At 63.8% G+C, this 55,919-nt stretch carries 54 protein-coding genes and 3 pseudogenes (2 of these 57 running past the window's edge); 39 read left to right on the plus strand and 18 right to left on the minus strand.

The window, feature by feature from the left end; all coding sequences use genetic code 11:
- The 9 genes and pseudogenes from ribBA to DYST_RS20535 form a co-directional block, all read left to right on the plus strand.
- Positions 1-218, plus strand: the final stretch of a protein-coding gene (gene ribBA / locus DYST_RS20495) for a bifunctional 3,4-dihydroxy-2-butanone-4-phosphate synthase/GTP cyclohydrolase II (RefSeq protein WP_239947985.1). Its footprint begins 874 nt before the window's first position; 218 of the gene's 1,092 nt are visible here — the last part of the coding sequence; the start codon falls outside the window, past its left edge; it ends in the stop codon at positions 216-218.
- Between the two features lie 120 nt (positions 219-338).
- On the plus strand, positions 339-1,307 hold the full coding sequence (ldcA, locus tag DYST_RS20500) for a muramoyltetrapeptide carboxypeptidase (protein WP_239947987.1): 969 nt from the start codon (positions 339-341) through the stop codon (positions 1,305-1,307).
- Positions 1,308-1,349: 42 nt separating this feature from the next.
- The gene (gene ribH / locus DYST_RS20505) at positions 1,350-1,811 is read left to right on the plus strand and encodes a 6,7-dimethyl-8-ribityllumazine synthase (RefSeq protein ID WP_102301186.1); all 462 of its coding nucleotides are present in this window, start codon (positions 1,350-1,352) and stop codon (positions 1,809-1,811) included.
- On the plus strand, positions 1,811-2,254 hold the full coding sequence (nusB, locus tag DYST_RS20510) for a transcription antitermination factor NusB (RefSeq protein ID WP_199043799.1): 444 nt from the start codon (positions 1,811-1,813) through the stop codon (positions 2,252-2,254). Before ribH ends, nusB begins: the two co-directional genes overlap by 1 nt.
- Positions 2,254-2,793, plus strand: coding sequence for a GNAT family N-acetyltransferase (locus tag DYST_RS20515; protein WP_239947989.1), 540 nt, complete (start codon positions 2,254-2,256; stop codon positions 2,791-2,793). Before nusB ends, DYST_RS20515 begins: the two co-directional genes overlap by 1 nt.
- Positions 2,794-2,822: 29 nt before the next feature.
- The gene (thiL, locus tag DYST_RS20520) at positions 2,823-3,800 is read left to right on the plus strand and encodes a thiamine-phosphate kinase (protein ID WP_239947990.1); all 978 of its coding nucleotides are present in this window, start codon (positions 2,823-2,825) and stop codon (positions 3,798-3,800) included.
- Positions 3,797-4,298 (plus strand): annotated as a pseudogene (locus tag DYST_RS20525) (phosphatidylglycerophosphatase A family protein). The gene thiL and the pseudogene DYST_RS20525 overlap by 4 nt, the downstream one beginning before the upstream one ends.
- Positions 4,299-5,657: 1,359 nt before the next feature.
- Positions 5,658-6,812: an acyltransferase family protein gene (locus DYST_RS20530; protein ID WP_275666880.1), complete on the plus strand. Its 1,155-nt coding sequence runs from the start codon at positions 5,658-5,660 to the stop codon at positions 6,810-6,812.
- A 40-nt stretch (positions 6,813-6,852) separates the two neighbouring features.
- Positions 6,853-7,428 (plus strand): hypothetical protein, encoded by a 576-nt coding sequence (locus DYST_RS20535; RefSeq protein WP_239947992.1) that lies wholly within the window; start codon positions 6,853-6,855, stop codon positions 7,426-7,428.
- 51 nt (positions 7,429-7,479) lie between these two features.
- Here the strand turns inward: DYST_RS20535 and DYST_RS20540 are convergent, their stop codons facing one another.
- Positions 7,480-7,722, minus strand: coding sequence for a DUF6868 family protein (locus tag DYST_RS20540; RefSeq protein ID WP_239947994.1), 243 nt, complete (start codon positions 7,720-7,722; stop codon positions 7,480-7,482).
- A 14-nt stretch (positions 7,723-7,736) separates the two neighbouring features.
- On the minus strand, positions 7,737-8,750 hold the full coding sequence (gene ahr, locus DYST_RS20545) for an NADPH-dependent aldehyde reductase Ahr (protein WP_239947996.1): 1,014 nt from the start codon (positions 8,748-8,750) through the stop codon (positions 7,737-7,739).
- 149 nt (positions 8,751-8,899) lie between these two features.
- Here ahr and DYST_RS20550 point away from each other — a divergent pair, with 149 nt between their 5' ends.
- The 22 genes from DYST_RS20550 to DYST_RS20655 all read left to right on the plus strand — a co-directional run bounded on the left by DYST_RS20550 (position 8,900) and on the right by DYST_RS20655 (position 34,898).
- The gene (locus DYST_RS20550) at positions 8,900-9,868 is read left to right on the plus strand and encodes a potassium channel beta subunit family protein (protein ID WP_239947998.1); all 969 of its coding nucleotides are present in this window, start codon (positions 8,900-8,902) and stop codon (positions 9,866-9,868) included.
- Positions 9,869-10,020: 152 nt separating this feature from the next.
- Complete coding sequence (bla, locus tag DYST_RS20555; protein ID WP_239948000.1) at positions 10,021-10,893, plus strand: subclass B3 metallo-beta-lactamase; 873 nt, start codon at positions 10,021-10,023, stop codon at positions 10,891-10,893.
- A 73-nt stretch (positions 10,894-10,966) separates the two neighbouring features.
- Complete coding sequence (hemP, locus tag DYST_RS20560) at positions 10,967-11,191, plus strand: hemin uptake protein HemP (RefSeq protein WP_239948001.1); 225 nt, start codon at positions 10,967-10,969, stop codon at positions 11,189-11,191.
- A gap of 279 nt (positions 11,192-11,470) precedes the next feature.
- A complete protein-coding gene (locus DYST_RS20565) occupies positions 11,471-11,971 on the plus strand; it encodes a hypothetical protein (RefSeq protein WP_239948003.1) in 501 nt (166 codons plus the stop codon).
- 736 nt (positions 11,972-12,707) lie between these two features.
- Positions 12,708-13,979: an efflux RND transporter periplasmic adaptor subunit gene (locus tag DYST_RS20570; protein ID WP_239948005.1), complete on the plus strand. Its 1,272-nt coding sequence runs from the start codon at positions 12,708-12,710 to the stop codon at positions 13,977-13,979.
- 22 nt (positions 13,980-14,001) lie between these two features.
- Complete coding sequence (locus DYST_RS20575; protein WP_102301173.1) at positions 14,002-14,724, plus strand: ABC transporter ATP-binding protein; 723 nt, start codon at positions 14,002-14,004, stop codon at positions 14,722-14,724.
- 60 nt (positions 14,725-14,784) lie between these two features.
- Positions 14,785-16,098, plus strand: a complete 1,314-nt coding sequence (locus DYST_RS20580) for an ABC transporter permease (protein WP_239948007.1) — start codon at positions 14,785-14,787, stop codon at positions 16,096-16,098.
- A gap of 10 nt (positions 16,099-16,108) precedes the next feature.
- Positions 16,109-17,341 (plus strand): ABC transporter permease, encoded by a 1,233-nt coding sequence (locus DYST_RS20585; RefSeq protein ID WP_428993932.1) that lies wholly within the window; start codon positions 16,109-16,111, stop codon positions 17,339-17,341.
- 72 nt (positions 17,342-17,413) lie between these two features.
- The gene (locus DYST_RS20590; protein WP_239952168.1) at positions 17,414-18,727 is read left to right on the plus strand and encodes an ABC transporter permease; all 1,314 of its coding nucleotides are present in this window, start codon (positions 17,414-17,416) and stop codon (positions 18,725-18,727) included.
- 13 nt (positions 18,728-18,740) lie between these two features.
- Entirely contained in the window at positions 18,741-19,970 is a 1,230-nt protein-coding gene (locus DYST_RS20595; protein ID WP_239948009.1) for an ABC transporter permease, read from the plus strand.
- A gap of 31 nt (positions 19,971-20,001) precedes the next feature.
- A complete protein-coding gene (locus DYST_RS20600) occupies positions 20,002-21,309 on the plus strand; it encodes an ABC transporter permease (RefSeq protein WP_239948018.1) in 1,308 nt (435 codons plus the stop codon).
- Between the two features lie 10 nt (positions 21,310-21,319).
- Positions 21,320-22,543, plus strand: coding sequence for an ABC transporter permease (locus DYST_RS20605; protein WP_239948020.1), 1,224 nt, complete (start codon positions 21,320-21,322; stop codon positions 22,541-22,543).
- Between the two features lie 111 nt (positions 22,544-22,654).
- Positions 22,655-23,986 (plus strand): ABC transporter permease, encoded by a 1,332-nt coding sequence (locus DYST_RS20610; protein ID WP_239948022.1) that lies wholly within the window; start codon positions 22,655-22,657, stop codon positions 23,984-23,986.
- 10 nt (positions 23,987-23,996) lie between these two features.
- Positions 23,997-25,247 carry an ABC transporter permease gene (locus DYST_RS20615; RefSeq protein WP_239948024.1) on the plus strand — a complete coding sequence of 417 codons (1,251 nt, stop codon included), beginning with the start codon at positions 23,997-23,999 and terminating at the stop codon, positions 25,245-25,247.
- Between the two features lie 93 nt (positions 25,248-25,340).
- Complete coding sequence (locus DYST_RS20620; protein WP_239948025.1) at positions 25,341-27,146, plus strand: DUF885 domain-containing protein; 1,806 nt, start codon at positions 25,341-25,343, stop codon at positions 27,144-27,146.
- Between the two features lie 52 nt (positions 27,147-27,198).
- Positions 27,199-27,636, plus strand: coding sequence for a PDZ domain-containing protein (locus DYST_RS20625; protein WP_239948027.1), 438 nt, complete (start codon positions 27,199-27,201; stop codon positions 27,634-27,636).
- Between the two features lie 82 nt (positions 27,637-27,718).
- Positions 27,719-29,056 carry a sigma-54-dependent transcriptional regulator gene (locus tag DYST_RS20630; protein ID WP_239948029.1) on the plus strand — a complete coding sequence of 446 codons (1,338 nt, stop codon included), beginning with the start codon at positions 27,719-27,721 and terminating at the stop codon, positions 29,054-29,056.
- A 68-nt stretch (positions 29,057-29,124) separates the two neighbouring features.
- A complete protein-coding gene (locus DYST_RS20635; RefSeq protein ID WP_239948031.1) occupies positions 29,125-29,433 on the plus strand; it encodes a hypothetical protein in 309 nt (102 codons plus the stop codon).
- Positions 29,434-29,461: 28 nt separating this feature from the next.
- A complete protein-coding gene (locus tag DYST_RS20640; RefSeq protein ID WP_239948033.1) occupies positions 29,462-30,841 on the plus strand; it encodes a sensor histidine kinase in 1,380 nt (459 codons plus the stop codon).
- An 84-nt stretch (positions 30,842-30,925) separates the two neighbouring features.
- Entirely contained in the window at positions 30,926-31,879 is a 954-nt protein-coding gene (locus tag DYST_RS20645) for an SPFH domain-containing protein (RefSeq protein WP_239948035.1), read from the plus strand.
- Between the two features lie 9 nt (positions 31,880-31,888).
- Positions 31,889-32,335: an NfeD family protein gene (locus tag DYST_RS20650; protein WP_239948037.1), complete on the plus strand. Its 447-nt coding sequence runs from the start codon at positions 31,889-31,891 to the stop codon at positions 32,333-32,335.
- Positions 32,336-33,623: 1,288 nt separating this feature from the next.
- Entirely contained in the window at positions 33,624-34,898 is a 1,275-nt protein-coding gene (locus DYST_RS20655; protein ID WP_102301161.1) for a threonine/serine ThrE exporter family protein, read from the plus strand.
- Positions 34,899-34,965: 67 nt separating this feature from the next.
- Here the strand turns inward: DYST_RS20655 and DYST_RS20660 are convergent, their stop codons facing one another.
- From DYST_RS20660 to DYST_RS20670, 3 genes are all read right to left on the minus strand, one after another.
- The gene (locus tag DYST_RS20660) at positions 34,966-35,292 is read right to left on the minus strand and encodes an H-NS family nucleoid-associated regulatory protein (RefSeq protein WP_239948038.1); all 327 of its coding nucleotides are present in this window, start codon (positions 35,290-35,292) and stop codon (positions 34,966-34,968) included.
- Positions 35,293-35,669: 377 nt separating this feature from the next.
- Positions 35,670-37,367: a proline--tRNA ligase gene (locus DYST_RS20665; protein WP_239948040.1), complete on the minus strand. Its 1,698-nt coding sequence runs from the start codon at positions 37,365-37,367 to the stop codon at positions 35,670-35,672.
- Positions 37,368-37,468: 101 nt separating this feature from the next.
- Entirely contained in the window at positions 37,469-37,900 is a 432-nt protein-coding gene (locus DYST_RS20670; protein WP_102301158.1) for a DUF4124 domain-containing protein, read from the minus strand.
- A gap of 267 nt (positions 37,901-38,167) precedes the next feature.
- On the opposite strand from DYST_RS20670, the gene pssA reads away from it, so the two are divergent.
- The 3 genes from pssA to rimI are packed head-to-tail and all read left to right on the plus strand — an operon-like array spanning position 38,168 to position 39,825.
- Positions 38,168-38,860, plus strand: a complete 693-nt coding sequence (pssA, locus tag DYST_RS20675) for a CDP-diacylglycerol--serine O-phosphatidyltransferase (RefSeq protein WP_239948042.1) — start codon at positions 38,168-38,170, stop codon at positions 38,858-38,860.
- Positions 38,860-39,345, plus strand: a complete 486-nt coding sequence (locus DYST_RS20680; protein ID WP_239948044.1) for a hypothetical protein — start codon at positions 38,860-38,862, stop codon at positions 39,343-39,345. The genes pssA and DYST_RS20680 overlap by 1 nt, the downstream gene beginning before the upstream one ends.
- Before the next feature lie 6 nt (positions 39,346-39,351).
- Positions 39,352-39,825, plus strand: coding sequence for a ribosomal protein S18-alanine N-acetyltransferase (rimI, locus tag DYST_RS20685; protein WP_102301155.1), 474 nt, complete (start codon positions 39,352-39,354; stop codon positions 39,823-39,825).
- A 204-nt stretch (positions 39,826-40,029) separates the two neighbouring features.
- Here rimI and DYST_RS20690 read toward each other — a convergent pair whose 3' ends face one another.
- The 6 genes and pseudogenes from DYST_RS20690 to DYST_RS20715 all read right to left on the minus strand — a co-directional run bounded on the left by DYST_RS20690 (position 40,030) and on the right by DYST_RS20715 (position 47,037).
- Positions 40,030-42,837: a valine--tRNA ligase gene (locus DYST_RS20690; RefSeq protein ID WP_239948052.1), complete on the minus strand. Its 2,808-nt coding sequence runs from the start codon at positions 42,835-42,837 to the stop codon at positions 40,030-40,032.
- 591 nt (positions 42,838-43,428) lie between these two features.
- On the minus strand, positions 43,429-44,496 hold the full coding sequence (hemE, locus tag DYST_RS20695; protein WP_239948054.1) for a uroporphyrinogen decarboxylase: 1,068 nt from the start codon (positions 44,494-44,496) through the stop codon (positions 43,429-43,431).
- Position 44,497: 1 nt separating this feature from the next.
- Positions 44,498-44,758, minus strand: coding sequence for a WGR domain-containing protein (locus tag DYST_RS20700; protein WP_102301152.1), 261 nt, complete (start codon positions 44,756-44,758; stop codon positions 44,498-44,500).
- Positions 44,759-44,876: 118 nt separating this feature from the next.
- Complete coding sequence (locus tag DYST_RS20705) at positions 44,877-45,383, minus strand: hypothetical protein (protein ID WP_239948056.1); 507 nt, start codon at positions 45,381-45,383, stop codon at positions 44,877-44,879.
- 19 nt (positions 45,384-45,402) lie between these two features.
- Positions 45,403-46,501: pseudogene (gene aroB / locus DYST_RS20710) on the minus strand (3-dehydroquinate synthase).
- Positions 46,498-47,037 carry a shikimate kinase gene (locus tag DYST_RS20715; protein WP_239948058.1) on the minus strand — a complete coding sequence of 180 codons (540 nt, stop codon included), beginning with the start codon at positions 47,035-47,037 and terminating at the stop codon, positions 46,498-46,500. Before DYST_RS20715 ends, aroB begins: the two are co-directional and overlap by 4 nt.
- A 58-nt stretch (positions 47,038-47,095) precedes the next feature.
- Here DYST_RS20715 and DYST_RS20720 point away from each other — a divergent pair, with 58 nt between their 5' ends.
- Positions 47,096-47,932, plus strand: a complete 837-nt coding sequence (locus tag DYST_RS20720; RefSeq protein ID WP_239948060.1) for an NAD-dependent epimerase/dehydratase family protein — start codon at positions 47,096-47,098, stop codon at positions 47,930-47,932.
- Between the two features lie 56 nt (positions 47,933-47,988).
- The gene (locus tag DYST_RS20725; RefSeq protein WP_239948062.1) at positions 47,989-48,333 is read left to right on the plus strand and encodes a YbjQ family protein; all 345 of its coding nucleotides are present in this window, start codon (positions 47,989-47,991) and stop codon (positions 48,331-48,333) included.
- Positions 48,334-48,336: 3 nt separating this feature from the next.
- On the opposite strand, the gene DYST_RS20730 is transcribed toward DYST_RS20725, so the two are convergent.
- The gene (locus tag DYST_RS20730) at positions 48,337-49,167 is read right to left on the minus strand and encodes a kinase (RefSeq protein WP_239948064.1); all 831 of its coding nucleotides are present in this window, start codon (positions 49,165-49,167) and stop codon (positions 48,337-48,339) included.
- Positions 49,168-49,209: 42 nt separating this feature from the next.
- Here DYST_RS20730 and pdxH point away from each other — a divergent pair, with 42 nt between their 5' ends.
- The 3 genes from pdxH to DYST_RS20745 are packed head-to-tail and all read left to right on the plus strand — an operon-like array spanning position 49,210 to position 51,093.
- Positions 49,210-49,797, plus strand: a complete 588-nt coding sequence (pdxH, locus tag DYST_RS20735; RefSeq protein WP_239948066.1) for a pyridoxamine 5'-phosphate oxidase — start codon at positions 49,210-49,212, stop codon at positions 49,795-49,797.
- A 32-nt stretch (positions 49,798-49,829) separates the two neighbouring features.
- Positions 49,830-50,267: a secondary thiamine-phosphate synthase enzyme YjbQ gene (locus DYST_RS20740; protein WP_239948068.1), complete on the plus strand. Its 438-nt coding sequence runs from the start codon at positions 49,830-49,832 to the stop codon at positions 50,265-50,267.
- Positions 50,268-50,271: 4 nt separating this feature from the next.
- Entirely contained in the window at positions 50,272-51,093 is an 822-nt protein-coding gene (locus tag DYST_RS20745; RefSeq protein WP_239948069.1) for a cobalamin-binding protein, read from the plus strand.
- Between the two features lie 764 nt (positions 51,094-51,857).
- Here DYST_RS20745 and DYST_RS20750 read toward each other — a convergent pair.
- The 6 genes and pseudogenes from DYST_RS20750 to DYST_RS20770 form a co-directional block, all read right to left on the minus strand.
- Positions 51,858-53,114: an EAL and HDOD domain-containing protein gene (locus DYST_RS20750; RefSeq protein ID WP_239948071.1), complete on the minus strand. Its 1,257-nt coding sequence runs from the start codon at positions 53,112-53,114 to the stop codon at positions 51,858-51,860.
- A gap of 95 nt (positions 53,115-53,209) precedes the next feature.
- Positions 53,210-53,599 carry a flagella synthesis protein FlgN gene (locus tag DYST_RS20755; protein ID WP_239948073.1) on the minus strand — a complete coding sequence of 130 codons (390 nt, stop codon included), beginning with the start codon at positions 53,597-53,599 and terminating at the stop codon, positions 53,210-53,212.
- A gap of 54 nt (positions 53,600-53,653) precedes the next feature.
- Positions 53,654-53,881: pseudogene (gene flgM / locus DYST_RS20760) on the minus strand (flagellar biosynthesis anti-sigma factor FlgM); the annotation flags it as partial.
- A gap of 182 nt (positions 53,882-54,063) precedes the next feature.
- The gene (locus DYST_RS24100) at positions 54,064-54,243 is read right to left on the minus strand and encodes a flagella basal body P-ring formation protein FlgA (protein WP_275666881.1); all 180 of its coding nucleotides are present in this window, start codon (positions 54,241-54,243) and stop codon (positions 54,064-54,066) included.
- The gene (locus tag DYST_RS24105) at positions 54,230-54,757 is read right to left on the minus strand and encodes an SAF domain-containing protein (protein ID WP_275666882.1); all 528 of its coding nucleotides are present in this window, start codon (positions 54,755-54,757) and stop codon (positions 54,230-54,232) included. The genes DYST_RS24100 and DYST_RS24105 overlap by 14 nt, the downstream gene beginning before the upstream one ends.
- Positions 54,754-55,919 carry the 3' portion of a methyl-accepting chemotaxis protein gene (locus DYST_RS20770; protein ID WP_275666883.1) on the minus strand. Its footprint extends 142 nt past the window's final position, so 1,166 of the gene's 1,308 nt are visible here — the last part of the coding sequence; the start codon falls outside the window, past its right edge; its stop codon occupies positions 54,754-54,756. Before DYST_RS20770 ends, DYST_RS24105 begins: the two co-directional genes overlap by 4 nt.

Raw genomic sequence — 55,919 nt, forward strand, 5'->3', positions numbered from 1 at the left:
TGTCGGGCGAAGATACGGCCGACGCACTGCTGCGCCGACTCAATCGCGAGCCGGCGGTGCAGGCGCCGGAAGAGGCGCAGCAGCAGGAGTGGCGTCAGTTGGGTTTGGGTGCACAGATCCTCGCGGACCTCGGCATTCGCCAACTGAGCGTGCTGGGCACGCCGCGCAAGATGGTGGGCCTGGGCGGCTTCGGCCTGGAAGTGACCGGGTACGTGTAAACGTCGTGAGTCCTGCAGGAGCGCAGGTTCCGCGCTCCTGCAGAAGCTTTGCCGCGGCACGCCACTTCCGCGCCATGTCCCGGTCGGCATACTCCGGACTTTGAGCCAAGAGCCCCCACCATGACCTCACCGACCCTCCGCCTCATCGCTCCGTCGGGCTACCCGCATGACCGGGAAGCCATGACACGCGGCATCGCGCGCCTGCGTTCGGCCGGTTGCGTCGTGGAGGGTGTGGACGTGCTGGATCGCGTGGAGCATCGCTTCGCGGGCAACGATGACGCGCGCGTGGCAGACATCAATGCGCTAGCCACGGCGCACACGCTGCCGGATATCGCGCTGTCGGTGCGGGGCGGTTATGGCGCCACGCGCCTGCTGGAGCACATTCACTACGACGCCATGCGCGAGCGCCTTGCGGGCACGAACACGCTGCTGGTCGGCCACAGCGATTTCACGGCCATCCAGATGGCCCTCTACGTGAAGTGCGGACTCATCACCTTCGGTGGCCCGATGCTGGGGCCCGATTTCGGCGCGCCCGAACTCAACGGGCTCATGTGGGAACACTTCTGGCGCGCCGTGGGCGAGCCAGAGTCCGCAGCGAGTTGGAACACGCCGACTCAGGAGGAGCTGGACGTCGAAGGCCCGCTGTGGGGCGGCAACCTCGCCATGCTGTGCAGCCTGCTGGGTACCCCGTACTTCCCGGCCATCGACGACGGCATTCTGTTCGTGGAGGACGTGGGCGAACCCCCCCCCTTCCGTATCGAACGCCTGCTGTACCAGTTGCACCTGTCGGGCGTGCTGGATCGCCAGAAGGCGCTGGTGTTGGGCCATTTCACCCACTGCCGCCCGCATACCTATGACAACGGCTACGACACCGGGGCCGCCTTCGAGCAGATCGCCCGGGTGGCCCGTATCCCGATTATCCATGGCCTGCCGTTCGGCCATGAGGTGGACAAATTCACCCTTCCGTTTGGTGCGCCGGCCCGCCTAGAGGTGTCGGCAGGGCGCGCCAGCCTGACATTCCGGGGGCATCCGGTGCTTGCCGGGGCGATCTCCCGGCCCGATCCGGGCACGTTGCCCCAAATCCCGTAAAATAGACGGCCCCGCCGGGCCATACCCCAGGAAACACGTTCAATGAAGATCATCGAAGGCGATTTCGCCACGCCCAAGGGCCGTTTTGCCATTGTCGCCGGCCGTTTCAACGGCTTCGTCGTCGAGCCTCTGGTGGCTGGCGCGCGTGACACGCTGGTGCGCCATGGCGTGAAGGACGACTCGATCGAACTAATCCGCGTGCCCGGCGCGTGGGAAATCGCGCTGGCCGCCCATAAAGTGGCCAACTCCGGCAAGTACGCTGCGGTGATCGCGCTGGGCGCCGTCATCCGTGGTTCCACTCCGCATTTCGACTACGTGGCCGGCGAGTGCGCCAAGGGCCTGGCCCAGGCGGCTTATGCCTCCGGCGTGCCGGTGGCGTTTGGTGTGCTCACCACCGACAACATCGAACAGGCCATCGAGCGCTCCGGCACCAAGGCCGGCAACAAGGGCGCGGATGCTGCACTGGCCGCGCTCGAGATGGTCAACCTTTACGGAAAGCTGTGATGACGCGTCCCGAAGGCATCGACCTGGCCGCACGCTCGCGTGCGCGTCGCCGCGCGCTGCAGGCCATCTATGCATGGCAGATCGGCGGTAGCCGCATGGCTGCCGTGATCGAGCAGTTCCGCCACGAGCAGGATATGGAAGTGGCTGACCTCGAGTACTTCGAGGATCTGCTGCGCGGCGTAGAGCAGCATGTCGAGGCCATCGACGACGCCTTGAAGCCCTACGTGGATCGCGAAGTCGGCCAGATCGACCCGATCGAGCGCGCGGCCCTGCGCCTGGCTACGTACGAGCTGAAGTATCGCCCGGACGTGCCGTACCGCGTGATCATCAACGAAGCCATCGAAGTGACCAAGCGCTTCGGCGCTGATCATGGCCACAGCTATGTCAACGGCGTGCTGGACAAGCTGGCCACCGCACTCCGTTCCACCGAGAAGCGCGGTTGATGAACGGCGCCACGGAGGTTACGTCCGTGGTTCCGGTGCTCGATACCGGACGTTTGCGCCTGCGTGCGCACCGTGCTGAAGACCATGCCGAACGCGTCGCCATCTGGTCCGATCCCGAGGTGACGCGTTTCATCGGCGGCCGTCCATTGACCGCCGAAGAAGTGTGGCGGCGCTTCCTGCAGTACATGGGCTTGTGGAGCGTGCTCGGCTACGGCTATTGGGCTGTGGAAGAGAAAGCCACCGGCCGCTACATCGGCGACATCGGCTTTGCCGACTTCAGGCGCGAGATGGAGCCGTCGCTGCACGGCATGCTGGAGTTCGGCTGGGTGCTGGCGCCGCATGTTCACGGTAAAGGCTACGCGAGCGAAGCGGTAGCCGCCGCCGTGGCCTGGGGCGAGCAGCACTTTGGCGGCCGACGTGCCGTGTGCATCATTTCTCCCGAGAATCTGCCTTCCATCCGCGTGGCCGAGAAAGCCGGCTTCACGCACTGGCAGGACACCCTCTATCACGGCAGCCCGACCATCGTCTTCAGTCGATAAGTCCTGCCATTCCGACGAGGAAGCTCGCCATGGAATTTCGACTGATCGACCGCATCCGCGAACGCACCGCACAGGGGCGCGAGGACGTAAAGCTGGGCATTGGCGATGACGCCGCCATGGTCGCTCCGCCCGTTGGGCAGGAAGTCGCGATCGCCATCGACACGATGGTGGAAGGCGTGCATTTCCCCGTGGGCACGGCGGCTGCCGACATTGGCTGGAAATCCCTGGCGGTGAATCTCTCCGACCTCGCGGCCATGGGCGCGAGCCCTGCATGGGCGCTGCTGGCGTTGACCTTGCCGTCGCAACCGGCGGAACAGCTCCGCCAGTTCATCGACGACTACGCGGAAGGTTTTGCGCAACTGGCGCAACCGCATCGCCTTGCACTGATCGGCGGAGACACGACGCGTGGTGCGTTAACCATCAGCGTGGCCGTGCATGGCTTCGTGCCGCCGGGCAAGGCGCTGACGCGCGCGGGCGCACGTGCTGGCGACGTGGTGCTGGTCACCGGCACGCTGGGCGATGCCGCCGCAGGGCTCAAGCTATGGCAACGTGGTGCGCGCGTGGACGAAGGCGACGGTCGCGCTGCGTACCTGATCGAACGTCTTCACCGACCCACGCCACGCCTCGCCGCTGGGCTTACGCTGCGTGGCCGCGCCAGCGCGTGCATTGATGTCTCCGATGGCTTGCTAGCCGATCTCGGCCATATCTGCGAAGAGAGCGGGCTGGGCGCGGAGATCGACGCGGAACTGCTGCCGCGTTCGCCCATGCTGATGGCCAGCTTCGACGAGCTGACCGTGCGGGACTTTGCGTTGGCCGGCGGCGATGATTACGAATTGTGTTTCACCGTGCCGGCCGCGTTGGTCGCCGACGTGCAGAGCGACCTTGCACGCTTGGGTTGCGGCGCCACGCGCATAGGACGCATGGTGGAAGGCGAGGGCGTACGCGTGCGCGACGCCCAGGGACAATGGCTGGAAGCCGCGCACCGCGGCTGGGACCACTTCGCATGAGCGACAAAAAGATCCTCACCCCTGAACAACGCCGTCAGTTGCTCGCCACGCCGGCAGGCTGGTTGGCCTGCGGTTTCGGTTCGGGCCTCGCGCCGGTAGCGCAGGGCACGTTCGGTTCGCTGGCGGCGGTGCTGCCATGGTTATTTTTACGCACGTTGCCGCTGCAGCTGTACGTCTTCGCCATCGCGGTGGCGTTCTCGATAGGCGTATGGGCTTGCGGCGTGGCGGGGCGCGCGGTGGGCGTGGATGATCACCGCAGCATCGTGTGGGATGAGTTCGTGGGCTTGTGGATCGCCTTGATCCCGGCGCTGGTAGCGCCGTGGTGGAGCGTGGTTGTGGGCTTCGCGTTGTTCCGTTTGTTTGATGTGTGGAAGCCGTGGCCGATTGGGTGGCTGGATCGGCGCCTCAAGGGGGGGCTTGGGGGTGATGGTGGATGATGTGGTGGCGGGGGTGTTTGCGGGGGTGGTGCTTGGGGTGGTGTTGGTGGCGTTGCGTTGAGTGGGCTGGCGCCTTGGCTCTACTCCCTCTCCCCTTTTGGGGAGAGGGTTGGGGTGAGGGGCGGGTGCTCGCCTTACCGTTTGTTTCGTCACCCCGGCGCAGGCCGGGGTCCAGAGCCTCGGTGTTTGGTTGTCGCGTGGCGTTGCCTGGCCGCCTACGCGGCGGGCGTTTCGCCCTCCTGCCGGAGGCCGGGTCACTTTTCTTTGCTTGCCCAAAGAAAAGTAACCCGAAGAAAGGGCCTCCCGGATGAGGCGCCTATCGGGCAGAAGCCCGATAGGTACGCGGTCGGGTTCCGGGCTTTTCGACGGGGCTCCTGCCCCGGCGAAAAGTGGCTGGCATCCTTGCCAGCCACACCTGCGGGGCCTTCTCTCCACCCGCCCGCCGCCTCATACGGGGACCTGGTAGCTCAAGAGCTAGAGCCGACGGCTCGTGCCGCTGCGCTGCACATCGCGTCGCGGAGCGTGGCGATGCGACCCAACGTGTTGTTGACGACGTCGCATGTTGGTGTCGGTTAGAAGTAGGGTTCCGTAAGTCTTCCCGGATTCTCGCTGCGCTTCATCCGGGCTACGTTGCTAGCCTCTGCGATCGGGAAGCGTAGCGAAGACCGCTTTAAGTCCTCTTCGCATCGGCGCGTTGCGAAACGCTTCGGAGTACCCGCTGTGTAGCGGCGAAGGTTGCCAAACCCCGCGATTCCTCAGCCGTTCGGGCTTATCCCCACGCCATGCAGAGCTCCTCAGTGTATCGGTGCGTTGCGGTGTAGCCATATCGTCCAATAAGGAGATCGCGCGGTACCGATTACCTCGGGGGCCAAGGCTTGTATTCAACACGACGCTACCGGAGCTTTGGAGGCCATTTTCTTTGGGTTACTTTTCTTTTGGGCCAGCAAAAGAAAAGTGACTCGGCCTTCGGCAGAAGGTCGAAACGCCCGCTGCGTAAGCGGCCAGGTCGCGGGAGCGCACGAGGCGATAGCCGACCACTGGTGCAACTGGATGACCAGCCCTTCGGCTGTTGAAAAGCGCCTCCTGCCTTCGCAGGAATGACGGCTAAAGAATGAAGCGGCGAGGCGAGCACCCACCCCTCACCCCAACCCTCTCGCCGTAGGGGAGAGTGAGTAAGGCTGATGCGCCCCAAGCGCTTCACGCAAATACAGGCCTCGCCGGCTCCACAGCGAAAACAAACCATTGAAGCGCCCACCTCGCGATAGCGCCACAAACAAACCAGCCATCCAAACAACTGCCCCATCCTCGCCATAAATCCGCCACGCCCCACCTAAGCCACCGCGTTATATTTCGATGTTGCGGTTTCCATTCGATGCCAGCGCGTCGAAGCCGCGGGGAAAACCAGGGATAGGGGAAAGGCGTGAACCGATTGCCGGGGCTGGATGTGCTGCGCGCGACTGCGATCGTGTGGGTGATGATTTTCCACTCGTTTGTCGTCGATGGCTGGGGCCATTTCGGTGGCATCGAGAGGAACGGTTGGATGGGTGTGGACCTGTTCTTCGTACTGAGTGGCTTCCTGATCGGTTCGCAGGTGCTCCGGCCATTGGCGGAGGGCGGGGTGTTCCGCTTCGGGGATTTCTACCTGCGCCGTGCGTTTCGCATCCTTCCTGCCTACCTGGTGGTAGTGGCCGCCTATTTCATCTGGCCTTCCATTCGCGAGGTGGATCAGATCCAGCCGCTGTGGCAGTTCCTTACGTTCACGGTGAACCTGCTGATCGAAGCGCGGTATCACCTTGCGTTCTCCCACGTATGGTCGCTGTGCGTGGAGGAGCATTTTTACCTGCTGTTTCCGCTACTGGCATGGTGGCTGGTGCGGCGCCCGTCGGTGCGTCGGTTCGCGGTGGTCTGCTCGGTCGTGGTGCTCGGCGGCATGCTGGTGCGTGGTGGCATTTGGGTGTGGGGGATGGAGCCGATCGAGAGCGTTGACCAAAATTCCTATAACAAAATGTTCCTCGAGGGCGTTTACTACCCAACGTGGTCCCGTCTGGACGGCCTTTTGATGGGTGTGATGCTGGCTACGGCCAGGATCTACCGGCCCGTCCTCTGGTCCCGATGGGGGCGCCACGCCAACGGCTTTCTGCTCGCAGGGGTAGCGGTAGTCGGCGGTTCGATCTGGCTGTTCCGTGATCGGACCGGCTTCATTCCCACGGTGCTGGGATATCCGTTGCTTTCCTTCGGCATGGGCTTGCTGGTGTTTGCCGGTGCCCAGGCATCTGGCGTGCTCGCGCGGTTGCGGGTGCCGGGGGCGGGGTGGCTGGCGGCGGTCTCGTACAGCATGTACCTGTCACACAAAGCGGTGTTCCATATGACGGAATCCGTGACGGGGGCATGGCTGGACGGCCACGGCGTACTGACCTTCGCGGGGTATGCGTTGGCGGTACTGGTAGTGGGGGCGGTGCTTTACTACGGGGTGGAGCGTCCGTTCCTTGCTTTGCGTGAACGTGTTTTGCGTCAGGCGCCGGCAAAGGCGCAAGCCACCGGCGTGATTGCCGGAGCCGGCACGGAGGCGGCCTGACGCGGATCCAGAAGGAAGGTCGCTCCTAGGGGAGGGTGTCATGTACAAACTCGCACGCATTGTGTGTTTCATGCTGTTGTTGTTGCTCGTACCCAGTACCGTGTTGGCCGCTACGGCGGCGCCGGTAGGTCCGTGTCGCATGATCGATCCGTCGACCTGCGCGAACGCCAACCAGTTGGCGCATGCCAATGGTTTCGCGACGGCACTGGGGCATTTCGCGGGAGATAACAAGGTCAGCTATTTCCGCGGCAGCCGTTCGATCAGTGAAGAGGCGCTGGCGGCGTTGGGGGGCTCGTCGCCGTCGGTGCAGACGTTGGCAGGCAACCGCTATCTGTTCACGGCCTGTCCGACGCGCGAATGTGGCGGCAGCGCGGCAGCGGTGATCGTCAACGAGTACGGCCAGATCGAGGCGCTGGGTTTTTCCAGCTACCACTGCGAAACGGCTTGCGATGATTTCCGTCACCTGGACTTCTACGTTCGCAAGGACGGCGACAATGGAACGCTGCTTGCCGCATTGAAAGCCTGGGCGACGGGTGACGCACTGAAGAGCACCATATGGCGTCCCGATGGCGACCAAGGGCTCGACGGGCGATCAAGCGTCCATACATTGCCCTGATCTGCGGTTCGCGGGGAACGGTCGCCATCGCGGCGACCGTTCGCGCTTGCATCATGTGCAGATGCGCAACGCGATGTAGGGAAAGATGAAAAGCAACCAGATGGCGACCTTGTAGCCGGCCATGCCGGCGTAGTGGATTGCATCGAAGGTTTCCACGCTGAAACGGAACCAGCGTCTGTGCCACGAATACATGCGGTCGTGCAGGGTCAGAAACAGCGTGAACCACACCGTCACCAGCAACAGGTTGAGGATGGCGGACCATCCCAGCACGCTGCGCCATAGTTCGACGGTCATGCCCGCGTCACCGCTTAAGCCTTCGCATCGAGCACGATGCGGTAGCGCGCCTTACCCTCTTCCAGGTGCTTGAGCGCGGCATTGATGTCCGACATCGGGAACATCTCTACCTGAGGCCGGACATCATGGCGTGTGGCGAAGTCGAGCAGGGTGGCGATGTCTTCGGGGGCGCCCGTGGGTGAGCTGGAGATCTCACGCTCCGCACCCATCAGTTGAAAGATGGATACCGGAATCGGCTCGACCACTGCGCCGACCACATGCATGCGTCCGCGCGGCGCCAGTGTGTTGATCAGTGCGCCCCAGTCCAGCGATACGTTCACCGTGACCAGCAGCAGGTCCAGTGATCGCGCGAGGGCCTTGATGGCCGAAGTGTCGCGGCTGGACACCACGTTATGCGCACCGAAGGCGCGGGCTTCGTCGGCTTTGGCCGCGGTGGAGGTGAACGCCGTCACCTCGCAGCCCCAGGCCCTGGCGAGCTTTACCGCCATGTGGCCCAGCCCGCCGATACCGACCACCCCGACGCGTGCGGTCGGACTCACCTCGTAGGCGAGAAACGGCTTGAGCACGGTGATGCCGCCGCAGAGCAGCGGACCGGCGCTGGGCAGGTCGATGCCTTCGGGCAGCGGGATGGCCCATGCCCAGTGGGCGCGCACTTTGTCAGCGAAGCCGCCGTGGCGGCCGCCGATGGTCGCTTCCAGTTCGGCGCACAGGTTCTGGTGCCCGGACAGGCATTGCTTGCAGTGCATGCAGCTGTTGGAACTCCAGCCGATGCCCACGCGCTGGCCGATCGTCAGCCCTTTGGCCTGGGGGCCGAGCGCGGTGACGCGACCGATCACTTCGTGGCCGGGGACAAAGGGAAAACGCGCCATGCCCCATTCGTTGTTGATCATCGAGAGATCGGAATGGCAGATGCCGCAGTAGTCCACGGCTACTTCCACCTGCTCGGCGCCCAGCGGGCCGAGATCGAACTCCGAAAGCACGAGCGGCTTGCCAGCCTGCTCGGCGGCCCAACCCTTCATCGTTGACATGCGGTCTCGCTCCGGTGGGAAAGCGTGATGGGTGCCAAATCCGAGGAGTTTAGGGCGGCGCTCGTTGGTGTCGCGTGTAAACCGCGATGATGGACGAACGACATGCGCTCTTGGCATGCTGATGAGTCACCACTGATCGGAGCGCCCCCATGCAATATCGACGTCTTGGCAAATCCGGCCTGCAACTGTCCGCGCTATCGTTTGGCGCGTGGGTCACGTTCGGCAAGCAGGTGGGGCGTTCGCTGGCGCGCAATCTGTTGGCGACGGCACACGACAACGGCATCAACTTCTTCGACAACGCAGAGACCTATAACGACGGCGTGGCCGAGACCCTGATGGGCGACGTGCTGGCCGACCTGCGTTTTCCGCGCGACAGCTATTGCGTGTCCAGCAAGGTGTATTTCGGCGCAGTGGACAACCCGCTGCCCACGCAGCGCGGCCTGTCGCGCAAGCATGTCATCGAAGCCTGCAATCAGGCACTGCAGCGGCTGCGCGTGGGGCACCTGGATCTCTACTTCTGCCATCGCCCCGATCCGGATACGCCGATCGCCGAGACGGTGGCGGCGATGGACACGCTGGTACGGCAGGGCAAGGTGCTTTACTGGGGCACCAGCGAATGGCCGGCGGAGGCCATCGTGGAAGCGCATCGCGTGGCGAAAGAAAACCATATGTATGCGCCGGTGATGGAGCAACCGCAGTACAACCTGCTGCACCGGGAGCGCGTAGAGCAGGAGTACGCGCCGCTGTACGACGCCTACGGCATGGGCACCACCATCTGGTCGCCGCTGGCCTCCGGCTTGTTGAGCGGCAAGTACAACCAGGGCGTGCCGGCAGAGTCGCGGCTGGCGCAGCCAGGCTACGAGTGGTTGAAGGAGGCGGTGCTGGAGCACGATGCCTCGCGACTGGACAAGGTGAAACGCCTGGCACCGATCGCGGCCGAGCTTGGTGTGTCGATGGCGCAGCTCTCCATTGCGTGGTGCCTGGTCAATCCGCACGTGTCCACGGTGATGCTTGGGGCAAGCAAGGTGGAGCAGTTGGAGCAGAACCTGGGGGCGCTAGCCTTGTTGCCGAAGTTGGACGCAGAGGTGCTCAGGCATATCGAGCAAGCGGTGGCCTGAAGCAAGGTCCTCAACGGAAGGCGAAGCCGGTGTCGGGTCACCGGTTTTGCCCGCGGCTTGCCAGACTTTGCCCGTGCCTCGCCTGATGACGGTCCCCGCCGTTCGCATGCGCTGGTCATCATGCGTGAACACTCCACAAGGAATGCCACCGCATGAAGCTCCTTCGCCACGCGTTATTCGGCTGCCTCGCCTTAACCGCCGCTTCGGCTCACGCCGATCACCCGGAATGGACGCAGCCGCAAAAGCCGTTTCGCGTCTACGGCAACACCTATTACGTTGGCACCCACGGACTCTCTTCCATTCTGATCCGCTCGGCGGATGGCCTGATCTTGATCGACGGCACGCTGCCGGAGAATGCGCCGCAGGTGGAGGCCAACATCAAGGCGCTGGGCTTCCGCTTGAAGGACGTGAAGCTGATCCTCAACTCGCACGCGCATTCCGATCACGCAGGCGCTATTGCCGCCATTGCGCGCGACAGCGGCGCGCGCGTGGTGGCCAGCGAGGTCGGTGCGAAGGAGTTGATGGTGGGCGGCCACTTTCCCGACGATCCGCAGTTTGGCGAGGCGCCGGAGTATCCGCCGGTTTCGCATGTCGATGTCGTTCCGGATAACGGCGTCGTGCGCGTTGGCGACGTAACCGTGACCGCGCATTACACGCCAGGCCATACACCGGGCAGTACGAGTTGGACGTGGGAGTCGTGCGAAAGCGGTCGCTGCTTGCACATGGTCTATGCCGACAGCCTTGGCGCTTTCACCGCCGATGGTTCCGATTATCGCTACAGCGACCCGGCGCATCTGGAGCGCGTGACCAACTATCGGCATGGCATTGCCGTGATCGCCGCGTTGCCCTGCGACATCCTGATGTCGCCGCACCCCGACCAGAGCGATTTCCTTGAGCGCGTGGCTCGCCGCGATGCAGGGGTGAAGCCCAATCCGCTGATCGACACAGGCGCCTGCCGCGCCTATGCGGAGGAAGGGACCCGGAAGCTCGACGCCAAGTTGGCGAAGGAGCGGGCGGGGCCGTAAATCAGGTGGTTGACACTTAAATGAGAATCATTATCATCAAAAGCGTCACCACACTCTCCTGCGGAGCTTCATCATGACCACGACGGTTTTGTCCCTGCCCCAGGGGGCCGAAGTACTGGCCCGCCCGTTTCGCCTGCTCAGCCTGAAGCCTTCGTCTCCTGTCACGCCGGACGCATCGACGCGCCGCGTGTCCAGTCAGGTGCTGCTCAAAGGCGGCCGGGAGCTGGTCATCCAGCATCAGGGCAGCGAGTACCACCTGCGTCTGACGCGAAACGACAAGTTGATCCTCACCAAGTAAGTGAGGGCGTGGCTCGCGCTACGGCGCGACCACTCACGGTTGCACCGTCCCCCCCGAGGGAAGCTTCATGGGCAGGGATGCCTCCATCTTTACCGGCCTCGCGCCGGGCACATTCACCGGGCCTATCGCCACGCGCTTCTTGCCGAACGCCAGCCGGGTCGTCTCCAGGGCTTTTCTCCAAGGAGCAAGATGATGTTTGGCTGGCTTGCGCACGCTTTCACCACGGTCCGGTCCTCTGCCGATACCGGGGCCTGGACCATCAGCCGGACCTCGGTCCCGATGTCCGGCACGGAGCTCGCCGCGCACCTTCCGCTGCTGGGCGGTGTGCTCTATCTGCCAGCCTGTCAGTCGTCGCGATCCAATCGCGAGCTCGCACCGGGCTGGCTGGTGGCGCGTGCGGATCTGGCGCCGTTGCTGCAGACGGAGGAGTTGCGAGCGTCGAGCATGATCGGCGCGGACGGTCCGCGTGAATGGATCGATTGCCTCGATGCGGGCGGTGCGTTTTGCGCACGTCTGCATCTGTTGCCCGACACGGACTATTTGGCATGGGATGCGTTGCTCGCGTGCGGTACGCCGCTGCCGGCGGCGCCGGTGTGTCCGGGGGAGGTGGCGTGCAAGGCGGCGATTGCTGAGTTGCTGTGTTTCCGGACGACGCGGTTGGCGTCGTTGAAGGTGTTGGATACGTTGCCGTTGGGTCGGCTCTCGTCGCTTGGGCGGGGTATTGCGCGGGATGTGGCGCGGGCTGCGGCGGTTGATTTGGCGCCTGGGTCGGGTGCCTGAGAGTTTGCTCCGCCTATCGTTTTTCGCGGCTCGTTGTTCCAGCGCGTAACCCCAGCTCTTCTCCCTCTCCCCTTCGGGGAGAGGGTTGGGGTGAGGGGCGGGTGCTCGCCTTATCGTTTCATTTTTAGCTGTCACCCCGGCGCAGGCTGGGTGCAGAGTTTCGGTGTTTGATTGTCGCGCGGCGGCGATCTGGCCGCTTACGCAGCGGGCGTTTCGACCTTCTGCCGAAGGCCGAGTCACTTTTCTTTGCTTGCCCACGCACGCGCAGGAGCGCGTGCGAACGGCGAAGCCGGCCCGAAGGGCGAAGGGCAGGATGCCCGGAGTAAAGAAAGTAACCCGAAGAAAGGGCACCCCGGATGAGGCGCCTTCCGGGCTACGCCCTCCAGGTACGCGTGCGGGTTCCGGGCTTTTCGATGGGGCTCCTGCCCCGGCGAAAAGGAATCGGCATCCTTGCCGATTCCCCTGCGGGCCTTTTCTCCACCCGCACGCCGCCTCATACGGGGACCCGGTAGGTCAAAGGCGGGAGCCAAGAGCGAGAGCCGCAGCCGAACAGGCCTTGAGGAGTGTCCACGGACGCTTGTCCGTCTGTCCGTGGCGGTGTCCGCGGACAATTGTCCGACCCGGCGGGGTGTTCTCAAGTGGCTGAAAAATAGCGAATAAATCGGGAGTTTTGGCTTGGCACGCAGATTGCTTATGTAGGTCAGGGGCCGCATTGTCCGCGGCCAGGGACCCATCCATGATTCGTGATACCTCCGCACAAGACCGCCTGGTCAAGGTCAAATCCAATCCCAAGCGCCGGTTCATGTTGATCGGCATCAGCGTGGCTGTGTTGGCGCTGCTGGCGCTATTCGGTCCGCGCATTGGGCGTCTGTTCTCGGCCGATGCATCGGTCAGCAGCACACGTCTTGCCTTTGCCACCGTCGGGCGAGGCCCCTTCGTGAGAGACATCGCTGCCGAAGGCAAGGTGGTGGCGGCTGTCAGCCCCACGCTTTATGCCGTCTACGGTGGCGCCGTGACGCTGAAAGTGCACGCGGGCGACGCGGTGAAGAAGGGCCTGGTACTCGCCGTCATCGAGAGCCCCGAGCTCACTAACAAGCTCGCTCAGGAGCAGAGCGCGGCCGACGCCATGCAGGTGGATTACCTGCGCGCGCAGATCGATGCGCGCAAGACGCGCGGCGAGCTGCAGAAGGCCTACGACAACGCCAACATCGACGAGCAGGGCGCCCAGCGCGACCTCGCGCGTTATCAGAAGGCGTTCGCTCAGGGGGCCGTGCCCAGCATGGACGTGGACAAGGCCAAGGACACGCTGGAGAAGATGCGCATCACGCTCGAGCATGCCAAGGCCGATCTGGCGACCAACACAGATAGCCTCAACTTCGACATCCAGTCGAAGAAGCTCGCGCACGAACGCCAACTGCTCTTGGTGAAAGACCTGCAGCGTCAGGTCGAAGACCTCAACGTGAAGTCGCCGGTCGACGGTCAGGTGGGTCAGCTGTTTATCGCCGAACGCGCCACCGTCGCCAAGGACGCGCAGTTGCTCAGCGTGATCGACCTCAGCGCGCTCGAAGTGGAAATGAAGGTGCCGGAAAGCTTCGCGCGTGATCTCGGCATTGGCATGACCGGCGAGATCAGCGGCAACGGCAGCACCTGGAAGGGTCTGGTCAGCGCCATTTCGCCCGAAGTGGTGAATGGTGAAGTCGCCGCCCGCCTGCGCTTCGACGGCGCCACGCCCAAGCAACTGCGTCAGAACCAGCGTCTGTCCGTGCGCATCCTGCTCGACAAGCGCGACAACGTGCTCACCGTGCAGCGCGGCTCCTTCGTCGACGAATCCGGCGGTAGCTACGCCTACATCGTGCGCGACGGCGTGGCGGAGAAACACACCATCCGCGTCGGCGCCAGCAGCATCGATAAGGTGGAGATCCTCGATGGCCTGAAGGAAGGCGACAACATCGTGATCTCCGGTACCGACAGCTTCAAGGGCGCCCAGCGCGTCGCCATCAGCAACTAACCACCACTCAAGGGACAACACCATGCTCAAGATGACTCATCTGTCCAAGGTCTACCGCACCGAAGTGGTGGAGACCTATGCGCTGCGCGACTTCAACATCAACGTCAACGAAGGCGAGTTCGTGGCGGTCACCGGCCCCTCCGGCTCGGGCAAGACCACCTTTCTCACCATCGCTGGCCTGCTCGAAACCTTCACGGGTGGCCAGTACCACCTCGACGGCGTGGAGGTGAGCAACCTCAACGACAACGAGCGCTCGCGCATCCGCAACGAGAAGATCGGCTTCATCTTCCAGGCGTTCAATCTGATTCCCGACCTCAACGTGTTCGATAACGTGGAAGTGCCGTTGCGCTATCGCGGCATGAAGGCGGCCGAGCGCAAGGAACGCATCATGAACGCGCTGGAACGCGTAGGCCTGGCCTCGCGCGCCAAGCACTATCCGGCCGAGCTCTCCGGCGGCCAGCAGCAGCGCGTCGCCATCGCTCGTGCACTGGCCGGCTCGCCGCGCCTGCTGCTGGCGGACGAACCGACCGGCAACCTGGACACGCAGATGGCCCGCGGCGTGATGGAGCTGCTGGAAGAGATCCACCGCGAAGGCGCAACCATCGTCATGGTGACGCACGATCCGGAACTGGCCGCTCGCGCCCAGCGCAACGTGCACATCATCGATGGTCAGGTGGTGGATCTGGCGGAAGACCCGCGCTTCCACCACGCCGTGACCTCGGCTCGCGCCGGCACCCCGGCCTGAGTATTGCCACCGTACCTCCCGCGTATGCGGGAGGTGGTTTCCGATGAGTGAAGGACGACCATGTTCGCCTACTACCTACAGCTTGGTTTGCGCAGTCTCAGGAAAAACCCGCTGTTGACCCTGCTGATGGTGTTGGCGATCGGCTGTGGTGTGGCCGCGTCGATGACCACCTACTCGGTGTTCCGCGCGACCTCCAACAACCCCATCCCTGAGAAGTCCTCGCAGCTCTACGTGCCGCAAATCGACAACTGGGGACCGGACGCTACCAACCGCAACAAGGGCGAGCCGCCCAACGCGATGACCTACACCGACGCCATCAATCTGATGCGCGACAAGCGTGCGAAGCGACAGACGGCGTTGTATCCCGCGGCGACGTCCATCGTGCCGACTGATCCGTCGATGCTGCCGTTTCGTGAAACTAGCTACGCGTGGTATGCGGACGCGTTCAGCATGTTCGACATTCCCTTCATCTACGGCCACTCCTGGACGGCGAACGAAGACGAGTCGCACGCAGCCGTGGCGGTCATCGGCAAGGAGCTCAACGACAAGCTGTTCAACGGCGCCAACAGCGTTGGCAAGAACGTTAACCTCAACGGGCGCGACTATCGCATCGTGGGTGTGGCCGACAAGTGGAATCCGGAGCCGGTGTTCTACGACGTGATCAACACGAACGGCTTTGACGATCCCATTGAAGTGTTCATCCCGTTCACGCGCGCCGTGGAATTGCAGACCACGACCAATGGCAACAACAACTGCAGCCACGACCCAGGCCAGGGTTGGGATTCGTGGATCCGCTCGGAGTGTGTGTGGCTTGGCTTCTGGGCCGAGCTACCGACGAAGTCCGAAGCCGACGCCTATCGCGCTTATCTCAATGGCTACGCCGCCGAACAGCAGCGCTCCGGCCGCTTCCAATGGGCGCCGAACACCCGTCTGCGCAACGTCACCGAATGGTTGGAGTACCAGAAAGTCGTGCCGCAGGAGGCCAAGGTCTCGCTGATGGTGTCGCTGGGCTTCCTGCTGATCTGTCTGGTGAATACGGTGGGGTTGCTGCTGGCGAAGTTCATGCGCCGCTCTTCGGAGATCGGCGTGCGCCGCGCCCTAGGTGCGCCGCGCAAGGAGATCTACCTGCAATTTCTGATCGAAGCGGCTGCCGTTGGTCTGGCGGGTGGCGTGGTCGGGCTGTTGCTCACGGGGCTGGGTGTGATGGGCGTGTCGCTGGTGTTCGAGCCGGATGTCGCCAAGCTGGCCAAGCTCGACCTGTCCCTGGTGCTGTTGACCATGCTTGTGGCCGTGCTGACGACAGTGCTGGCCGCCTTCTATCCCACGTGGCGTGCTGCGCAGGTGCAGCCGGCATGGCAGCTGAAATCCAATTGAGGCGATGATCATGATGCATATCAAGCCTATCCTCGCCGCGCTCAAGCGACACAAGGCCGGCACCATCCTCATCGCCATGCAGATCGCGTTGACGCTGGCGATCGTGTGCAACGCGGTCTTCATCATTCACCAGCGCCTGGATCGCGTGAATCGACCCACCGGCATGGTGGAAACCGACCTGATGGCCATCCAAAGCAGTTTTGTAGGCAAAGGCGATAACGAGGGTGGGCCGCAGATCAAGGCGGATCTACAGGCCCTGCGCCAAATGCCGGGTGTGCAGGATGCCGTCTCGCTCAATTCCTATCCGTTGCGTGGCGGTGGCTGGTCCACGGGTGTGCGCACCGATGTGGACGCCAAGGACTCCAAAGCACACACCACGCAGTACTTCGGCGACGAACACGTGCTGTCGACGATGGGGCTTCGGTTGGTCGCGGGGCGCAACTTCCGCTCCGACGAGATCGTGGTGGCCGATCCCAGGGCGATACCGGATGCCTCCATGGTGATCGTGAGCAAGCAATTGGCCGACAACATGTACCCGGACGGCTCTGCCCTCGGCAAACCCATCTATATCGGCGACACCAAGAAGCCGACCACCATCATCGGGATCGTGGAGCGTCTGGGGGTGCCGTGGAACGCCGTTTGGTCGGATGACTTCTACGAATACTCGTTGATTCAGCCGGTACAGCTGACCAGCCCTTTCACCAGCTATCTGATCCGCACCAAGCCAGGCCAGCTGGCGAGCGTAATGAAGGCGGCGCCGGCGTTGCTGGTGAAGGTGGAGCGCATGCGCGTGATTCCCAGCGAGCGTGGCGTGCGGAGTTTTGAGCAGGTACGTGAGAACGCCTACAAGGGCGACCGCGGTATGGCGATCCTGATGGGTGTGGTGTGCCTGGTGCTGTTGGGCGTCACTGCAGCGGGCATCGTGGGTCTCACCAGCTTCTGGGTGGGCCAGCGCCGCAAACAGATCGGCGTGCGGCGCGCACTGGGTGCGACCAAGCGCGACATCCTTAGCTACTTCCTTACCGAAAACCTGTTGATTGGCATGGTGGGTGTCGTGATCGGTGCATTGCTCGCCGTCGGCATGAACCTATGGCTGGTCACACAGTTCGAGATGGCACGCCTGTCGCTGGTCTACGTGTTGGTCGGCGTGGTTGCCCTGCTGCTGCTGGGGCAGGGCGCGGTGCTGGCGCCGGCGCTGCGGGCCTCGCGGGTATCTCCGGTGGAAGCGACGCGTTCGGTGTGATCCGGCACGGCACGCTAGGAAGCGTGCCAGTGGCATGAAGTGTTTGGACGAAATGAGGTGTTCATGAGCGGCATGTTTGCCCACAACCTGCGACTGGGCGCGGCGAGTCTTCGGCGCAACGTCCTGCTGACGGCATTGATGATCATGTCGATCGGTTTTGGTGTCGCGGCGTCGATGGTGACGTTCGCCGTATTCCGCGCGGTGTCGGGCGATCCGATACCGCAGAAGTCGTCCAAGCTCTTCGTGCCGCTGATCGACAACCGTGGGCCGCAGTACAACCGCCACGGCGAGCCACCGTCGGCGCTCAATTACACCGATGCCATTGCTTTGATGCGTGCACACAAGGCGGTGCGGCAAACCATGCTGTTCCCGGTCGGCCTTTCGGTGATGCCCGATGACCCGCATCGCATGCCCTTCAAGGCCGTCGGCTATGCCACCTATAGCGACTTCTTCGCCATGTTTGACGTGCCGTTTCTGTACGGCAGCGCGTGGGACAACGGCCAGGACGAATCACGCGAAGCGGTGATCGTGATCAGCCGCGCCCTCAACCAGAAGCTGTTTCGCGGCGCCAATAGTGTGGGTCGCCAGGTCACGCTGGATGATCGCGAGTTTCGCATCGTGGGCGTGACCGACACGTGGGATCCCAAGCCACGCTTCTTCGACATTTTCGACGGCAACCTCTACGCGGACCCATCGCAGATCTATATCCCCTTCACCTATGCCATCGGGCAACGCATCGACACCTACGGCAACAACAATTGCGGCAGTGACGGCAAGCGCGGAGATAGCTGGGATAGCTGGCTGAGTGGCGAATGCGTGTGGATCAGCCCGTGGGTGCAACTGGATGACGCCGCGCAGGTACAGGCCTACCGGCAGTTCCTCGACGGTTACGCGCGCGAGCAGCGTGATGCGGGACGCTTCAACTGGGCGCCGAACAATCGCCTGCGTGACGTGCGCGAGTGGCTCGACTTCCAGCACGCCGTGCCGCCGGAAAGCCGCATTTCGCTGTCGCTATCGCTGGGCTTTCTGGTGATCTGCCTGGTCAACACCATCGGCCTCCTGCTGGCCAAGTTCATGCGCCGCGCACCGGAGATCGGCGTGCGCCGGGCGCTCGGCGCCTCGCGCGCGGACATCTACCGCCAGTTTCTGGCGGAGGCGGCCATGGTTGGGCTGGCCGGCGGCGCGCTTGGGTTGGTGCTCACGGCGGTGGGTATGTTTGGGTTGGGTCTGGTGTTCGAACCGCAGATTGCACGCCTCGCCCATTTGGATGTGTCGCTGATGCTGCTGACCTTGCTGGTGGCGGTTGCCGCCACGGTGTTTGCAGCGTTCTACCCCACCTGGCGGGCCGCGCAAGTGCAGCCCGCCTGGCAACTGAAGTCCAACTAAGGGAGGAGCGGACATGCAGATCAAACCGATTCTCTCCGCACTGCGCCGCCACAAGGCGGGCACCTTTCTGATTGCCATGCAGATCGCGCTTACGTTGGCGATCGTCTGCAATGCGCTGTTCATCATTCACCAGCGCGTGGCACATCTGTCCGAGCCCACGGGCATCGATGAGCCGAATATCTTCGTCATCAAGAGCGAATGGGTGGGCGCACCGAACTCCGCGCGGCTCGATGCCATGATTCGCGAGGATCTGCAGGTGTTGCGGCAGGTGCCCGGCGTGCAGAACGTGACGCCCAGCAATTCGTATCCGTTGCGCGGTAGCGGCTGGGACGATTCGGTCAAGCTCAAGCCCGATCAATTGCAGGACAGCTCCGGGGCAACGATCTATTTCGGCGACCAGAACTTTATCGATACGCTGGGCCTGAAGCTGGTGGCCGGTCGCAATTTTCGCGCCGATGAAATCGGCCACATGGACCTGCGCTACAAGCTGGCGCCGCCGGTGGTGATCGTGACCAAGGCACTTGCTCAGAAGCTGTTCCCTGGCGAGGACGCGGTGGGCAAAACCATCTATCTGATCGGTGGTCCGGGCACCATCGTGGGCGTGGTCGATCTACTGCAGGCACAAAGTGTCGAGCGGTGGGCCTCGGACTTCGCCTACCGCTCGGTGATCATCCCCGAGCGACTGACTATTTCACTGGGTACGTTCTACATCGTACGCACGCGGCCCGGGCAATTGGACACGGCCATGCATGCGGCGGTCAAAGCGCTGTTCGCGCAAAACCCACGCCGCGTGATCAACGACGACGATGGCGTGCTCAGCTTCAGCGAAGTGCGTTCGCGGGCTTATGAAAGCGATCGCGGCATGGCCATCCTGATGGGTGTGATCAGTCTGGTGCTGCTGGCGGTCACCGCAGCGGGCATCGTGGGCCTTACCAGTTTCTGGGTGGGTCAGCGCCGCAAACAGATCGGTGTGCGGCGCGCGCTCGGGGCCACCAGGCGAGACATCCTGCGCTACTTCATGGCCGAGAACCTGCTCATCAGCTGCGCTGGTGCGCTGGTCGGCGTGCTGCTCGCCATCGCCATGAACCTGTGGATGGTGACGCGTTTTGAAATGCATCGCCTGTCGCTGACCTATCTGGTCATCGGTGCGGTGATGCTGTTGTTGCTGGGGCAGGGCGCGGTACTTGCGCCGGCGTTGCGCGCATCGCGCGTGCCACCGGTAGAGGCCACGCGGTCGGTGTAATGGCGGGAACGGACGCAATGAGGGGATAACGATGTTTAGCTACTACCTTGATCTGGCACTGCGTAGCCTGAGGCGCAACAAGATGCTCACCGCGCTGATGGTGCTGGCCATTGCGCTGGGTATCGGGGCGAGCATGACGACGCTGACGGTGCTCCATGTGCTGTCGGGCGATCCGCTGCCGGGAACCAGCACCATGCTGTTCTATCCCCAGATAGATCCACGGGACATGGACGGCTACGAAGAGGGCAAGCGGCCACCCGAGCAGGTCTCCTGGCCGGACGGCCAGAACCTGCTGCATGCCAAGCGTGCCGACCGTCAAGCGTTGATGACCGGCGGCTCCGTGGCGGTGCAGCCGGCGCAAGCCAACATGGATCCGTTCTTTAGCGATGCACGCTATACAACGAGCGATTTCTTCCCGATGTTCAAGGTGCCGTTCCTCTATGGACGCCCCTGGAGCGCGCAGGAGGATGACGCCAAGGCTCGCGTGGTGGTGATCACTCGCACGCTCAACCAGAAGCTGTTCGGTGGCAAGAACAGCGTAGGTGAGACGCTGCGCATCAAGGATGCGGCACTCCAGGTCATTGGCGTGCTCGACGATTGGCGACCCACGCCGCGCTTCTACGACCTGAACACGGGTAGCAACTACGGCACGACAGAAGATGTGTTCGTTCCGTTGAGCACCTCCCGCGATGCGCATTTCGCGCACGACGGTAGTACCGATTGCTGGGGTAGCGGCGGCGGCGACGACGATCACGCCGAAACCGCACCCTGCGTGTGGCTGCAGTATTGGGTGCAGTTGGATAGCCCGGCCAAGGTCGCTGCGTATCGTGAGTTCCTGGTGCATTACTCACAGGAGCAGAAAACCTTGGGTCGCTTCCAGCGCCCGCCCAATGTGGAACTACCCAACTTGATGGAGTGGATGGACGTCAACAAGGTGGTGCCGGGCGATGTGCGGCTGCAGACGTGGCTGGCGCTGGGCTTCCTCCTGGTGTGCCTGGTCAACACCGTGGGGCTGATGCTGGCCAAGTTTCTGCGCCGCGCCGGCGAGCTCGGCGTGCGGCGCGCGCTGGGTGCGTCCAAGCGCGAGGTATTCACGCAATTGCTGGTGGAGTCCGGTGTGATCGGTCTGGCGGGTGGCTCTTTCGGTCTGTTGCTGGCCTTTGTTGGGCTATGGCTGGTACGCAAACAGCCGTCCAGCTATGCGGCGCTCGCGCATATGAGCATGGGCATGCTGCTGTTCACCTTTCTACTGGCGGTGGGCACAACCCTGCTCGCCGGCTTGCTTCCGGCCTGGCGTGCCTGCCAGATCACCCCTGCGCTGCAACTGAAGAGCCAATAAGGATCAGGTGATGGAAATTCTTCCCATTCTGTCGACCTTGCGTCGCCACAAGACCACTGCCTTCCTGGTGATCCTGGAGATCGCGCTGACCTGCGCCATCGTGTGCAACGCCGTCTTCATCATCAACCAGCGCATCGAGCGTATCCACATGCAAAGCGGTGTGGACGAACAACGCCTGCTGCACATCGCATTGGCAAACATCGGCGCCGGCAAGGACGAGAAGGCCCGTAGCGAGGAAGATCTCGCCGCGCTACGGCAGATCCCCGGTGTCGTCTCGGTGGCATCGGTCAGCCAGGTGCCGTTCGGCAACTCCTCATCCAATGCTTCGATCAAACTTGATCCCAAGCAGCGCATTGCTACGACCAATGCCACCAACTACTTCGGTGTGAACATCACCCAGACATTGGGTACGCAGCTGATCGCCGGGCGCGAGTTGACGGCTGACGACTACATGGACATGGAAGACGTGCTCAACGCGGTGGCTCGGCACGATCCCAAGGCCATACCCAAGACCGTGGTGATCACGCAAGCGCTGGCCCAACGCATGTGGCCCGGACAATCGGCTGTCGGCAAGCAGCTCTTCATGTCTGACTACGGATTCACCGTGGTGGGTGTGGTGAAGGATCTTGTGCGGCCATCGATCTGGGATGACTCGATCGCGGGATACAGCATGGTGTTGCCTATGCGCGTGTCCAACGGTGAGTACGTTGTGCGAGTAGACGATCCGAAGAACCGCGAGCGCGTGCTGAAGACCGCCGTGGCCAAGCTCAAGGAGATCAACCCGCATCGTGTTGTGCTCAAGCAGCATCTGTTGAGCAATATGCGCGAGGATTTCTTCCAGAACGATAGGGCGATGGCTGGCCTCCTGGTGGGTGTGTGCATCGCGCTGCTCGTCGTCACTGCATTGGGCATCGTGGGCCTGGGCAGTTTCTGGGTGGCACAGCGTCGCCGGCAGATCGGCGTGCGCCGCGCGTTGGGTGCCACACGCGTGAACATCCTCAACTACTTCCAGACAGAGAATTTCCTGCTGGCCACGATTGGCATCGCCGTGGGCATGGTGCTGGCCTACGGCATCAACTTGTTGCTGATGGTGCACTACGAGTTGCCGCGTCTACCCGGTATCTACTTCCCAGTGGGTGCGTTGTCGTTGTGGATTATCGGGCAGCTGGCGGTGCTGGGCCCCGCCATGCGGGCGGCCGCGGTGCCGCCAGTGGTGGCGACCCGATCGGTCTGATCGACGAGGAAGAGAGCGGCGTGGTTCGAACGGAACCATGCCGCTTTGGAGGGGCGTCAGGTGGTGACGCCGCCGTGGATACGAGCGATACACGCAACAGGGACGAAACGCATGCGTTACAACCTGACGTTGGCCTGGGAAGGACTGAAGCGGTATCCACGAAGCACCATCCTCGCAGTGCTCACGGTCGCGATGGGGCTGGCCGCCACCATGACGACGCTGGCGCTGCTACACCAACTGACGGCCGACCCGCTGCCAGGACGCAGCGGTCACCTATACCTGGCATGGGTGGACACCGTTCGGGCCAAGCCGCAGCAGAACCAGTCGCTTAACGACATTACCGTAGAGAACTATCACCGGATCAAATGGGACGATGCACAGGTGTTGCTGCGCGATCATCGCGCAACCTGGCAGGCACCGATGGCCAGCGTTTTTACGGAAATGACGGGGGATGGGGAGCATGCGCCACACCGGCGCGACTATCTGCTGGCGACCACCAGCGAGTTTATGCCGATGCTGGGGGTGTCCTTGCGCAGCGGACGCGGCTGGTCGGCTGCGGAGGACGCTGCGCGCGCGCCAGTTGCCATCGTCGACAGCGACATGGCCGTGCGGCTGTATGGCACGGTCGACGTGCTGGGGCGTGGCCTCAAGCTTGGGCATGGTGTATTCCGTATTATCGGCGTGACGGCACCTTTCTCGCCGCAGCCTCACTTCTACGATTTGTCGGCCATCACGTTTAGCGGTAGCCAACGCGACATGGCTTTCGTCCCCCTGGGGGCTTTGCTGGATGCGGGCGTCGACCTGGCGAGCAGCGACGCCTGTGACGAAAACGGTCCCAAGAAGTCGACGCTGTTCGGTACCGATGCTGCGCACTGTTCGTCGCTGAGTTATTGGGTAGACCTGCCAGACGGCAAAGCGGTGGCCGACTTTCGCGCCTATCTCCAACACTACGCGGAGAACCAGCAATCGCTGGCTGGCTACGGCAAGTCCGCTCGTGCGGAGCTGACCGGTGTGGGAGCCTGGTTGAGCAAGCAGAACGTCGTTCCTGACAACGTGCGGCTCAACGCGTGGTTGGCCGGTTCATTCCTGCTGCTGTGCATGGCCAACGTTGCCGGGCTGCTGGCGGCGCGCTTCCTCCGGCGTGGTGCGGAGATCGGCATACGCCGAGCGCTAGGTGCGCCGCGTTCCGCGATCTTCCAGCAGCACGTGTTCGAGGCCGCCTTGATCTGCTTGGTCGGCGGTGTGCTCGCCTTGCCGCTGACGTTGTTTGGCTTATGGACGCTGCGGCTGCAGGCCAGCGGCTTTACCGATCTGGCCCGTCTCGACCCGGCGATGTTCGTGGCGTTGTTCGCCCTGGCTCTGGTGGTCGGCATCGTCACTGGCTGGTTGCCGGCGTGGCGCGCATCGCGCGTGGAGCCGGGCCTGCAGGTCAAGAGCGCATAAGGGGAATGTGATGTCACTTGCCGTCATGCTCAAGATACTGCGTCGCCATGCGTTGATGCCTGCACTGGTGCTGTTTCAGGTGGCCCTGGCATGCGCCATTCTTTGCAATGTGTTGTTTCTCGTGTGGCAGCGTGTGCAGCCGATGGTTGCGCCCAGCGGCCTGGCGGAGGACGAACTGGTGCTGGTGGACCAGGTCACTTCGCGCGTGCGTCCATGGACGGGGGCGGAGGTGCGCGCCGGCCAGTTGGCGCTGAGCCACGCGCCCGGCGTGCGCTCCGCCTCGGCTGCGTTGGGGCTACCGATGATCGGCACGATGATGATCGACTACACCCTGCAATCGCCCAGGGGCGTCAAGGTTGGCGTGAACGGTTATTTCGGCGAGGGACTGGTGAACTCGCTGGGCCTGCAACTCGTGGCGGGGCGCGATTTCCTGCCCTCGGAGTATCGCGACTTTGGCGTCAACCATTCCTCCAGCGGCATCCCCGCAACCAGCGCGGCCGAGCCCATCATCATCCCTCAATCACTGGCAACGCAGCTGTTCGGTGACCAGCCTGCGGTGGGGCAGATCCTGCAGGTTCCCGACGAGCCCGATGGGCATGGTTACCAAGTGGTGGGGGTAGTGCGCCATCTGATGCGCAACCAATTGGACATGGCGACGGATGGACGCGCCGACAACACGTTGCTGGCCGCCAAACGTGTGGGCGATACCGCCATGGTGGGTTATGCGGTGCGCATCGATCCGGCCATGCGCGAGGTTGCCCTGCATGGCATTCGCGAGGCCATCCGGCAGGCATTCGGCCCACTGTTGAGCGATGACATACCGGTGAAGATCACCACCTACGCCGAACGGCGGCACGAAGCGCTGGAAAGCGCACGCGCAGCTCTGTGGCTGTTCGCTGGCGTGACGCTGGCCGTGCTCGTGGTGACGGCCATCGGCATCATGGGTCTCACAGGGTTCTGGGTGCAGCGCCGCACGCGGCAGATCGGCATCCAGCGTGCGCTGGGGGCGCGGCGTTCGCAGGTACTGCGCTACTTCATGGTGGAGAACCTGCTCATCGCCGGCGCTGGCGTGCTCATCGGCATGGCCTTGGCCTATGTCGCCAACGCAGTGCTCATGCGGCACTACGAGTTGCCGCGGCTGCCCTGGGCCTACCTTCCCATCGGTGGGGCGGTGGTGCTGTTGCTCGGCCAGCTTGCGGTATGGTCGCCGGCCAGGCGGGCGGCCGATGCGCCCCCGGTCGTGGCCACGCGGTCGGTTTAGTTGGCTTAGCTGAACGGCCGCCCGTGCGGTTCGGCACGGGCAGGCGGCCGGTGGGTGTGCAGAATAGGCGTATCTCAACCCGAGGGTGACCCCATGAAGATCGGACCGCGTATGTTGTTGGCGGGTGTGGTGATGTCGGCGGCGTGTGCCGTCACAGTGCAAGCCGCTACGACGGACGTACCCACCCGCGTGAAGGCGCTCAACGCCCTGCTCGCCGAGCAGTGGCAGCACACGCTGGAAACGCAGCCTGAGTTCGCCACGATCCTGGGCGACCTCCGCTACAACGATCGCTGGGCGGACAACTCCCCGGCCTTTGCCGACCGTGAGTACGCGGTGGACAAGGCGTTCCTGAAGCGCTTCCAGGCCATCGATACCACCGGCTTCTCGGAGGAGGACAAGCTCAACCAGCAGCTGATGGTGCGCAGGCTCACCGACGCACTGAAGGCGCACGAGCTGAAGGTGGATGAGATGCCGCTGGAACAGATGAGCGGCGTGCATCTGCAGTTGGCCGGCTTCGTCAGCTCCATCCCATTCGACAATACCAAGGAATACGACGATTACCTCAAGCGTCTGCAGGCCGTGCCGGCGCTGTTCGACCAGGCGACCGAAACCGCGCGCCTGGGCTTGAAGAACGGCATGATGCCGCCCAAGTATCTGCTTGAAAAAGTGGTCACCCAGATCGACAGCATCGGCAAGCCCGCTGGCATGGACAGCGTGTTTGCCGAGCCGCTGAAGCACTTCCCCAAGACGGTCTCTGCCGCCGATCAGAAGCGCCTGCACGACGCCATCCTCGCCGCCATCGACCAGCAGGTTCGCCCGGCTTTCGACAAGCTCGGTACATTCGTGAAGAACGACTATGCCCCGCATGGCCGCACCGAACCGGGCGTGTGGCAGCTGCCCAACGGCAATGCGATCTATGCGTTCCAGGTGGAGCAGATGACCACCACCAAGGAAAGCCCGGAGCGCATCCACGAGATCGGCCTGTCCGAGGTGAAGCGCATCGAAGGCGAGATGACCGAGATTGCCAAGCAGCAGGGCTTCAAGGACCTGGCGAGCTTCCGCGAATCGCTCAAGACCAACCCGAAGGTGCACGCAACCTCGCGCGAGGACATCCTCAACCGCTATCGCGATTACCTCGCCGGCATGCAGCCGGAACTGCCCAAGCAGTTTGGCCTACTGCCGAAGACCAAAGTGGAAGTGGTGCCGGTGGAAGCGTTCCGCGAGAAGGAAGCGGCCGCTGCCGAATACCACCAGGGTACGCCCGACGGTTCGCGTCCGGGCCAGATCTTCGTCAATACCGGCGACTACCAGAACCGTAGCGTGCTGACGATCGAGTCGACGGCCTATCACGAAGGCATCCCGGGCCATCACATGCAGATCTCCATCGCGCAGACGCTGCAGGGTCTGCCGCCGTTCCGCCAGCAGGCTGGCTACAACGCCTACATTGAAGGCTGGGCGCTGTATGCCGAGCAGCTCGGCCATGAGCTGGGCTTCTACAAGGACCCGCTGTCGTACTACGGCCACCTCTCCGATGAACTGCTGCGCGCTGATCGCCTCGTGCTCGACACCGGCGTGCACTACAAGCATTGGACGCGCCAGCAGATGGTGGATTTCTTCCATGCACACTCCAGCGAGGACGAGCCGGACGTGCAGGCCGAGACCGACCGTTACATCACGTGGCCGGGTCAGGCCTTGGCCTACAAGACGGGTCAGCTGAAGATCCTGGAGCTGCGCGCGCGTGCCAAGAAGGAATTGGGTGACAAGTTCGACATCCGTGCCTTCCACGACGAGATCCTCAATGGTGGCGCGCTGCCGCTGGACGTGCTGGAAGCTCGCACTGACGCGTGGATCGCGGCGGTGAAGGCAGGCAAGGCGCCGGCGCACCCGGCTGCCGGTTGATGTATGGCGCGCGCCGTCGAAGGCGGCGCGCGCTTCTGCGGGGAGGGATGACATGCGACGAGCGTTGAAGCACTTACTGCTGGTCGCTGGCCTGTTGCTGCCGGCGAGCCAGGCGCTAGCCTTGGATTGGTTCGCCTGGCAGTCCACCGATACCCTGCGCTGGCGCAGCGAGGGGCAGTACATGCATCTGGCGACGGAGAAGGGCGGCGGCGTCAGGGTGGTGAAAGAAACGCCGGTGGATCTCTGGGGTCTTTCCGCGGGCGACGTGATCCTCGAGGCCGACGGCAAACCGGTGGCGCACGTCGCCGACCTGGTCGCTACGCTGCGTGCCCACGGCGCCTCGCCCATGCCTTTGAAGGTGCGTCGCAACGGCAGCGAACAACAAGTGATGCTCGCCGCTAAGGCCCGCGTCGACCTGTTGCACGAGGCTCCAGCGGCTCCACCAGCGCCTCCGGCACTCCCCGCACCACCGGCGCCGCCGGGCGGTTGAATCACCAACAGCGACGAATCGACAGAATGATGGCAACCTTTTGGCGTGGAGCTGCATCCACGTATACATGTGCAAGCGACGAATGCGAACCGTACTGATCATCGATGACAACCCGGCCGTGGGTGAGGCGCTGTCTTTGGCGCTTTCCCTGCATGAGATCCGCCCGCTCACCGCGCTCACGCCTGAACAAGGCTTGGCCATGCTCGAAACCGAGCGGGTGGACGTAGTGATCCAGGACATGAACTTCACGGCCGACACCACCTCGGGCGAGGAGGGCATCGCGCTGTTCCGCGATATCCGCCATCGCCATACCGACCTGCCGGTGATCCTGCTCACCGCTTGGACGCACCTGGAAACGGCAGTAGAACTGGTGAAGGCCGGCGCGGCGGACTATCTCGCCAAGCCCTGGGACGACGCCAAGCTGCTCACCACGGTGGAGAACCTGCTGGAGCTGTCGGAATCCACCCGCGAGGTGACGCGCACTCGCAACGAACGCCGCAAGCGCCGTGAAGACCTGCAGCGCCGCTATGACCTCAACGGCATCGTGTTCGCCTCCGAGGCGATGGCGCGCACGCTGGACCTGGCCTGCCAGGTGGCGCGCTCGGACGTGCCCGTGCTCATCACTGGCCCCAACGGCGCCGGCAAGGAGCGTATCGCCGCGATCGTGCATGCCAATTCGGGCGTGAAGCGCGGTCCCTTTGTTGCAGTGAACTGCGGCGCCTTGCCGGGTGAGCTGATCGAGGCCGAACTGTTCGGCGCCGATGCCGGCGCATATACCGGCGCCAACAAGGCGCGCGAGGGCCGTTTCGAATTGGCCGACGGCGGCACGCTGTTCCTCGATGAGATCGGCAATCTGCCACTGTCGGGGCAGGTGAAGCTGCTGCGCGTGCTGGAAACTGGCCAGTTCGAGCGACTGGGTTCCGGCCGCACGCGCCATGTGAAGGTGCGTGTGCTGAGCGCGACCAATGCGGACCTGAAGGCAATGATCCGCGCAGGTACCTTCCGCGAAGACTTGTACTATCGCCTCAACGTCATCGAGGTGAACCTGCCGTCGTTGTCCGACCGCGTGGACGACATCATGCCGTTGGCTGATTTTTTCCTCGACAGCCGCGCCGAACTGACCGATGCCGCGCGCGATGCACTGCTGGGCTATGCGTGGCCCGGCAATGTGCGCGAGTTGAAGAACGCCATCGAGCGCGCTGCGCTGCTGGCCACCGATGGTCGCATCACGTCGGAGCTGCTCAACCTGCCGCAGTTGGCCGCTGCAGGTGCGCGCAATCTGGATGAACCCAGTCGTGAATCGGTAGAGGCTGCCCTGGACAAGGCGGGCGGTGTGGTCAGTCGTGCCGCCCAGTCGTTGGGGTTGTCGCGGCAGGCGTTGTATCGCCGCATGGAGCGTTACGGGCTGGCCCAGGTGTAACGCGGCTGACGGCGTTGCCCTAGTGGTGAAGGCCGAGGATGATGTCACGAGGGTCGATGGAGTCCGTCATGCGCTATCGCTACCTGCTTCTCGTCACCGCACTGCTGTGCGCCAACGCAACAGCGCAGAGCATTGTCCCGACCTCATCCAGCGATCACTGGGGCAAGCTCTCGCCTGCGCCGGCGAGCACCGTGGCGAGTGGTTATCGCGACACACTTAGCACGGCCGCTGGCGACGCGCAGCGTTTCAATTTCAACGAAGGTCCCGCTAAGGACAAGGCGCCGCCCGACCAGACGCCGATCCGCGTGATCATCAACAACGGCCACGGGCCGAATATCAATTGCGTGCCGATGGGGCCGGGTGGCGCGTGTCACTGACGGCCGTCGTTTGCGGGGGAGAGGTTTGATGTGGCTGGGCTTGCGTTCGCTCGAGTCGCGCATGGTGATGCTGCTGGGTTTTGCCGGTATCGCGGGCGCACTTATCTACGCTGGTGTGACGCAGTGGCCGTTGCCGCAGATTCTGGTATGGCTACGCCAGCTAGGCATCAACCTCGGAACGCCGGCGCATTTCGGGTTTTACGGCGGCATCCTCGTATCGATGGCCTTTCTGCTGCCCTTGTCGCTCTGGCTGGGCCATCGCGTGATATCGCCCATCACCAAGCTGTTGCGCGCGCTCGAAGGCGCCGTGGCCAGTTACCGCGACGGTGACTTCAGCTTTTCCATCGCGGCCACGCGCCGCGACGAACTGGGCGAGCTGATCCGCATGCACAACGCGCTGGGGCAGACCTTGCGCGAGCAGCGCCAGAACCTTGCACAGCGCGAATTGCTGCTGGATACGGTGGTGCAGAACACGCCCGTCGCGCTGGTGCTCACTGATGCCAGCGGACGAGTGACCTACGCCAACATTGCTTCGCGCCATCTCTTCAACGAGGGGCGCACTTTGCACGGCCTGGATTTCGGCGAGCTGCTCAGCGACAGTCCCGAAGCACTGCGTCGCGCGGTGGAAAGCGGAGAGGATGCGCTGCTGACCGTGGAGATGGACGGCGGTGAGGAAACCTTTCACCTATCGCAACGCAGCTTCCGTTTGCAGGGGAGGCCGCATCGTTTGCAGTTGTTCCGGCGCATGACGCGCGAACTGTCGCGACAGGAAGTCGCCACGTGGAAACGCGTGATCCGCGTGATCAGCCATGAACTCAACAACTCGCTGGCGCCGATTTCCTCGCTGGCGCATTCCGGCGCGGAACTCGCGCGCCGGGGCGACACCGCGCGCCTGCCGGGCGTCTTCGCCACCATCGGTGAGCGCGCGCGGCATCTGCATGGTTTCATTGCCGGCTACGCCAGTTTCGCCAAGCTGCCCGCGCCACAACCCAAGGCGATCGAATGGAAGCCATTCCTGGACGGCTTGGCGTTGCACTGCAAATTCCGCCTGGGCAGCGCCTTGCCCGAGCAGCCCGGTTGGTTCGACACGGCGCAGATCGAGCAGGTATTGATCAACCTGGTGAAGAACGCACACGAATCGGGCAGCGCCGATGACGAAGTATCGCTGTCGGTCATGATCGTCGCCCGTGATGCGCGCATCGAGGTGGCCGACCGTGGCCCTGGCATGAGCGAGACGGTGCTGGCGCAGGCCCTGTTGCCGTTCTATTCCACCAAGCGTTCCGGCACCGGCCTGGGTCTGGCGTTGGCGCGCGAGATCGTGGAAGCCCATGGCGGCCGCATCGCGCTCAACAACCGGGAGGATGGCGGCCTGCGGGTCAGCCTGTTGCTCCCGCTAGGGTCAAGATAACGTTCAATCAAATAGCCACGACACTTTGTCGGCGCCGGGCTCGCCTATACTCGATCCCATCTTCATGGAATGGGAAGGCAGGCAATGGGCTCGATATTTGCTCTCGTATTGATCGCGGTCGCCGTGATTGTGGTCGCCAAGCTGGTGCGCATGGTGCCGCAGGGTTACGAATGGACGGTGGAGCGTTTCGGTCGCTATACGCGCACGCTCACACCGGGCCTGCATTTCCTCGTCCCCTTCATCTACAGCATCGGTCGCAAGATGAACATGATGGAGCAGGTGCTGGACGTGCCCTCGAAGGACGTCATCACCAAGGACAACGCCGTGGTGCGCGTCGATGGTGTGGTGTTCTATCAGGTGCTGGATGCAGCCAAAGCCGCCTATGAAGTGGCAAATCTCGAGCAGGCCGCGCTGGCGTTGGTGATGACCAACATCCGCACGGTGCTGGGCTCGATGGACCTGGATGAATCGCTGAGTCAGCGCGACGCCATCAACGCCAAGCTGCTTAACGTGGTGGATGAAGCCACCCATCCGTGGGGTGTCAAGGTCAATCGCATCGAGATCAAGGACATCGCGCCTCCGCGAGATCTGATTGATTCGATGGCGCGCCAGATGAAGGCCGAGCGCGAGAAGCGTGCAAACATTCTCGAAGCAGAAGGTTTTCGTCAGGCAGCCATTCTCAAGGCTGAAGGTGAAAAGCAGTCAGTGATTCTGGCGGCAGAAGGTGAGAAGGAAGCCGCTTTCCGCGCTGCTGAAGCCCGCGAGCGCTCGGCAGAAGCCGAAGCCAAGGCAACCACCATGGTGTCCGAATCGATCGCCAACGGTAACGTCAACGCGCTCAATTATTTCGTCGCCAACAAGTACGTCGAGGCGCTGAAGGAAATGGCGCACTCGCCCAACCAGAAGATGCTGCTGCTTCCGATGGAAACCACCGGCATCCTCGGTTCGCTGGCAGGCATTGCCGAGCTCGCCAAGGATTCGCTCAGCCAACAGCAGGCCAGCAATACGGGCCGCCGCACGCCACCGTCGATGAGCTGAGCGACGACCATGGAACAGATCGCCGTGCATTACCTGTGGTGGATCCTCGCGTTGGTGCTGATCGCCATCGAGGTGATCCTGCCCGGCTATTTCATGCTGTGGATCGGCATTGCCGCTGGCGTCACCGGGTTGGTGGTGCTGGTTGCGCCGGGTATGTCGTTGCTCGCGCAGGCGCTGGTGTTCGTGGTGCTCGCGTTTCTTTCCTGTGCGGCCTATTGGTACGGGCTGCGTCCGCGCCTGATGCGCAACGAGCCGGGTGACGCGCTGCTCAACCGACGTGGTGAGCAGAAGATCGGACAACGCTATGTGCTGGCTGAGCCTATCGTCCATGGGCGGGGCAAGGCGAAGGTGGGCGATAGTTTGTGGTTGGTGAGTGGGCCGGATTTGCCTGTCGGCAGTATGGTGGAGGTGGTGGGGGTCGATGGGACTACGTTGTTGGTGAGGGCGGCGGAGTAGGGGACCGTTCTTTGCTCCCTCTCCCCTTTTGGGGAGAGGGTTGGGGTGAGGGGCGGGTGCTCGCCTTACCGTTTCATCTCTAGCCGTCATCCCGGCGTAGGCCGGGATCCAGAGCCTCGGTGTTTGGTTTTAGCGCTACGGCGATCTGGCTCGCCTGCGGCGGGCTTTCGCCCTCCTACCGGAGGCCGAGTCACTTTTCTTTGCTTGCCCACGCACGCGCAGGAGCGCGTGCGAACGGCGAAGCCGGCCCGAAGGGCGGAGGGCAGGATGCCCGGAGTAAAGAAAAGTAACCCGAAGAAAGGGCACCCCCACTTGGCGCTGGCCGGCTGCGCCGGCCAGTTCGTGAGGGGCGGCCGGGCTTTTCGACGGGGCTCCTGCCCCGGCGAAAAGGGATCGGCATCCATGCCGATCCCCCTGCGGGCCTTCTCGTCCACCCCTCACCGCCGCACAGGGGGCCCGAAGGTCAATGGCGTCGAGCCGAAGGCTCGTGCAGCAGAGCTGCACATCGCACTAATGCGGAAAGGACTTAAAGCAGGCTTCGCTGCGCTTCCCGACCGGTGTGGAGGACTCGATGCGTAACGGCATCGCTTTTCTCTTCTGCTTTGAGTTTGTGTGCTTGGCAGGAGCAAAGCGACCTGTCGTGACGCGATGTGCAGCTCTGCTGCACGAGCCGTCTGCTTGCTGCTCTTGATCTATCGGGTCCCCGTATGAGGCGGCGGGCGGGTGGAGAGAAGGCCCGCAGGGGAATCGGCATGGATGCCGATTCCTTTTCGTCGGGGCAGGAGCCCCGTCGAAAAGCCCGGAACCCGACCGCGCACCTGGAGGGCGAAGCCCGGAAGGCGACTCATCCGGGGGGCCTTTTCTTTTGGTTACTTTTCTTCGGGCAAGCAAAGAAAAGTGACCCGGACTGCGGCAGCAGTTCGGAAGCCCGCCGCAGGCGAGCCAGGTCGCGATATCGCGACAACCGAGCACAAGGTCACTAGATAACCAGCCCTTCGGCTGTTGAAAAGCGCCTCCTGCTTTCGCAGGGATGACGACAAAGATGAAGCGGTACCGCGAGCACCCACCCCTCACCCCAACCCTCTCCCCGAAGGGGAGAGGGAGCAGAACGAACGCCCACGTTGAGCAAACGACACGCACACCACCAACACAACCACGATTCAGACAACGAACCCCAGACTCCTCCCCCTGACATAGCCGTCCAAATCAGTTTTACTACCGTCATGCCCCAGGCCAAGCCCACCACCACCCCATCGCCAGCGACCACCGTCGCCCGGACCACTGCGCGATGAATCCGCCCCTCATCCTCACGCCACAGGCGATGGCACCGCTCAACACCCGCATCGCGTTCCTGCTGGAGCTGGCGCGTCGCCTGCACCAGTACGGCACGGCGGCGCCGCGCCTGGAGGGGGCTATCGGCGGGGCGGCGCAACGGTTGGGGTTGGTGGCGGATGTCTGGTCCAGTCCAACGGCCATCATCATCTCGTTCACCGACCTCACGCAGGGTGAGGACGAGGTGGCTCAGGTTACCCAGGTGATGCGTCTGGCGCCGGGTGACGTGAACCTGGCGCGGTTGAGCGACGCCGATGCCATCGCCGACAAGGTGATCGCAGGCGACATCGATCTGCGCGGAGGGTTTCGCCAGTTGCGCGAGCTGGGGCGGCCGGACACACGCCGCGCGCAGGCGGGCGTGATCGCGAGTTACGGCCTGGCGGCGGCGAGTGTTGTGGCGCTGCTGTTGCACAGCTCGTGGGCGGATCTCATCGCGGCGGCGGTGATCGGCCTCATCATCGGCACGATCACTGTGCTTTCTGCCACACGGCCTCGGCTGGCCGTGGCGAGTGAGGCCATCAGCGCGCTGGTCGCTACGACCATTGCTATCGTAGTCAGCCAGTTCGTGGTGCCGTTGGCGATCAAGTCAGTGATCCTGGCGGGATTGATCGTGCTCATGCCGGGCATGGCACTCACCACGGCGGTGCGCGAGATCTCCAGCCAGCATTTGGTGGCGGGCGTGGCACGCATGGGTGGTGCGATCGCGACGCTTATCAAACTCACCTTTGGTGCGGTGGCCGCGACCACGCTGTGCACGGCATTCGGCATCGAAGGCCGCGATTACGCGTTGCCGCCTTTGCCATCGTGGACGGATTATCCGGCGTTGATCCTGGGCGCTTTCGCCTTTGCCATTTCCTTCCGCGCGGCACGGCGCGACTGGCTGGTGGTCATGGCGGCGGTGGTGATCGGATATCTGGCGACGCGCTGGGGTGGTGCGTTGGCCGCCAAACTGCCGGCGGCGCCGTTCGGTGTGTTCCTGGGCGGATTGATCCTGAGCAGCCTTGCCAATCTGTATGCGCGTTTTGTGCACCGGCCGGGCGCCATCATTCGCGAGCCCGGCATCATTCTGCTGGTGCCGGGAAGTACAGGGTTTCGCAGCGTGTCGTATTTGCTCGAGCGGGACACCACGTTGGGCATGGACACCAGTTTGCTGCTGGTAACGCTGCTCATTGCATTGGTGGCCGGATTGCTGTTCGGCGATCTGCTTATTGCGCCACGCCGTTCGTTGTAAAAATGCGAGGCCGCAAATAAAAATGCCGACCCTTGGGTCGGCATTTTTTTGTTTACAGGATGGACGATCAGATCGCCAGATCCTTTTCCTTTTTGCCGGCCTTCAGTGCGTCATTGAACCAGCGCGGACGCTTGCCGCGACCCGACCACATCTGCTCAGGATCAGCGGGATTGCGATACTTGGGAGCCACTGTGCCACCGCTGCGACGGGCCTTGCCGGCGCGTGCGCTGCCAAAAATATCTTCAACCGAAAAACCCTCGGCCTTGATCAATGCGTGGATTTTCTCGCGAAGCTTGGAAACCTTTTCCTTACGCAATTCGTGCTGGCGACTCTGCGCCTTGCTGATCAGGTCGTTGAGCTGATTATGGTTGAGGTTCTTGATATCAACTGCCATGCGTTACTCCCGGGGGTGAGTGTGGCTACTTGCACGGGCACCGCAACTTAGGGCAGTACCTCTTATGGTTTATTGATTTTTACCGATTCAACGTTTTGATGCAAAGCCGACATTGCCAGGAACGGGTAAAGCCATTTGTTTCATGTGATTCCAATAATGGGCCCTGTGGATTTATGTGGCGCCCATCCCCCTTTAGTTCGAATCATGACGCATGGCACATGACGATTAATCGATGGCCGACCGTTCAGTGGAAAATGTCTGGCGTCGGACCGTAAATGACTGCGATAGGCCAATGGAACCGGGCTGAAAATGTCAGCGCCGGACAATAAAGAAAACGGCCGCTTGCGCGGCCGTTTTTTATGACAACTGATCCTGCATTAACCGAGCAGTGCGAACAGCTCGTCTTGCGTCACGGCCCGGGCTTCGGCCTCGTTGCGGGCACGGTATTCCAGCGTACCGGCGGCGAGGCCGCGCTCGCTGACGACCACGCGATGTGGAATGCCGATTAGTTCCATGTCCGCGAACATGGCGCCGGGACGCAGGCCACGGTCGTCTAGCACCACGTCGATGCCGCGGGCCTGCAAAGCCTGGTAGAGCGATTGAGCGGCCTCGCTGATTTCCGGCGTGTTCTTGGGATTGATCACGCACACAGCCGCGCGCCAGGGGGCCATCGGCTCGGGCCAGATGATGCCGGCGTCATCGTGGCGCTGTTCGATGGCGGCCGCCACGATGCGACTGACGCCGATGCCGTAGCAGCCCATCAGCATTACCTGGGCCTTGCCGTTCTCATCCAGCACGGTGGCCTTGAGTGCCTCGGCGTACTTGCTGCCGAGCTGGAACACGTGGCCCACCTCAATGCCGCGCGCGATCTGCAGGGTGCCCTTGCCATCCGGCGAGGGGTCGCCAGCGACGACCTTGCGGATGTCTTCCACACGGGTCACGCGGGCGTCGCGATCCCAGTTGGCGCCGGTGTAGTGGGTGCCGTCCTGGTTGCCGCCGCAGACGAAATCGGCCAACACGGCCGCGCTGCGATCGACGATGACGGGGATGCTCGCCGGCAGCCCAGCCGGTCCGATGAAGCCGGGGCGGGCACCGGTAGCGGCGAGGATTTCCTCCTCGGAGGCCAGCACGGAATCACCCGGCATCTCAGCGAGCTTGCCGGCCTTCACCTCGTTGATCTCGTGGTCGCCGCGCACGCACAGCGCGACGAGGCCTTCGGTGCCGCGCACCAGGATGGTCTTCACGCACTGCTGCGGCGTGACCTTCAGGAAGGCAGCAACGTCTTCGATGGTCTTCTGCGTGGGTGTATCCACGCGCTGGAGTGCGGCGGACGCGGCGGGGCGCTCGGCGGTGGGCGCCAGCGCCTCGGCCTTCTCGATGTTGGCGGCGTAGTCGGAGCCGTCGGAGAAGATCAGTGCGTCTTCGCCCGAATCGGCCAGTACCTGGAATTCGTGGCTGGCGTTGCCGCCGATGGCGCCGGTGTCGGCCTGCACAGCGCGGAACGTCAGGCCCAGGCGGGTGAAGATGCGCGTGTACGCCTGGTACATGGCGTCATAGGTTTCAGCCAGCGATTCCTGGGAGAGATGGAAGGAGTAGGCATCCTTCATCAGGAACTCGCGCGCGCGCATCACGCCGAAGCGGGGGCGGATCTCGTCGCGGAACTTGGTCTGGATCTGATAGAAGTTGACCGGCAGTTGCTTGTAGCTCTTCAGCTCGTTGCGCGCGAAGTCGGTGATCACTTCCTCGGCCGTGGGCGCGTAGCAGAACTCCTGCTCCTTGCGGTCCTTGATCTTCAGCAGCTGCGGGCCGAATTTCGCCCAGCGACCGCTTTCCTCCCACAGCTCTTTGGGCTGGATGGTCGGCATGAGCAGTTCGACCGCGCCGGCGCGGTCCATTTCCTCACGAACGACGGCCTCCACCTTGCGTAGCACGCGCAGGCCCAGCGGCGACCAGGTGTACAGGCCGGAGGCGAGCTTGCGGATCATGCCGGTACGCAGCATCAGGCGATGGCTGGTGATTTCGGCGTCGGCAGGGACTTCCTTGACGGTGGCCAGGTGGAATTGGCTGAGGCGCATGCGAACGGATCCGGCGGAGAAAGAGGGCGATTATAGCGGCCCGCGACACGTGACTTGGCTGACCGTGCCAGTTTCCGTGCGCTTGCGCCGCCGGGATGCGCTTAGGTGCCCGAGCAATACTGCTGGTACTGCGCCTGGGAGGTGGCCTGCTGCTGTTGGCGCTGGTCGGCGTTGATGACCTTCTGCTGGCCACCTTCTTCCATGATCACGGGGCCGCTGCCCTTGAGCGTGTCCATGTTGGCTTTGAGCGTGGTGCACAGCTTTGCGCGGTTTTCCGGGGTGTCGGCCATCGGCTGCTGGGGCGTTGCCGGCTTGGCGGCATCACTGGACGGTTCCGTGCTAGCAGTCTGGGCCGGCGGTGCGGCCAGTGGTTCCACCGAGCCACTGGTGGTGACCTTGTTGTACTTGGTGCCCTGCGGCGGCGGTGCATCGGAGTAGTGCACGGTGCCGTTGGCGTCCTTCCACTTGTATGCCTGGGCGGCGACCAGGGGCGCAACGAGCAGCAGCGCAGTGGCAATCATCAGGCGACGCATGGTGGACTCCGGGGCGTAGGGCAGGTTAAGGAAAGCGGGCTCGCTCCGGCGGCGTTTCTGGGCATATCCCGGTGGACCGGCGAGGCCGGCGACGCCCTCCTGCGAGGCCGTAGCATCGTTGCACCCCCTCCAGCCGGACTCAAGCGGGGGATGGTTTACACTGCGCGTATTCCGTCACGGATTGATTCATGAGCGACAGTACGCCCGCCAGCCCCCCCACGCCATCGGGGGATTTATCTGCTGCCGAACCTGATCACGACCGGTGCGATGTTCGCCGGGTTCTACGCGATCGTGACGAGCATCGGCGGGGATTTCAGCTCGGCGGCCATCGCCGTATTCGTGGCAGCGCTGCTGGACGGTATGGACGGTCGCGTGGCTCGCCTGACCAACACCCAGAGCGAGTTCGGCGTGCAGTACGACTCGCTGTCGGACCTGATCAGCTTTGGCTTGGCGCCGTCGCTGGTGATGTACACCTGGTCGCTATCGGCACTGAAGGACTACGGCCCCACCTGGGGCAAGATAGGCTGGGCTGCCGCCTTCATCTACGCAGCCTGCGCGGCCTTGCGGCTGGCGCGCTTCAACACCCAGGTCGGCGTGATCGACAAGCGCTATTTCCAGGGGTTGGCGAGTCCGGCGGGAGCGGCCGTGTGCATGTCCTTTGTGTGGAGCATGGATAAGTTCGGCGTGATCGGTGCGGAGGTGTGCTTCGTCACCCCGGTGATCGCTGTGTTGGTGGGCCTGCTCATGGTCAGTAATTTTCGCTACTACAGCTTCAAATCGCTGCCGATGGGCGACCGTGTGCCGTTCCTGTGGGTGCTGATCGGCGTGCTGGTGCTGGTGCCGTTCTTCATTGACCCACCGCGTGTGCTGTTCGTCGTGTTCACCCTGTACTTGCTGTCTGGCCCTGCGATGACCGTGTGGGGACGCGCCACGCGTCGCCGGCGTCGGGGAGTCGTCTGATGGCCGGGTTTGCACCCACCTCCTTGCCGCATCGCGAGCGTGTGTTGCGCGCGCTGGGCGTCACGCCGTGGGTGCGTCGCGCGGCGGCCGCAGAGTCGGCGGTCGTGAGCGTCTCTGCAGTCGACGCCATGTCTGCGGTGATGACAGGTGATTGCGTGGTGGTGTTGCCCGCTGGCTGCTCGCCGCGGGAGCTCGATCTGGTGGGGCGTGCGCTGATGGCCTGCGGCGCCGCCGTGGCCAGGGCACCGCGCATCGAAGTGACTGAGGGTCAACTGGCGAATCCGCCGGAAGCTCGTGCGTATCTCGTCTTCGGTGAGGCGCAGGCGCGGGCGTTGGGTCGCGAATTGCCGGCGGCTACCGTGAGCCGCGCCCATATCGTGCTGGCCGATGAGCCCGCTGGCGTGCTGACCTCAGGCGCCGGCAAGCGTAGGCTCTGGAACGCGCTGCGCAGCCTGCGTCGCGCGCTGGCCTCGTCTGCGGAGTAGTCCTGCATGGTCGCTGTGGCCCGTCCTCACGCCGAAATCCGCGCCATGCGTCGCGACGACGTGCCGATCGTGGCGGCGATGGAGGCATCTTCGTACGATTTCCCGTGGACAGCGGGCATCTTCAATGACTGCCTGAAGGCCGGTCACCCGAGCTGGGTGATGTGGGTGGACGGTGTGATTGCCGGTTATGGCGTGCTGTCGGTGGCTGCCGATGAAGCGCACGTCCTCAACGTCTGTGTCGGTCCCGATCACCGGGGGCTCGGGCTCGGGCGATTCCTGTTCCGGCGCTTGCTGGACATCGCCCGCTGGAATGGCGCGGGCAGGGTGTTCCTTGAGGTGCGGCCGTCCAATCCAGTGGCGCAGGCCATGTATCGCTCGATCGGTTTCGAGGAGATCGGGCGCCGGCCGAAGTACTACCCGGCCAAGGAAGGACGCGAAGACGCCATCGTGATGGCACTGGATTTGTCGCCGGCGCCGTAAACCTAGCGCGCCGCCGCGGCGTGGCGCCATCGTTCGCCGGATCGCTGGTGGAAAGTATCTGCCCGAGAAGCGGCACGGGTTGTCGTAAACAGCGCGCGATATGCGAGCGCCCGGTTGCGCGATCTAAGCTGCATGCCCCTCGCCCTAATCCTGGTGGATTAGAGCGAGGAACATACATTCGCGTCGAGCGTCGCGACGTTGGTTTCAGCCCAGCTTCTGCGCCTGCTCGCGCAGCGCGTTGGCCTGCGTGGTCCAGTCGGTGATGCGCTGGCGTTCCTGCGCAACCACTTCCTCCGGTGCGTTGGCGACGAAGTTGGCGTTGCCCAGCTTGCCTTCGCACTTCTTGATCTCGCCTTCGATGCGGGCGATTTCCTTCGAGAGGCGGGCTTTTTCTGCACCAAGATCGATCAGGCCGGCGAGCGGGATCAGCACACGCATCGAACCGACCACTGCAGCGGCAGCTGCGGGTTCGTCCTTGCCCGATTCGATCCAGTGCGGTGCGTCGACACGAGCCAGGAAGCTGATGTTCGCTGTGTTTGCAGCGGCACGAGTCCGGTCTGCGCCATCGCCATCGGCGAGCAGCACCGGGAGCACTTTGCCCGGCGGGATGTTCATCTCCGCACGGATACGGCGGATGCCGCTCAGCACATTTTTGAACCATTCGATCTCGGCGGTGGCGGCTTCGTCGGCCACGATGTCACCGGCCTTCGGCCACGGGCGCTCCATCAGGAACTTGGCGTCGAGGCCGAGCTTTGGTGCCACCGAATGCCAGATCTCCTCGCTGATGAACGGCACGATGGGGTGCAGCGCGCGCAGGATGGTTTCCAGCACCACCACCAGCGTGTGGCGCGTGGAGGCCGCAGCGGCGGCATCGTCGCCGTTCAACGCGGGCTTGGACAATTCCAGGAACCAGTCGCAGAACTCGTTCCAGGTGAACTCATAGAGTTCCTGCGCCAGCAGGTCGAAGCGATAGTTGGCGAAGTGCTGTTCGACATCGGTGAGCGTCTGCTTCAGGCGCGTAAGGATCCAGCGCTCCGCCTTCGTCACCGGTCCATTCGCCGGTGCGGCGAGCTCGCCTTCCGGCAGGTTCATCAGCACGAAGCGCGCGGCGTTCCACAGCTTGTTGCAGAACGCCTTGTAGCCTTCGGCACGCTTGATGTCGAAGTTGATGGTGCGGCTGTAGCTGGCCAGCGCGGCGAAAGTGAAACGCAGCGCGTCGGTGCCGATGGACGGGATGCCGGCCGGATAGTCCTTGCGGATGCGCTTTTCCACCTTCTCGCGCACTTGCGGAATCAGCAACGACTTCGTCGACTTGGCGACCAGCGGCTCCAGCTCGATGCCGTCGATGAGATCGAGCGGATCGAGCGTATTGCCCTTGGACTTAGACATCTTCTGGCCTTCTGCATCACGCACGATGGCGTTGATGTAGACATGGCGGAACGGCACGCGACCGGTGAAGTACTTGGTCGCCATCACCATGCGCGCGACCCAGAAGAAGATGATGTCAAAACCCGTCACCAGCACGGCGCTGGGCAGGAAGACATTGTCGCTTTCCCAGTTCGCCACGACGTTGCCGTGCTCGTCCTTCACCGGGCCGTCCATCGGCCAGCCCAGGGTGGAGAACGGCCACAGCGCGGAGCTGAACCACGTATCGAGCACGTCGTCGTCCTGGCGTAGCGCGCCGACCGGCGTGGTGCTGGCATGTGCGCGTGCGTCGGCTTCGTCTTCGCCGACGAAGATGTTGCCGGCTTCGTCGTACCACGCAGGGATGCGATGGCCCCACCACAGCTGGCGGCTGATGCACCAGTCCTGGATGTTGTCCAGCCACTGCGTGTACGTGGTGCTCCAGTTTTCCGGCACGAACTTCACTTCACCCGAGCGCACGGCGTCGAGCGCCGGCTCGGTGATTTCCTTGCGGCCCTTCTCGCTTGTGAGGTCGAGGAACCACTGGTCGGTGAGCATCGGCTCGATCACGGCATCCGAGCGCTGGCTCACCGGCACCTGCAGCTTGTGCGGCTTGGTTTCCACCAACAGGCCTTCCGCTTCCAGGTCCGCGAGCACGGCTTTGCGTGCTTCGTAGCGGTCCATGCCGCGGTACTTCTCCGGCCCGTTTTCATTGACCTTCGCGTCAAGCGTGAAGATGTTGATCGGCGTCAGGTTGTGGCGCTGACCGACGGCGTAGTCGTTGAAGTCGTGCGCAGGCGTGATCTTGACGAAGCCGGTGCCGAACTCGCGATCGACGTAGTCGTCGGCGATCACCGGAATCTCGCGGCCGCTCAGCGGCAAGCGCAACGTCTTGCCGACGAGGTGCGTGTAACGCTCGTCCTCCGGATTCACTGCGACGGCGACGTCACCCAGCATGGTTTCCGGACGCGTGGTGGCGACCACAACGCTGTCCTTGCCGTCGGCTGTGTAGTAGCGGATGGACCACATATGGCCATCACGCTCGACATTGTTCACTTCGAGATCCGAGACCGCCGTGCCCAGTGCTGGATCCCAGTTCACCAAGCGGTTGCCACGGTAGATCAGGCCCGCGCGGAACCAGTCGACGAACACCTTGCGCACCGCGGCCGACAGACCCGGATCCATGGTGAAGCGCTCGCGCGACCAATCAGCAGCGACGCCAAGGCGACGCATCTGGTTGGTGATGGTCGAGCCGGACTCTTCCTTCCACTGCCACACGCGCTCGATAAAGGCTTCGCGGCCCAGGTCATGGCGCGTCTTGTTCTCTACCGCGAGCTGGTTCTCCACGATTTTCTGCGTGGCGATGCCGGCGTGGTCCGTGCCTACCTGCCACAACGTGTTCATGCCACGCATGCGCTGGTAGCGGATCAGCATGTCCATCACGGTCTGCTGGAACGCATGGCCCATGTGCAGGGTGCCAGTGACGTTCGGCGGCGGCAGCAGGATGCAGTACGGCTCGCCCTGGCCGGTCGGCTTGAAGTCGCCGCTGGCTTCCCAGGCGGCATACCACTTCGATTCGATCTGGCCGGGCTCGAAACTCTTGTCCATCAGGGGCTCGCGATTGCGCGCCGAGGCTGGCGCGTGGGGATTGACGTTAAAGGGTCGATTGTACGGGTGGGGGCGCTGGGGTGCCATTTTTGGCTGGCGGTTGAGCCTGTGCGGGGAGGTGGCCTTCTGCTCTCACGGGGTGCAGGTAGTAAGGAGCGATGTGCAGCTCCGCTGCACGAGCCGTCGGCTCGTCGCTTTTGACCGTCGGGCCCCCTGTGCGGCGGTGAGGGGTGGACGATCAGGCCCGTAGGGGGGATCGGCACGGATGCCGATCCCTTTTCGCCAGGGCAGGATGCCCTGTCGAAAAGCCCGGCCGCCCCTCACGAACTGGCCGGCATAGCCGGCCAGCGCCAAGTGGGGGTGCCCTTCTCTTTGGTTACTTTCTCTTGGGCAAGCAAGAGAAAGTGACCCGGCCTCCGGTAGGAGGACGGAAGCCCGCGGCAGGCGAGCCAGATCGCGATCACGCGACAACCGAAAGCAAAGTCACTGGATCCCTGCCTTCGCAGGGATGACGGCAAAGACGAAACGGTGGGGCTAGATTGACCCCTCACCCCAACCCTCTCCCCCAAGGGGAGAGGGAGAAGAGCGAGCTCAGCCCCGCAGCTCCCGCCCATAAGCGTGCACCTCATCCACCAACACCTTCACGTGCTCCGGATTCACTTCCGGCGTAATGCCATGCCCCAGGTTGAACACATGCCCAGGATGGTTGCCGTAGCTGTCCAGCACGCGGCGCACCTCGCGGCGGATCACTTCCGGATCGGCCAGCAAGATCGCGGGGTCCAGGTTGCCCTGCAGCGCTACGCGGCCAGCTACGGCTTGGCGGGCGTCGGCAAGGTCAATGGTCCAATCCACGCCCAGGGCGGCGCAGCCGGTGTCGGCCATGGCCGACAGGTGCCGACCGGCGCCCTTGGAGAACAGGATCACGGGCAGTTCGCGGCTGGCCGGGTGGGCCTTGAGCGCCTCGACCACCTGGGCCATGTAGCGCAGCGAAAACTCGCGGAACGGCGCGGGGCCGAGCAGGCCACCCCAGGTATCAAACACCATCAGCGCCTGCGCGCCGGCCTCGGCCTGAGCGATCAGGTATGCAGTGACGGCCTGGGCCAGCGTGTCGAGCAGGCGGTGGGCGAGGGCGGGCTCGCTCCAGCACATGGCCTTGAGACGGGCGAAATCGCGTGAGCCCTGGCCTTCCACCATGTAGCAGGCCAGCGTCCAGGGGCTGCCGGAGAAGCCGATCAGCGGCACGCGGCCGTGCAGTTCGCGGCGGATCAGGCGCACGGCGTCCATCACATAACGCAGCTCGCCTTCCATGTCCGGCACAGCGAGCTTCTCGATGTCGGCTTTCGTGCGCACCGGATGCGCGAACTGCGGGCCTTCGCCCTGGGCAAAGCTCAGCCCCAGGCCCATCGCGTCGGGAATGGTCAGGATGTCCGAGAACAGGATGGCTGCATCCAGCTCGAAGCGCTCCAGCGGCTGCAGCGTCACCTCGCAGGCCAGTTCAGGATTTTGAGCCAGCGCCATGAAGCTGCCGGCGCGAGCCCGAGTGGCGCGGTATTCCGGCAGGTAGCGGCCGGCTTGGCGCATGACCCACACGGGCGTGGTGTCGGTGGCCTCCCGGCGCAATGCGCGCAAGAAGCGGTCGTTCTTCAGGGCATCACTCATTTCAGGATCCGTAAGGGCCGTCCTGGCCCTGGCTGAACATCACGCGGAAGCCGCGCTTGAGTTGCGCGTCGCGCGCTTTTTCGAACGCGGCGAGTGCATCGTCGCGCTCCAGAAACTGCTCGCGCTTGAGCGTGGCCTTACCGCCTTGCACACCCGACTCGCGATACAGCGTCCAGCCACCCAGCAGATCCTGCTCCAGCACGATCTGGACGTAGCGCGGCGCCTCGGCGGTGGCGGACATGGCTTGCAGGTAGAGGCGCATGGAGTCGGGTTCGAGGAAAAAGGGCGGTAGGCCGCAGAGCTCGCATTCTAGAAGGCTTCGTGCCCAGTGGCGAGGCAGTGCGCCTTTTCGCGCGGGCGGCCTACGTGTTGTGTGGCTGCTAAGGCCAGAGCCCGTTCGGCGGATCTTCGCGTGCATCCAGTAGCCGGAAGTGCCCGTGTTCGAAGATGTAGTTGTACGTGCCGTGCCCGTGTTCGTTGCGGCTGCCGGCGACCACCAGCAGGTTGCTGTCGATGCGGTAATCGAGCGGCATGATCTCCGTATCGAACAGTTTGTCCTCCACGCCCCAGCTGACAGTGAACGGCAGCCAGGACACCTCGCCATTGCGGGCGTCCAGGGCAAAAATCTGCAGGCAGCCACCGCCGCAGCCGAAGGCGGAAAGCACGTAGTGGCCTGCAAAATTGACCTTCTCGCTGGTCGCGGCGTTTCGGATCATGGTGCGGTAGCGCTTGTCCTGCGCACTGCGAAGCACGGGTGGGGCGACTTGCCCTTGATAGACGTTCTGAACCCGGAAGTTGTCGAAGCGCTGGGACGTTGCGCCGTGCGCGGTGTGGACGACCCCGACAAGGAGCAGGGTGAGCAACCATGCGTTTGTTCTGCGCATCATCGGGTGTCGCTAGCGCCGGTCAGCGGCAGTTGTCGCGCAGCACGGCGAGCACGTCGGCTTCGTCAACGCCGCTGACGATGTCCGCCTGGCCGATACCACGCCACAGGATCAATCGCAGCGTGCCGGCCAGATCTCTTTTTGTCCAGTCGCATCAGGGCGAGCAGGGGCTCCGGCTCCATGCCGGGCGGAATCGTCGTCGGCAGGCCCACCGCGTCGAGCAGGCGGTGCAGGCGCGTGGTGTCGGCGGACTCGCTCATGCCCAGCCGTTCGGAGAGCTGCGCGGCGAGCAGCATGCCCACCGCCACGCCTTCGCCGTGGAGCAAAACCTTGTATTTGCCCGCGGTTTCCAGTGCATGGCCGAAGGTGTGACCCAGGTTGAGCAGGGCGCGTTCACCTTGTTCCGTTTCGTCGCGTGCAACCACGCCGGCCTTGTACTGCACCTTGCGTGCGATGGCCTCGATCAGCGGGCCCGCCTCGCGCGCATTCAGCGCGTCGGCGTTCGCTTCCAGCCACGCGAAAAAGTCAGCGTCGCCGATGGCGGCGCCCTTGATCACCTCCGCAAGCCCCGCGCGGTATTCGCGCTCGGGAAGCGTGGTGAGAGTGTCGGTATCGGCAATCACCGCGCGCGGCTGGTGGAACGCGCCTACTAGGTTCTTGCCGGCGGGCAGGTTCACGCCGGTCTTGCCGCCCACAGACGAGTCGACCATCGACAGCAGCGTCGTCGGCATCTGGATGAAATCGATGCCGCGCATCCAACAGGCCGCACTGAAGCCGGCCAGATCACCCACCACGCCACCGCCCAAGGCGATGACGCACGCATCGCGCGTGGCGCCCAGTTTCGCCAATGCGTCCAGCGCGAGGCCGACGTTGGCGAAGGTCTTGTGCGCTTCGCCGTCGTCGATGAGGAACGACGACCACGAAAGACCATCCAATCCTTCCGCTACGCGCTCCAGATACAGCGGCGCCACGGTGGTGTTGCTGATCACCAGTGCATGCCGGCCGCGCAACGCAGCGCGCCAGCGGGCGTGATCATTGAGCAAGCCGGGGCCAATCCAGACGGGATAGCTGCGCTCGCCGAGGGCGACGTCGATGGTGCGGGGCTGGGTATGCGTAGTCATGCGGCGTGTTGGCGATGCCAATGTTGGTCGATCAGAAGAATGCTGCGCAGGCTGGCGGTGTGGACGGTTTCGTGGGCGCCAGGGATGGCCAGGTCCGCGACTTCTTCATACAGCGACGTGCGTCGTTGCGACATCGCGGCGAGTCGTTCCGCGCGGTCCGCGCCGGCCAGCAAAGGGCGCTGGCGATCCTGGGCGAGGCGCTCTAACTGTTGCTCCAGCGTGGCCTGCAGCCACAGCACGTAGCCACGCTCGGCCAGCAGGCGGCGGTTGGCCGGGTCGAGCACGGCGCCGGCGCCCGTGGCCAACACCACGCCAGCGCGCGCGCTGCATTCGGCCAGCAGGGTGGATTCGCGCTGGCGAAAGCCGGTTTCGCCCTCGATCTCGAACACAGTGCTGACCGGCACGCCGCAGACCCGCTCGATCTCCTGGTCGAGATCGACGAAGCTCAGCCCATAATGGTCAGCCAGCCGACGACCGATGGTCGTCTTGCCGGCGCCGGTCGGGCCGATGATGAACAGGTTGCACGATGGATTCATGGGTAAATGCTAACAGGCGCGAAAGCGCACGACTGATTCTCTCGACGAGGAGAATGCCATGAACGCCCGCGTGCTGATCGCTGGCGCGGGCGACGTGGGGCTGCGCGTAGCGCACCGATTGCGTGAGCGCGGTGACGACGTTTGGGCGCTGCGGCGTACCGCCCAGGCCGGTGATGGCGATGGCATCTGCTGGACTCAGGGCGACCTGACCCGGCCGGAAACACTGCACGACCTGCCCACAGGCATCAGCCATGTCGTGTACCTGCCCACGCCCGATGCCCGCGACGAGGCGCTGTATCGCGCCGTGTTCGTGGATGGATTACGGCATCTGCTTGGCGTGCTCGGCGGCTCCGAATTGCAACGCCTGTTGTTCGTCTCATCCAGCGCCGTTTACGGCGAACATGACGGTGCGTGGATCAACGAGGACACGCCTGTCGATCCACCGGGCTTCAATGGTCGCGTATTGCTGGACGCAGAGCGCTATGCGCATACGCACGCACCCTCAGTCACTTTGCGATTGGCGGGACTCTACGGGCCCGGTCGCCTGCAGTTGATCGATCGGTTGCGCACCGGCACGGCCCGCGTGCCCCGCACCACGCCACACTGGGCCAACCGCATCCACGTCGACGACGCGGCCGCGGCGATCGTGCATCTGCTGTTCGCGCAAGATCCGCAGTCGCTTTACCTCGGTGTCGACGACACGCCGCTGCCACTGGACGTGCTCTATGACGATCTCGCGCATCGCGTGCATGCACCGGCACCGAGCGAGGGTGCGGCGCCACCGGGCATCGGCAGCAAACGCCTGAGCAATGCCCGATTGCGCGCCAGCGGCTTCGTACCGCAATGGCCGGATGCGCGCCAGGGATATGCAGCCCTGCTCGACGGCGACAACTGAGTCACCAGCCACAAGTACATCGACGTTCCATTTCAACCAACCTGGGAGAAGCATCCATGCCAGCAAGCGTCTCGCTCCACATGGTCACAACCAGCAACGAGTTGCCGGGGCATCGCATCGTGCGCCCGATGGGCATCGTGCGTGGCATCACCGTGCGCTCGCGCAGCGTGGTGGGCAACCTCGGCGCCGCTCTGCAGACCCTGGTGGGCGGCAACATCACCATCTACACGGAATTGTGCGAGAAGGCGCGCGAAGAAGCCTTTGAGCTGATGTTGAGGCATGCCGCCGAACGCGGCGCTAACGCCGTGATCGGCATGCGCTACGACGCCAACGACGTGGCCGAGGGCGTGACCGAAGTGCTGGCCTACGGTACGGCCGTGCAAGTAGAGCCGGCAGGTTGAGGTTTAGCTGTGGTTGACAGCGATGACGTGTCGGTCATCGTCGTATTCCACCGTGGCATCGGCCAGATCGGGCAGGATGGCGAGTGCGTGCCGGCTCAGGCGCTCATAGTGAGCCAGAAAGCGCACCATGGCCTCCGCGTCCATCGCCAGCGGGGCGTGCTGGGCCAGTAGCTCTTCCTCCTGCTGGCTGCGCCATTTGCGCACGACGTCCCAACTGGGCGCCAGCAATACGATCAGGGCGTCCAGTTTGCGCCACAGTGGCTGGTAGCTGCGCAACTGCTTGTTCACCCAGTGGCGCCAGGTGCCTTCCGGATCTTCCTCGCGCTCTAGGTCGTTGACCGGTTCTTCCAGTGCAACCTGCAGCTGGGGACGTAGCCCAAGCGCCCAGCCTTCGAGGATGACGAGCTTCGGCGGCCGGGTGACCTTGGGCCATTTCGATGGCGCCGTGCGCGTGTCGCGCCCCTTGTCGAAGCGCGGGTAACTCACTGGCAGCTTGTCAGATGCCTGCGGCAATGCGGCCAGCACCGACATCAGTAGTTCGATTTCGTGCGTACCCGGCACGCCACGGGTGCGCAGCAGCGGATGGATCTGGTGAGCAAGGACTTCACGCTCGCTTCGCGAGTAGTAGAAGTCATCCAGCGACAGCACCTCGGTAGGCCAGCCACGGGCATCGGCCTGGGCCTTCATCTCCCGCGCCAGGGTGCTCTTGCCACTGCCCTGTAGGCCGGACAGGCCCAGCAGGTAGGGGCGCCGGGAACGGGCGATGCGCCCGGCGTACTGGTCGAGCAGGTGCCCGGCCAGGGTCGAATTCTGCGTGCTAGCATCTGGAGACATGCCCGCCATGATGGCGCGCGCGAGCCACGATTCAAGACCCCCATGCTGAAACCAGAAATCCTAGACACATTTGTGCAACTGTTGGACGAGGCCGGCAAGGCAGGAGAGCCTGAGCCGACCGCGATGAGCCTGGCCACGGTGGATGCCGCCGGGCGCGTGAGTTCGCGCATCGTGCTGCTCAAGGGGGCCGACGAGCGGGGGTTCCGCTTCTACACCAACTACGAAAGCGACAAGGGCAGCCAGGTCGAGTCGCACCCGCAGGTGGCGCTGTGCTTCCACTGGAAGCAGCTGCGCAACGCGGTGCAGGTGCGCGTGGAAGGCGTGTCGCGCAAGGTGCTGCCTGAAGAGTCCGATGCGTATTTCGCCACGCGTCCGCGTGCCAGCCAGCTCGGTGCCTGGGCGTCGCTGCAATCGCAGACGCTGCCCGATCGCGACACGTTCGAGCAGCGCTACGCGCGCTACGAGCACGAGTTCGAAGGCCGCGATGTGCCGCGTCCGCCCAATTGGGGCGGCTACGTGGTGGAGCCGGACATGGTGGAGTTCTGGTACGGCGCCGAATACCGGCTGCACGAGCGCGTGCGCTGGAGCCGCCACGGTCAGACCTGGACGAGCCGCTTGCTTTACCCCTGATTCGATTGACCCGCCATTCGGAGGCTTCAAGCATGCGTGCAACGCCCGCCGATCACGTCGCCCAGAATGGCTTTGTCGTGCACACGCGCGGCCGCGGCTTCACCGAGATCACCGACAAGGTGGGTGACGTCGTAGCCGCCAGCGGCGTGCATACGGGCATCGCCCATATCTTCAGCCTGCACACGAGTTGCTCGCTGCTGATCAGCGAAAACGCCGACCCGGCTGTGCGCGACGATCTCGAGCGGTGGTTCAGTCGCGCCGTGCCCGATGGCGACAGCATCTTCCGCCATGACGAGGAAGGCCCAGACGACATGCCCGCCCACGTGCGCGCCATCCTCACCGGCGTCAGCCTGGTGGTTCCGGTGCATGCGGGCAAGGCGCAACTGGGCACCTGGCAGGGCATTTACCTATGGGAACACCGGCTTGATCCGCACCAGCGCAAGATCACGGTGACCGTGTTGGGACATTGAACGCGTGACTGATATTCGCAACGCCGACCACTACCCGCAGCGCATCGTCTGCCTTACCGAAGAACCTACCGAAGTGCTCTATGCGCTTGGTGAGGAGCACCGCATCGTCGGTATCTCCGGTTTCACCGTGCGTCCGCCGCGGGCACGCAAGGAGAAGCCCAAGGTATCCGCATTCACCAGCGCGAAAATCGACGAGATCCTCAAGCTCCAACCGGATTTCGTGATTGGGTTCTCCGATATCCAAGCAGACATCGCGCGTGAGTTGATCAAGGCCGGGGTAGAGGTGTGGATCAGCAACCATCGCAGCGTTGACGGCATCCTCGCTTACATCCGCCGATTGGGAGCGATGGTTGGCGCGGCGGAGAAGGCGGAAGCCTATGCGCGGAAAGCCGAGCAGCAGATTGCCCGCATCGAAGTGGCGGCTGCGCAGTTCGAGCGCCGACCGAAGGTGTATTTCGAGGAGTGGGACGAGCCTTTGATCACCGGCATCCAGTGGGTGGCGGAACTGATCCGGATCGCTGGCGGCGAGGATGTGTTTCCGCGGATGTCAGGGGAGTCGTTGGCGAAGCATCGCATTCTCGAAGACGCGGGCGAGGTGGTGCGCGCGGCGCCGGACATCATCCTCGGCTCATGGTGCGGGAAGCGGTTTCGACCGGAACGTGTTGCGGCACGTGAGGGGTGGGAGGCGATTCCTGCGGTGCGCGATAGTGAGCTTTATGAGATCAAGTCGCCAATCATTTTGCAGCCGGGGCCAGCGGCGCTGTTTGATGGGTTGGAGGCGATGCATGGGATTTTTGCGGAGTGGGATCGGGGGCGGCGGGGCTGATTTTTGGTGTTGCGCTGTTGGCGCGCGCTGAGGTGAGGGCTCGCGGCTTTCTTTTCTTCCTCGCCCTTTCGGGGAGAGGGTTGGGGTGAGGGGTCAATCTAGCCTCACCGTTGTTATCGTCATCCCTGCGTAGGCAGGGATCCAGTTTCTGTATCGCTTGGTTGTCGCGTGGCGGCGATCTGGCCGCCTACGCGGCGGGCGTTTCGACCTCCTACCGGAGGCCGAGTCACTTTTCTTTGCATGCCCAAAGAAAAGTAACCGAAGAAAGGGCACCCCCACTTGGCGCTGGCCGGTGAAGCCGGCCAGTTCGTGAGGGGTGGCCGGGCTTTTCGACAGGGCTCCTGCCCTGGCGAAAAGGGATCGGCATCCTTGCCGATCCCCCCTGCGGGCCTTCTCGTCCACCCCTCACCGCCGCACAGGGGGCCCGAAGGTCAAAAGCACCGAGCCGAAGGCTCGTGCAGCGGAGCTGCACATCGCGTCGCGGCAGGTCGCGATCACGCGACAACCGAAAGCAAAGTCACTGGATGACCAGCCATTCGGCTGTTGAAAAGCGCTTCCTGCCTCCGCAGGGATGACGGCATGGGCGAAATGGCGGGGCCAGATTGACCCCTCACCCCAACCCTCTCCCCGGAGGGGCGAGGGAGTAAGACTGAGGCGCGCCAAGCGCATCGCACTCTCTCTCTGGGCGTGCGTCAAAAGAACAATTCACCCGAAACCGCAACGCGTTAGATCAGCCTCTCACCCACAACAAGTTGAGAGTAAGGTCAATTCGGCCGCTGATCCGCAAACGCGTAAACGTGATCCGCCCACTGCGTTGCTTCAAGATAAATCGCCGCCATGCGACGAATCACCTGCGGCTGCACTTCGCCACCGCGCAGGTTGCCTGCTTCCCATGCACGAATCTGATCCAGCAACATGGCAAACGGACCCTTGTTCTCCAGTAGCGCGCTGCTGATTTCGCGAGCGAGCGGCAAATGCCACAGCACGAAATCCATCGGTGCTTCCATCATGGCGTCGAGCAACGAGAACAAGCCGGCGGTGAAAGCCATTTCGCGCTGTTCGGCGGGCATACCCTGCGCCAGTTTTTCGGCCATGTGTGCACGAATCAGTGCAGCGCGCAGCAGCTCTGGCGGACGGTCGCCGGTGCCGCTCAGCGCCATGGTGTAGATCCAGTTACGCAAGCGGGCGGCGCCGAAGAAGATGGCGGCCTGCTGCACGGATTTGAGCTGGCGCGGCAGGGCGAAGTAGGCGGAGTTTACGCAGCCCAGCAGCTTGTAGCTGAGGATGGCGTCGTCGCGCACGATCTGGCCCAGTTCAACCGGACCGGGATTGCCTTCCTGCAGTGCCTTCATCAGGCGCAGCAGGCTGAGGCGGCTCGCGGCCAACACAGGCACGGCGACTGGTTCGGGCTTGAGCAGGAACTGGCCCTGGATCGCCTGCAAGGGCAGCGATTCGCAGCGGTGATAGGTGTCGTGGTCGTCTACCTGGCCGGCGACGACGTGGGTGCCGCGCGCGTGCAGGTATTCGCTGCGCGAGCGTAGTGTTGCGGGGTCGAGCTTGCTGGCATCCAGACGTACGAACTGCACGATCTTCAGCAGCGGCTCGACCGCGGGATTGAATTCCAGTGTCGTGTCGCCGGCATCGAGCATCAGCGGACAACCGCGCTGCGCCATGCGGGACAGGCGTTCGACCAGCGCGGGATCGGTCGCGGCTTCGGGCTTAAGCAGCACGCCGAAGCGTGGCTGATGCTGTAGCACGTCGGTTTCTTCCATCAACAGCTCGTGCGTGAGCCGGAGGAAGGTGCGATTGCCACGCACGAGGCGGGCGAGGGCGCCGTCCGTGATGGTGGCGAGTGCGCGACGCATAAGGACGTCTTCGTTCTCGACATCATCCTGGAACACGATCTCGTACGCGAACAGCTCGCGCCGGTTGTCCAGCATGGGCAGGCGAATCACTGGCAGCGGTTGTTCGCTGGCGGTGGATATGTCCTGGGCTGTAGTGATGGCCGCGGCTTCGCTCATGATCAATCGACGTGTGGACGATGGTTGAGTGGGACGGCAATGACGCCGGCAAAACTGGAGCACGCGTGGAGGCGTGCGCGCATGTTGTTGTTTGCTTAGGCCTCGGCCAGCGGTTGCGAGCGCAGGCTCGTGCGCAGGTCACCCGCGCGGCCATACACACTTGCTTCCGTCTCGTTGCCGGTAAGTACCGCCAGCGCCTTGCGCACCTGCTGCAGACGGATACCCACGAGGTAGCCATTGCGCTGGTTGAGCTGCTGACAGGCACGTAGCGACTGCAGAACTTCTTGCCACTTCGGTGCCAGCACGCGGCTGGCGTCCGGTGCACCCTGGCTCAACTGCACGCGTTCGCCGTCGAGTTGTTCCAGACGCACCATCAGTTCGTGCTTGTTGGCGCCGGCGTGGTTGAGCGCGTCGACGTCAGCCGTTTCCAAGGCGGAGCGCTCGGTGGTAAGCGCGTCCATCAGTTCACCCACTGCCAGCCGCATTTCCTCGACCGAGGCCGTCAGGGCATGGTCTCAGTTCGGCTTGCAGGGACGGGTTCATGACTTGCCGTTGAGCTGGTTGTCGAGCGACATCATGCGGTCGGCGATGCGGCCGGCGTCCACTTTGTAGGTGCCGTTCGCGAGAGCCTGGCGGATCTGATCGACTTTCTTCGTGTCCATGGTGGCACCGTCGGTGGTGCGGGCTGCTTCCTGCAGGGCGCGTGCGGAGTCGGTCAACTGCACGCGGTCGGTGGTACCCGTGCTGCCGGCAGTGGCGTCGCTGGACGTTGTGCTGGCGGGGCTCTGCGTAGCGCTGCTGCCCTGGCCCGTGGGGGGCTGGGGGGAGCTTCGGCAAGCCGTTGTTGGAAATAGTGGTGTTCATGGGGTCCGTTCTCTTGGATTGCTGGCCCTGTTGCTGACAGGATCGGCCGGCTGGCCGCAAACTTTAATCGTTTATGCGAGTCGGTTCAGGGAACTGCGAGCACCTCGCCGGGCGCCATGACCATGGCGTCGATCACTTTGCCCGAGCTGCCGTTGCGTACCTTGAGGCGCGAACCGCTGTCCCCGCCACCCAGCGCGACGCCGCTGGCGCGAACCTCGATACCGTTGAGCCGGGACACCAGTTGCACCTGGTCACCCGCTTTCACGGCGCTGCGCCCCCCCCAGGGCGGACGGAGTGACGACGTTGCCGGCGCCCAGGGCGCGGGCAAGGGTACGTCCTTCCAGGTCCGCCATGTCACTCACATAGCCATAGCCCAGGCGGGTGATGTCGCGCTCCTCCGTGCGCACGTCGTCGACGCGTACGCCGTCGCCGCGCTGCAGGGGGCGCACCAGCACCAGCACCTGACGGAAAACTTGCAGTTGCACCGGCACATGCAGGGTCCAGCCGTCCGCGCCGGGGCATCGCACCAGTACTGTCATGCGCGGCATCAACCGCGCACCGGCTTGCAGGCTGACATTGGTTGCCACGGGGCAGGGCGTCAGTTCCAGCGTTCGTGTATCCAGTTCCGCGGCCTTGGCCACGACACGGCTGCCCGGGGTTTCGTACTGGCCGCGCAACCACTGCTCTGCACTGGCGCGCGCCGCCTGTGCCGGCTCCGCGGCATGGGCGGGCAGCACGAGGGCGCCGAGCAGCAAGGTGGCCAGTACGCGCCGGCTCACAAGTCGGCCAGCAACGCGTTGAGCTGGGTGAGCAAGGTTTCGCGCTCGCCCTCCAATTGCTGCATCAACTGCCCTGCCTGATCGATCTGGCCATCGCACAGCAAGCTGGCGAAGGCGGTGCCTTGTTCGCGAAAGCGTGTGCCCGTGGCGCTAAGTGCGTTGGCCGCCGGGTTGCTGCCGCGGCTGGAGGTAAGGCGTTCCAGCGTGCGGCTAAGCGCCTGCGTGTCGAACCAGCGACGGTCGAGTGCAGCCGGTTCCTGTAGGGCCAATTCCATAGCCTGGCGCAGACCCTGCGCGGCTTCGCGCACGGTCAGGCTGAGGCTGGCCGGGTCTTCGCCGGTTTCGGTTTCCAGCCAGTCCAGCGCCAGGCGGTGGCCGAGCAAGGTGCCGCGGCTCAGTGCTTCGGATTGGCGCGTGGTTTCGGCAGAGCGACGGTGCCATACGCCCAGCGCGGCCTGTGCGGCGACGGCGCGTGCGTGCTGCGCGTCCTGGTTTTTATGCATGGTGCCGATGCGCTCGTCCATCTGGCGTAGCGCTTCGCTGCTGTCATGCAGCGAGGTTTCGGTCTGGCTGACGCCGCCCTGGGCGCGGTCGAGGCGCTGCAGGCCTTGCTGTACGTCGCCATCCAGCTGTTGGGAGAACTCACCAATGGAGCCGGTCACCAGTTCGATCTCGCCGGTGGCCTGGCTGGTCTTCTCAGCCAGTTGCTTGACCTCGTCGGCCACTACCGCGAAGCCGCGCCCTGCTTCACCCGCACGGGCGGCCTCGATAGCGGCGTTGAGGGCAACCAGGTTGGTCTGGTGGGCGATCTCCTGCACCACCCCGGTGAGCTTGCGGATCTGCGCCACTTGCTCGGCCAGCTTGCTCTGGTTGCGATTCATGGCCGACAGGGCGGTGCGCAGCAGGCGCAGTTGACCGTCCAGCTCGCTCACGCTGCGCTCGCTGCCTTCGCCAGTCTGACGCGCGTAGCTCAGGCTGGTGGCGATCTGTTGCAGTGATGTCGAGATTCCGGCACTGCCGTCCGTCAAACGACCGACGTCGTCGCGGCTTTCCTGTGCCGACTTGTGCATGGACGCTTGCTCGCGGGCCAACTGCTGGGCCGCGCCGAGCACCAGGCCCAGTTGTTCCATCGTCTGCATGGCGACGGCCACCGGTGGCCGCG

Source organism: Dyella terrae, assembly GCF_022394535.1.
GTDB lineage: Bacteria > Pseudomonadota > Gammaproteobacteria > Xanthomonadales > Rhodanobacteraceae > Dyella.

What these genes read in the sequence shown, in the direction of transcription:
- ldcA (WP_239947987.1), top strand. Translation starts at nt 339, where the DNA reads ATGACCTCACCGACCCTCCGCCTCATCGCTCCGTCGGGCTACCCGCAT.
- ribH (WP_102301186.1), top strand. Translation starts at nt 1,350, where the DNA reads ATGAAGATCATCGAAGGCGATTTCGCCACGCCCAAGGGCCGTTTTGCC.
- nusB (WP_199043799.1), top strand. Translation starts at nt 1,811, where the DNA reads ATGACGCGTCCCGAAGGCATCGACCTGGCCGCACGCTCGCGTGCGCGT.
- DYST_RS20515 (WP_239947989.1), top strand. Translation starts at nt 2,254, where the DNA reads ATGAACGGCGCCACGGAGGTTACGTCCGTGGTTCCGGTGCTCGATACC.
- thiL (WP_239947990.1), top strand. Translation starts at nt 2,823, where the DNA reads ATGGAATTTCGACTGATCGACCGCATCCGCGAACGCACCGCACAGGGG.
- DYST_RS20535 (WP_239947992.1), top strand. Translation starts at nt 6,853, where the DNA reads ATGTACAAACTCGCACGCATTGTGTGTTTCATGCTGTTGTTGTTGCTC.
- DYST_RS20540 (WP_239947994.1), bottom strand. Translation starts at nt 7,722, where the DNA reads ATGACCGTCGAACTATGGCGCAGCGTGCTGGGATGGTCCGCCATCCTC.
- ahr (WP_239947996.1), bottom strand. Translation starts at nt 8,750, where the DNA reads ATGTCAACGATGAAGGGTTGGGCCGCCGAGCAGGCTGGCAAGCCGCTC.
- DYST_RS20550 (WP_239947998.1), top strand. Translation starts at nt 8,900, where the DNA reads ATGCAATATCGACGTCTTGGCAAATCCGGCCTGCAACTGTCCGCGCTA.
- bla (WP_239948000.1), top strand. Translation starts at nt 10,021, where the DNA reads ATGAAGCTCCTTCGCCACGCGTTATTCGGCTGCCTCGCCTTAACCGCC.
- hemP (WP_239948001.1), top strand. Translation starts at nt 10,967, where the DNA reads ATGACCACGACGGTTTTGTCCCTGCCCCAGGGGGCCGAAGTACTGGCC.
- DYST_RS20565 (WP_239948003.1), top strand. Translation starts at nt 11,471, where the DNA reads ATGTCCGGCACGGAGCTCGCCGCGCACCTTCCGCTGCTGGGCGGTGTG.
- DYST_RS20570 (WP_239948005.1), top strand. Translation starts at nt 12,708, where the DNA reads ATGATTCGTGATACCTCCGCACAAGACCGCCTGGTCAAGGTCAAATCC.
- DYST_RS20575 (WP_102301173.1), top strand. Translation starts at nt 14,002, where the DNA reads ATGCTCAAGATGACTCATCTGTCCAAGGTCTACCGCACCGAAGTGGTG.
- DYST_RS20580 (WP_239948007.1), top strand. Translation starts at nt 14,785, where the DNA reads ATGTTCGCCTACTACCTACAGCTTGGTTTGCGCAGTCTCAGGAAAAAC.
- DYST_RS20585 (WP_428993932.1), top strand. Translation starts at nt 16,109, where the DNA reads ATGATGCATATCAAGCCTATCCTCGCCGCGCTCAAGCGACACAAGGCC.
- DYST_RS20590 (WP_239952168.1), top strand. Translation starts at nt 17,414, where the DNA reads ATGTTTGCCCACAACCTGCGACTGGGCGCGGCGAGTCTTCGGCGCAAC.
- DYST_RS20595 (WP_239948009.1), top strand. Translation starts at nt 18,741, where the DNA reads ATGCAGATCAAACCGATTCTCTCCGCACTGCGCCGCCACAAGGCGGGC.
- DYST_RS20600 (WP_239948018.1), top strand. Translation starts at nt 20,002, where the DNA reads ATGTTTAGCTACTACCTTGATCTGGCACTGCGTAGCCTGAGGCGCAAC.
- DYST_RS20605 (WP_239948020.1), top strand. Translation starts at nt 21,320, where the DNA reads ATGGAAATTCTTCCCATTCTGTCGACCTTGCGTCGCCACAAGACCACT.
- DYST_RS20610 (WP_239948022.1), top strand. Translation starts at nt 22,655, where the DNA reads ATGCGTTACAACCTGACGTTGGCCTGGGAAGGACTGAAGCGGTATCCA.
- DYST_RS20615 (WP_239948024.1), top strand. Translation starts at nt 23,997, where the DNA reads ATGTCACTTGCCGTCATGCTCAAGATACTGCGTCGCCATGCGTTGATG.
- DYST_RS20620 (WP_239948025.1), top strand. Translation starts at nt 25,341, where the DNA reads ATGAAGATCGGACCGCGTATGTTGTTGGCGGGTGTGGTGATGTCGGCG.
- DYST_RS20625 (WP_239948027.1), top strand. Translation starts at nt 27,199, where the DNA reads ATGCGACGAGCGTTGAAGCACTTACTGCTGGTCGCTGGCCTGTTGCTG.
- DYST_RS20630 (WP_239948029.1), top strand. Translation starts at nt 27,719, where the DNA reads ATGCGAACCGTACTGATCATCGATGACAACCCGGCCGTGGGTGAGGCG.
- DYST_RS20635 (WP_239948031.1), top strand. Translation starts at nt 29,125, where the DNA reads ATGCGCTATCGCTACCTGCTTCTCGTCACCGCACTGCTGTGCGCCAAC.
- DYST_RS20640 (WP_239948033.1), top strand. Translation starts at nt 29,462, where the DNA reads ATGTGGCTGGGCTTGCGTTCGCTCGAGTCGCGCATGGTGATGCTGCTG.
- DYST_RS20645 (WP_239948035.1), top strand. Translation starts at nt 30,926, where the DNA reads ATGGGCTCGATATTTGCTCTCGTATTGATCGCGGTCGCCGTGATTGTG.
- DYST_RS20650 (WP_239948037.1), top strand. Translation starts at nt 31,889, where the DNA reads ATGGAACAGATCGCCGTGCATTACCTGTGGTGGATCCTCGCGTTGGTG.
- DYST_RS20655 (WP_102301161.1), top strand. Translation starts at nt 33,624, where the DNA reads ATGAATCCGCCCCTCATCCTCACGCCACAGGCGATGGCACCGCTCAAC.
- DYST_RS20660 (WP_239948038.1), bottom strand. Translation starts at nt 35,292, where the DNA reads ATGGCAGTTGATATCAAGAACCTCAACCATAATCAGCTCAACGACCTG.
- DYST_RS20665 (WP_239948040.1), bottom strand. Translation starts at nt 37,367, where the DNA reads ATGCGCCTCAGCCAATTCCACCTGGCCACCGTCAAGGAAGTCCCTGCC.
- DYST_RS20670 (WP_102301158.1), bottom strand. Translation starts at nt 37,900, where the DNA reads ATGCGTCGCCTGATGATTGCCACTGCGCTGCTGCTCGTTGCGCCCCTG.
- pssA (WP_239948042.1), top strand. Translation starts at nt 38,168, where the DNA reads ATGTTCGCCGGGTTCTACGCGATCGTGACGAGCATCGGCGGGGATTTC.
- DYST_RS20680 (WP_239948044.1), top strand. Translation starts at nt 38,860, where the DNA reads ATGGCCGGGTTTGCACCCACCTCCTTGCCGCATCGCGAGCGTGTGTTG.
- rimI (WP_102301155.1), top strand. Translation starts at nt 39,352, where the DNA reads ATGGTCGCTGTGGCCCGTCCTCACGCCGAAATCCGCGCCATGCGTCGC.
- DYST_RS20690 (WP_239948052.1), bottom strand. Translation starts at nt 42,837, where the DNA reads ATGGACAAGAGTTTCGAGCCCGGCCAGATCGAATCGAAGTGGTATGCC.
- hemE (WP_239948054.1), bottom strand. Translation starts at nt 44,496, where the DNA reads ATGAGTGATGCCCTGAAGAACGACCGCTTCTTGCGCGCATTGCGCCGG.
- DYST_RS20700 (WP_102301152.1), bottom strand. Translation starts at nt 44,758, where the DNA reads ATGCGCCTCTACCTGCAAGCCATGTCCGCCACCGCCGAGGCGCCGCGC.
- DYST_RS20705 (WP_239948056.1), bottom strand. Translation starts at nt 45,383, where the DNA reads ATGATGCGCAGAACAAACGCATGGTTGCTCACCCTGCTCCTTGTCGGG.
- DYST_RS20715 (WP_239948058.1), bottom strand. Translation starts at nt 47,037, where the DNA reads ATGAATCCATCGTGCAACCTGTTCATCATCGGCCCGACCGGCGCCGGC.
- DYST_RS20720 (WP_239948060.1), top strand. Translation starts at nt 47,096, where the DNA reads ATGAACGCCCGCGTGCTGATCGCTGGCGCGGGCGACGTGGGGCTGCGC.
- DYST_RS20725 (WP_239948062.1), top strand. Translation starts at nt 47,989, where the DNA reads ATGCCAGCAAGCGTCTCGCTCCACATGGTCACAACCAGCAACGAGTTG.
- DYST_RS20730 (WP_239948064.1), bottom strand. Translation starts at nt 49,167, where the DNA reads ATGTCTCCAGATGCTAGCACGCAGAATTCGACCCTGGCCGGGCACCTG.
- pdxH (WP_239948066.1), top strand. Translation starts at nt 49,210, where the DNA reads ATGCTGAAACCAGAAATCCTAGACACATTTGTGCAACTGTTGGACGAG.
- DYST_RS20740 (WP_239948068.1), top strand. Translation starts at nt 49,830, where the DNA reads ATGCGTGCAACGCCCGCCGATCACGTCGCCCAGAATGGCTTTGTCGTG.
- DYST_RS20750 (WP_239948071.1), bottom strand. Translation starts at nt 53,114, where the DNA reads ATGAGCGAAGCCGCGGCCATCACTACAGCCCAGGACATATCCACCGCC.
- DYST_RS20755 (WP_239948073.1), bottom strand. Translation starts at nt 53,599, where the DNA reads ATGCGGCTGGCAGTGGGTGAACTGATGGACGCGCTTACCACCGAGCGC.